This window comes from Rhodohalobacter sp. 8-1, assembly GCF_038150125.1.
In the GTDB taxonomy this organism is placed as follows: domain Bacteria; phylum Bacteroidota; class Rhodothermia; order Balneolales; family Balneolaceae; genus SW132.
Map to the genome: position 1 here is coordinate 57,672 of NZ_JBBVMF010000005.1, position 57,671 is coordinate 115,342.

At 45.2% G+C, this 57,671-nt stretch carries 50 protein-coding genes (2 of these 50 cut by a window edge); 33 read left to right on the forward strand and 17 right to left on the reverse strand.

The genetic code is table 11. The features are described from left to right. Together AABW11_RS06260 and AABW11_RS06265 are read right to left on the reverse strand one after the other, a co-directional pair. Positions 1-130 carry the beginning of an imelysin family protein gene (locus tag AABW11_RS06260; RefSeq protein ID WP_340103936.1) on the reverse strand. The gene continues 980 nt to the left of window position 1, outside the view, so the window shows 130 of its 1,110 coding nt (coding positions 1-130); it begins with the start codon at positions 128-130; its stop codon lies off the left edge, out of view. Between the two features lie 59 nt (positions 131-189). Further along, positions 190-1,413: a DUF4856 domain-containing protein gene (locus tag AABW11_RS06265; RefSeq protein ID WP_340103937.1), complete on the reverse strand. Its 1,224-nt coding sequence runs from the start codon at positions 1,411-1,413 to the stop codon at positions 190-192. Between the two features lie 421 nt (positions 1,414-1,834). On the opposite strand from AABW11_RS06265, the gene AABW11_RS06270 reads away from it, so the two are divergent. Both AABW11_RS06270 and AABW11_RS06275 read left to right on the forward strand, forming a co-directional pair. After that, entirely contained in the window at positions 1,835-3,463 is a 1,629-nt protein-coding gene (locus AABW11_RS06270) for a bifunctional aminoglycoside phosphotransferase/ATP-binding protein (RefSeq protein WP_340103938.1), read from the forward strand. 53 nt (positions 3,464-3,516) lie between these two features. After that, complete coding sequence (locus tag AABW11_RS06275) at positions 3,517-4,233, forward strand: HAD family hydrolase (protein ID WP_340103939.1); 717 nt, start codon at positions 3,517-3,519, stop codon at positions 4,231-4,233. 9 nt (positions 4,234-4,242) lie between these two features. Here AABW11_RS06275 and AABW11_RS06280 read toward each other — a convergent pair whose 3' ends face one another. The 5 genes from AABW11_RS06280 to AABW11_RS06300 form a co-directional block, all read right to left on the reverse strand. Beyond that, positions 4,243-4,827, reverse strand: coding sequence for a hypothetical protein (locus tag AABW11_RS06280; protein ID WP_340103940.1), 585 nt, complete (start codon positions 4,825-4,827; stop codon positions 4,243-4,245). A gap of 51 nt (positions 4,828-4,878) precedes the next feature. Beyond that, positions 4,879-6,234, reverse strand: coding sequence for a GntP family permease (locus tag AABW11_RS06285; RefSeq protein WP_340103941.1), 1,356 nt, complete (start codon positions 6,232-6,234; stop codon positions 4,879-4,881). A 166-nt stretch (positions 6,235-6,400) separates the two neighbouring features. Next, entirely contained in the window at positions 6,401-7,834 is a 1,434-nt protein-coding gene (gene gnd / locus AABW11_RS06290; RefSeq protein WP_340103942.1) for a decarboxylating NADP(+)-dependent phosphogluconate dehydrogenase, read from the reverse strand. Between the two features lie 100 nt (positions 7,835-7,934). Then, entirely contained in the window at positions 7,935-8,423 is a 489-nt protein-coding gene (locus tag AABW11_RS06295; protein WP_340103943.1) for a gluconokinase, read from the reverse strand. 16 nt (positions 8,424-8,439) lie between these two features. Then, the gene (locus tag AABW11_RS06300; RefSeq protein ID WP_340103944.1) at positions 8,440-9,759 is read right to left on the reverse strand and encodes a R2-like ligand-binding oxidase; all 1,320 of its coding nucleotides are present in this window, start codon (positions 9,757-9,759) and stop codon (positions 8,440-8,442) included. A 152-nt stretch (positions 9,760-9,911) separates the two neighbouring features. Here AABW11_RS06300 and mnmG point away from each other — a divergent pair, with 152 nt between their 5' ends. The 3 genes from mnmG (at position 9,912) to AABW11_RS06315 (ending at position 14,162) form a co-directional block, all read left to right on the forward strand. Beyond that, a complete protein-coding gene (gene mnmG / locus AABW11_RS06305; protein WP_340103945.1) occupies positions 9,912-11,801 on the forward strand; it encodes a tRNA uridine-5-carboxymethylaminomethyl(34) synthesis enzyme MnmG in 1,890 nt (629 codons plus the stop codon). Positions 11,802-11,808: 7 nt separating this feature from the next. Continuing rightward, positions 11,809-12,447 carry a 16S rRNA (guanine(527)-N(7))-methyltransferase RsmG gene (locus AABW11_RS06310; protein WP_340103946.1) on the forward strand — a complete coding sequence of 213 codons (639 nt, stop codon included), beginning with the start codon at positions 11,809-11,811 and terminating at the stop codon, positions 12,445-12,447. A gap of 761 nt (positions 12,448-13,208) precedes the next feature. Beyond that, positions 13,209-14,162: a helix-turn-helix transcriptional regulator gene (locus AABW11_RS06315; RefSeq protein ID WP_340103947.1), complete on the forward strand. Its 954-nt coding sequence runs from the start codon at positions 13,209-13,211 to the stop codon at positions 14,160-14,162. Between the two features lie 347 nt (positions 14,163-14,509). Here AABW11_RS06315 and gyrA read toward each other — a convergent pair whose 3' ends face one another. Beyond that, positions 14,510-16,981 carry a DNA gyrase subunit A gene (gene gyrA, locus AABW11_RS06320; protein WP_340103948.1) on the reverse strand — a complete coding sequence of 824 codons (2,472 nt, stop codon included), beginning with the start codon at positions 16,979-16,981 and terminating at the stop codon, positions 14,510-14,512. A gap of 43 nt (positions 16,982-17,024) precedes the next feature. Next, positions 17,025-18,962 carry a DNA topoisomerase (ATP-hydrolyzing) subunit B gene (gene gyrB / locus AABW11_RS06325; RefSeq protein WP_340103949.1) on the reverse strand — a complete coding sequence of 646 codons (1,938 nt, stop codon included), beginning with the start codon at positions 18,960-18,962 and terminating at the stop codon, positions 17,025-17,027. A gap of 391 nt (positions 18,963-19,353) precedes the next feature. Between gyrB and rpmB the strand changes: the two genes are divergently transcribed. From rpmB to AABW11_RS06400, 15 genes are all read left to right on the forward strand, one after another. Continuing rightward, positions 19,354-19,599 carry a 50S ribosomal protein L28 gene (rpmB, locus tag AABW11_RS06330; protein ID WP_340103950.1) on the forward strand — a complete coding sequence of 82 codons (246 nt, stop codon included), beginning with the start codon at positions 19,354-19,356 and terminating at the stop codon, positions 19,597-19,599. Positions 19,600-19,603: 4 nt separating this feature from the next. After that, complete coding sequence (gene rpmG, locus AABW11_RS06335) at positions 19,604-19,768, forward strand: 50S ribosomal protein L33 (protein WP_340103951.1); 165 nt, start codon at positions 19,604-19,606, stop codon at positions 19,766-19,768. Between the two features lie 10 nt (positions 19,769-19,778). Further along, a complete protein-coding gene (locus tag AABW11_RS06340) occupies positions 19,779-19,949 on the forward strand; it encodes a DUF4295 domain-containing protein (RefSeq protein ID WP_340103952.1) in 171 nt (56 codons plus the stop codon). A gap of 101 nt (positions 19,950-20,050) precedes the next feature. Beyond that, complete coding sequence (locus AABW11_RS06345) at positions 20,051-20,506, forward strand: GatB/YqeY domain-containing protein (RefSeq protein ID WP_340103953.1); 456 nt, start codon at positions 20,051-20,053, stop codon at positions 20,504-20,506. Between the two features lie 4 nt (positions 20,507-20,510). Beyond that, positions 20,511-21,062 carry a CvpA family protein gene (locus AABW11_RS06350; protein WP_340103954.1) on the forward strand — a complete coding sequence of 184 codons (552 nt, stop codon included), beginning with the start codon at positions 20,511-20,513 and terminating at the stop codon, positions 21,060-21,062. Between the two features lie 4 nt (positions 21,063-21,066). Next, a complete protein-coding gene (gene tyrS / locus AABW11_RS06355) occupies positions 21,067-22,281 on the forward strand; it encodes a tyrosine--tRNA ligase (RefSeq protein ID WP_340103955.1) in 1,215 nt (404 codons plus the stop codon). Positions 22,282-22,349: 68 nt separating this feature from the next. After that, the gene (locus AABW11_RS06360; protein ID WP_340103956.1) at positions 22,350-22,802 is read left to right on the forward strand and encodes a MarR family winged helix-turn-helix transcriptional regulator; all 453 of its coding nucleotides are present in this window, start codon (positions 22,350-22,352) and stop codon (positions 22,800-22,802) included. Positions 22,803-22,880: 78 nt separating this feature from the next. Continuing rightward, the gene (locus AABW11_RS06365) at positions 22,881-23,021 is read left to right on the forward strand and encodes a hypothetical protein (protein ID WP_340103957.1); all 141 of its coding nucleotides are present in this window, start codon (positions 22,881-22,883) and stop codon (positions 23,019-23,021) included. A 103-nt stretch (positions 23,022-23,124) separates the two neighbouring features. Beyond that, positions 23,125-25,542: a DNA internalization-related competence protein ComEC/Rec2 gene (locus AABW11_RS06370; RefSeq protein ID WP_340103958.1), complete on the forward strand. Its 2,418-nt coding sequence runs from the start codon at positions 23,125-23,127 to the stop codon at positions 25,540-25,542. 53 nt (positions 25,543-25,595) lie between these two features. Beyond that, positions 25,596-25,793, forward strand: a complete 198-nt coding sequence (gene xseB, locus AABW11_RS06375; RefSeq protein WP_340103959.1) for an exodeoxyribonuclease VII small subunit — start codon at positions 25,596-25,598, stop codon at positions 25,791-25,793. 10 nt (positions 25,794-25,803) lie between these two features. Further along, the gene (gene dxs / locus AABW11_RS06380) at positions 25,804-27,726 is read left to right on the forward strand and encodes a 1-deoxy-D-xylulose-5-phosphate synthase (protein ID WP_340103960.1); all 1,923 of its coding nucleotides are present in this window, start codon (positions 25,804-25,806) and stop codon (positions 27,724-27,726) included. A 266-nt stretch (positions 27,727-27,992) separates the two neighbouring features. Beyond that, positions 27,993-28,304, forward strand: coding sequence for a nucleotidyltransferase family protein (locus tag AABW11_RS06385; protein WP_340103961.1), 312 nt, complete (start codon positions 27,993-27,995; stop codon positions 28,302-28,304). Further along, positions 28,294-28,578 carry a HepT-like ribonuclease domain-containing protein gene (locus AABW11_RS06390; RefSeq protein ID WP_340103962.1) on the forward strand — a complete coding sequence of 95 codons (285 nt, stop codon included), beginning with the start codon at positions 28,294-28,296 and terminating at the stop codon, positions 28,576-28,578. The genes AABW11_RS06385 and AABW11_RS06390 overlap by 11 nt, the downstream gene beginning before the upstream one ends. A gap of 371 nt (positions 28,579-28,949) precedes the next feature. Beyond that, on the forward strand, positions 28,950-29,951 hold the full coding sequence (gene queA / locus AABW11_RS06395) for a tRNA preQ1(34) S-adenosylmethionine ribosyltransferase-isomerase QueA (RefSeq protein ID WP_340103963.1): 1,002 nt from the start codon (positions 28,950-28,952) through the stop codon (positions 29,949-29,951). A 150-nt stretch (positions 29,952-30,101) separates the two neighbouring features. After that, positions 30,102-32,075, forward strand: a complete 1,974-nt coding sequence (locus tag AABW11_RS06400) for a sodium-translocating pyrophosphatase (protein WP_340103964.1) — start codon at positions 30,102-30,104, stop codon at positions 32,073-32,075. Between the two features lie 257 nt (positions 32,076-32,332). Here AABW11_RS06400 and AABW11_RS06405 read toward each other — a convergent pair whose 3' ends face one another. Continuing rightward, positions 32,333-32,488 (reverse strand): hypothetical protein, encoded by a 156-nt coding sequence (locus AABW11_RS06405; protein WP_340103965.1) that lies wholly within the window; start codon positions 32,486-32,488, stop codon positions 32,333-32,335. Positions 32,489-32,768: 280 nt separating this feature from the next. After that, positions 32,769-32,972 (reverse strand): hypothetical protein, encoded by a 204-nt coding sequence (locus AABW11_RS06410; RefSeq protein WP_340103966.1) that lies wholly within the window; start codon positions 32,970-32,972, stop codon positions 32,769-32,771. Between the two features lie 199 nt (positions 32,973-33,171). On the opposite strand from AABW11_RS06410, the gene AABW11_RS06415 reads away from it, so the two are divergent. From AABW11_RS06415 to AABW11_RS06435, 5 genes are all read left to right on the forward strand, one after another. After that, positions 33,172-33,723, forward strand: coding sequence for a hypothetical protein (locus AABW11_RS06415; RefSeq protein ID WP_340103967.1), 552 nt, complete (start codon positions 33,172-33,174; stop codon positions 33,721-33,723). 111 nt (positions 33,724-33,834) lie between these two features. Then, on the forward strand, positions 33,835-35,808 hold the full coding sequence (locus tag AABW11_RS06420; protein ID WP_340103968.1) for a CASTOR/POLLUX-related putative ion channel: 1,974 nt from the start codon (positions 33,835-33,837) through the stop codon (positions 35,806-35,808). Between the two features lie 50 nt (positions 35,809-35,858). Beyond that, positions 35,859-36,620, forward strand: a complete 762-nt coding sequence (locus AABW11_RS06425; protein WP_340103969.1) for a 3-keto-disaccharide hydrolase — start codon at positions 35,859-35,861, stop codon at positions 36,618-36,620. Positions 36,621-36,709: 89 nt separating this feature from the next. Further along, the gene (locus tag AABW11_RS06430) at positions 36,710-38,032 is read left to right on the forward strand and encodes a GntP family permease (RefSeq protein ID WP_340103970.1); all 1,323 of its coding nucleotides are present in this window, start codon (positions 36,710-36,712) and stop codon (positions 38,030-38,032) included. A 124-nt stretch (positions 38,033-38,156) separates the two neighbouring features. Continuing rightward, positions 38,157-39,551, forward strand: coding sequence for a hypothetical protein (locus AABW11_RS06435; RefSeq protein WP_340103971.1), 1,395 nt, complete (start codon positions 38,157-38,159; stop codon positions 39,549-39,551). A gap of 15 nt (positions 39,552-39,566) precedes the next feature. Here AABW11_RS06435 and AABW11_RS06440 read toward each other — a convergent pair whose 3' ends face one another. The 3 genes from AABW11_RS06440 to AABW11_RS06450 form a co-directional block, all read right to left on the reverse strand. Next, positions 39,567-42,212, reverse strand: coding sequence for a PAS domain-containing protein (locus AABW11_RS06440; RefSeq protein WP_340103972.1), 2,646 nt, complete (start codon positions 42,210-42,212; stop codon positions 39,567-39,569). Between the two features lie 127 nt (positions 42,213-42,339). Continuing rightward, the gene (gene mtgA, locus AABW11_RS06445; RefSeq protein WP_340103973.1) at positions 42,340-43,278 is read right to left on the reverse strand and encodes a monofunctional biosynthetic peptidoglycan transglycosylase; all 939 of its coding nucleotides are present in this window, start codon (positions 43,276-43,278) and stop codon (positions 42,340-42,342) included. A 371-nt stretch (positions 43,279-43,649) separates the two neighbouring features. Continuing rightward, positions 43,650-45,686 (reverse strand): S9 family peptidase, encoded by a 2,037-nt coding sequence (locus AABW11_RS06450; RefSeq protein ID WP_340103974.1) that lies wholly within the window; start codon positions 45,684-45,686, stop codon positions 43,650-43,652. A 246-nt stretch (positions 45,687-45,932) separates the two neighbouring features. Between AABW11_RS06450 and AABW11_RS06455 the strand changes: the two genes are divergently transcribed. The 3 genes from AABW11_RS06455 (at position 45,933) to AABW11_RS06465 (ending at position 49,651) form a co-directional block, all read left to right on the forward strand. Beyond that, a complete protein-coding gene (locus tag AABW11_RS06455) occupies positions 45,933-46,769 on the forward strand; it encodes a 5'-nucleotidase, lipoprotein e(P4) family (RefSeq protein ID WP_340103975.1) in 837 nt (278 codons plus the stop codon). A gap of 163 nt (positions 46,770-46,932) precedes the next feature. Continuing rightward, positions 46,933-48,396: an alkaline phosphatase gene (locus AABW11_RS06460; protein WP_340103976.1), complete on the forward strand. Its 1,464-nt coding sequence runs from the start codon at positions 46,933-46,935 to the stop codon at positions 48,394-48,396. 229 nt (positions 48,397-48,625) lie between these two features. Next, positions 48,626-49,651, forward strand: a complete 1,026-nt coding sequence (locus AABW11_RS06465) for a DUF7309 domain-containing protein (RefSeq protein WP_340103977.1) — start codon at positions 48,626-48,628, stop codon at positions 49,649-49,651. Between the two features lie 37 nt (positions 49,652-49,688). On the opposite strand, the gene AABW11_RS06470 is transcribed toward AABW11_RS06465, so the two are convergent. Together AABW11_RS06470 and AABW11_RS06475 are read right to left on the reverse strand one after the other, a co-directional pair. Beyond that, the gene (locus tag AABW11_RS06470) at positions 49,689-50,171 is read right to left on the reverse strand and encodes a thioredoxin family protein (protein WP_340103978.1); all 483 of its coding nucleotides are present in this window, start codon (positions 50,169-50,171) and stop codon (positions 49,689-49,691) included. Between the two features lie 62 nt (positions 50,172-50,233). Next, positions 50,234-51,253: a metal-dependent hydrolase gene (locus AABW11_RS06475; protein WP_340103979.1), complete on the reverse strand. Its 1,020-nt coding sequence runs from the start codon at positions 51,251-51,253 to the stop codon at positions 50,234-50,236. 170 nt (positions 51,254-51,423) lie between these two features. On the opposite strand from AABW11_RS06475, the gene AABW11_RS06480 reads away from it, so the two are divergent. From AABW11_RS06480 to AABW11_RS06500, 5 genes are all read left to right on the forward strand, one after another. Further along, positions 51,424-52,731 (forward strand): efflux RND transporter periplasmic adaptor subunit, encoded by a 1,308-nt coding sequence (locus AABW11_RS06480; protein WP_340103980.1) that lies wholly within the window; start codon positions 51,424-51,426, stop codon positions 52,729-52,731. A gap of 9 nt (positions 52,732-52,740) precedes the next feature. After that, the gene (locus AABW11_RS06485; RefSeq protein ID WP_340103981.1) at positions 52,741-55,863 is read left to right on the forward strand and encodes an efflux RND transporter permease subunit; all 3,123 of its coding nucleotides are present in this window, start codon (positions 52,741-52,743) and stop codon (positions 55,861-55,863) included. 96 nt (positions 55,864-55,959) lie between these two features. Next, a complete protein-coding gene (locus tag AABW11_RS06490; protein ID WP_340103982.1) occupies positions 55,960-56,598 on the forward strand; it encodes a YceI family protein in 639 nt (212 codons plus the stop codon). A gap of 173 nt (positions 56,599-56,771) precedes the next feature. Then, positions 56,772-57,173: a helix-turn-helix domain-containing protein gene (locus AABW11_RS06495; RefSeq protein ID WP_340103983.1), complete on the forward strand. Its 402-nt coding sequence runs from the start codon at positions 56,772-56,774 to the stop codon at positions 57,171-57,173. A gap of 108 nt (positions 57,174-57,281) precedes the next feature. Beyond that, positions 57,282-57,566, forward strand: a complete 285-nt coding sequence (locus AABW11_RS06500; RefSeq protein WP_340103984.1) for a hypothetical protein — start codon at positions 57,282-57,284, stop codon at positions 57,564-57,566. Here the strand turns inward: AABW11_RS06500 and AABW11_RS06505 are convergent. After that, positions 57,553-57,671, reverse strand: partial view of an NUDIX hydrolase gene (locus tag AABW11_RS06505; protein ID WP_340103985.1) — the 3' portion only. It continues 484 nt past the right edge of the window; 119 of the gene's 603 nt are visible here — the last part of the coding sequence; its start codon lies beyond the right edge, outside the window; the stop codon is at positions 57,553-57,555. The two genes, AABW11_RS06500 and AABW11_RS06505, sit on opposite strands and share 14 nt — an antisense overlap.

Here is a 57,671-nt window from a genome sequence, read left to right on the forward strand (position 1 = left end):
TAATATTATCAGCCCAGTTAACCAGGATGGCTTCCCGGTCGAAGTTATCTTCGTTCAGGCCTGATGTGGAACTGTCTGAACAGCTCCATACGATGAAAAGGGTGAGTGAGAGGAGAAGTAGTTTCTTCATGATGTAAATAAAATAAAAAGCCGGCCACCATGTGTGACCAGCTTTGATCAAAAATTAATTTAATTCGCGGCTTCTTCCACGGTAAAGTCAAATTTATCGGCGATGCTTGCGGCGATGTTATCAAGAGTTTCCGGTGTAACATCCCATAGCCCGTTGCCTTCTGTCAGCTGAGCAATGTAACCGTCAACTTCAGATTTTGTCACGTATGGCTGAGTCGTACCGGGCACTCGTGTAAATTGCAGGCTGAAAATGAATCCATATCCTTCTGAGAGATCATGAAACACTGCTCCATAATCTGGAGTTTCCTGAGCAAGACCATTTCTGCCTGAGTGGAGATAGTAGACGGCCCGGATTCCAATGATCTTCGAAATATTTTCACGTATGATCTCTGCCTGCTCATCGCGAAGTTCGTAATCTCCTTCAACAATAGCGGCACGGCCAAGAGCAAATGCATCAAAGATATCCTGTGCAATTCCGGTGAAATCTTCATCGCCTTCTACGCGTCCGAGGTACTTATTGAGGAAATCATCATCCTGCCCTACGGTAGGTGTTGGGTTGGCGGGGTAAGCGGCTGTTCCATATAGGTAGCCGTATGCTTCGTCCCACTTGTGTTCCATTGTAGTGTAGCTGGATCCCTCTTCAGTTACTCCTTCATCATTGTCTTCACGATTGGTTCCGGCATCCAAAACAGAGGTACTGAGGTAGTTGTTTAAAATCTGGTCAGTCATCAGGGCGCCTATCAGGCTTTTACCAGCCAGCTGATTGTATTCAAAGCCTTGTCCATTTACATATCGTGTTGAGGAGCCGTCTGCAATTTGGCCGGGGACGCCGACGTCAGCCAGTGTGTTTTCATTTGGAAAAACTTCTGAAATCTGCCCTTCTACCCACAGTTCAAACTGATTTTTGAGTTCAGCGCTTACAGTCGAATTCGTTGCAAAAAAATCGGCAGATGCTGCAACTTTACTTTTTACGCTTTTGCTTGATTCATTAAGAGGCGTACTTGAAAATGGGTCGGCATCTCCGCCTTCTGCAGTTTGATTACGGTACATTTGAAGAAGTAACTCTTCAGTTGCATTGTCGAAGTCTGTCATGGTGCTGACAAACTCGGATGCCATATTGATCCGGATTGTCTGGCCGGTAAAAGAAACGGTTGATTCCCCATCCCGGGTAAATTCATACGTTTCGGGAGTTTCAATATTGGTATCGCTGTCGCTATCGGTTACATCACATGAGAAAAGTGTTATGACCAGTGCGGCAGGCAGTAACAGTTTTGAAAATTTCATACGTAAGTAGTAGTTAGAACTTTTGTGGTGTTTTAATTTAGATCAAATCTAAGTTAAGGCAATTTTCATATGCTGTCAAAGACTATATAGAATAAATCTAAATAAAATAATTTAGAGGCTATCCGGGTGCAGGCAAGCCAATTACCCGTCTTTAATGCTCTGTAATGTGGGGTCAGCACAGTACTCAGATAACTCATGTTAGAAAAGAATGGTGTTTGGTATTGGTCTTTAGGGCATTTTGAATAGTTTAAAAAAAGGGAAGGAAGAGCCTGGTGTTACACTATCCCTATAAAGTTGACTCTAAACAGTTTTGCATCTGGTCACTGTTTCTATTCTTTCAAGAAACGTACCTTACAAATAATTAACGGCCGTGATACTTGCGGTCTGGTCGGGACGAATGATCACAGGACAACCAAACATTATGCAAGATTCAAATAGTAAAACCGGCGGTGCTAAACAGATAATTGATTTCCTTAAAAACAGGGAGTCTTACCCCCACTCTCCGGAAGCCGTTCAGCATATTCAGACGCATATTTCAAACGTGTTTATGGTGCCTCCGTTCGTGTATAAAATAAAAAAGAGAGTGGATTTTGGTTTCCTTGATTACAGTACGCTCGATAAGCGAAGGCACTTTTGCGAACAGGAAGTTGAGCTGAACAGACGTCTGTGTTCAGATATATATCTCGGCGTAGAATCTATTGCTAAGAGTGAAAATGGATTGAAAATTGTATCCGAAGATCCGGGTAATAGCGGAGAGGAAATTGTTGAGTACGCTGTAAAAATGAAGATGCTCGAGGAGAAATATTTTCTTCATTCCTATATCGATAGAAATAAGCTTTCGAATGAGCATTTGGACCGCGTGGCTGATAAGCTGTCGGAGTTTTATCTTGAGCAGTCGCCCGATGAAAGCGTAAAGGTGTATGGCGACAGGGAAAAGATACGATACAATACCGATGAAAATTTCAGCCAGACGGAAGCATTTATTGGCGAGACGATCAGCCGGGAAGCATTCGAGGCGATACAATATTTTACGGACACCTATCTTGAAACTAAGACTGATCTGTTTGAAAAGCGAGTTGAAGAGGACCGGATCGTGGACGGCCATGGCGATCTGCATCTCGAACATATTCATGTAAATCCCAAGGGCGTTTGTATTTACGACTGCATCGAATTTAATGAACGGCTCCGTTGCGGCGATCAGGCTGTGGACCTGGCGTTCCTGGCAATGGACCTCGACTATAACGACCTGTGGGGTTTTGGTCGTTATTTTGTTGATACGATGTCCCGAAAGCTGAACGATCCTGAACTTACGACTATCATTGATTTTTATAAGTGCTATCGCGCGTATGTGAAAGGAAAAGTGAAAAGCATAAAGTCGGCGGAAGAGGATGTTGAAAAAGAGGATAGAATAGAAGCAGCAAAAATCGCCTCAGTCTATTTTAAATTATCACTTCGCTATTCGCTGATTGGTTCGCGGCCGATCGTTCTGATTTGTATGGGGCGGATAGGGACAGGAAAGAGTACGCTTGCAACGCACCTGGGGGATACACTTGATGTGGATGTGTTTTCATCAGACCAAATTCGTAAAGAAATGGCGGGTTTGCCTTTAAATGAGCGGCCTGACAGCGAAACGCGAAAGAAACTATATTCGGCTGAGATGTCCCGTAAAACGTATCAAAAGCTCACAGATCACGCCATTCAATCCATTCAGAGCGGAAGGAGTGCTATTCTGGACGCTACCTTTAGTCAGCGTTCGGGACGTCGCGATCTTATCGAAGAGCTTGAATCGGTGGGGGCAGACTACATTTTCATCGAAGCGCAGGCGACGGATGAGGTTGTGAAATCAAGGCTTAAAGATCGGGAGGGTGACAATGAAACTGTGTCAGATGCACGACTCGAGGATTTCGACATGCTGACTAAGAAATATTACCCACCATCAGAAATAAAAACCGGTAATAAGATAGAGGTCGATACAGGGACAAATTTACGTGTGACAATTGAAAATCTCTATCAAAAAATGGTTGATAGGCAGGTTGGTTTGGCTGAATAAGCACTCTCGCAACATTTGACAGAGTTTTGAAATTTTATCCAGGCAGTGACCCCATGATTAGTAAAATTAAATACAAAGCCATCGTCTTCGACATGGATGGCGTCATCATCAACAGTAAAGAGTACGTAGAAGAATTCTGGCTTGAAAAGCTGAATGAATACGATATTCACATTCCTGAAGGGGAAAGGGAAGCGCGGTTTCACGGACGTCCGGCCCGGCCTACGGTAAATGATCTGTTTGCTGAGCTCGATGAATCCACACGGGAACAAATTATTGAGGAGTGCGCCAAAAATGATGCGTCCGTAGAATCTTATTTAATGATTCCAGGCGTGGATGATTTTATCAAACAATCTCATGAGGCCGGCATTCGGCTTGGCCTGGTGACAAGTGCCCTGCCAGGTAAAGTTGAGCGAATGCTCGCAGGTTTAAGTGCATCCAATCCGTTTGAAGTGATTGTGACAGCAAATCTTGTAGACAATGGGAAGCCTGATCCGGAGTGCTACATGATGGCTGCTGGCAAAATGGATATTGATCCGGAAAAGATCATTGTGTTTGAAGATTCAGTGAGCGGTGTAACATCTGCATCGAACGCAGGGGCTACCGTGATTGGTGTGAATGAAGATCATCTAAGCGACTCATTAAAAAATGCAGGTGCTATAGTGGTTTGTAACGATTTCAGAATGGCAGAGTTTAAGACCGAGAAAGATGGAGTACGTGTTTTTCAAGGCGGTGAAAAAAGTAGTTTTTCATTTGTGATCACTGCCGGATAAAATAATCTGCTATTCGTCACCTGAAATCATCAAACCTATTGAGATGCCAACCCTCATATAGGCCTGGCCGTCGAAGGTGACCATCGGTGTAAGTCCGGCTTTAAATGTAGGATACCATTTTTTCCTGTTCATGTATCGGTAGCCGATGGTAAATGTGGCCGCTGTTGGTTCGGGACGGTTCCAGCGTTCTTTATCATAGATCTCTCCAATTACTACTCCTGCCCCGAATTCAAGACTATTGGTTTCTGTCCCTGCAAAATAGTTACCCATGATGACCGAAAACAGAAAGGGTGTATCTCGAAAATTATACCAGTTACTATTTTCATTTCGATTTCTGTCGGTTGTGGTTCCTGAGGGTACGCCGGAAATCCCTACCCGAAATCCAAAATTGTTCTCAAACCTCAGGTCGTAATTCATGGAGTAGACAATTCCATTTCCTCCCGCCTCAAAATAAATAGATTGATCAGGAATGCTGACATTTGTTTCGGGCATGTATGGTAGTTGAGCGTGAAGCATGCTCGGTAAAACACAACCAATCACAAAATAAATGGATGACAGTACAGTTTTTCGAACGGTTGTTTGTTGATGAATCATATAGCGGATGACTAATTTTCGGCTTTTCCTCTGAGATCAGCAGATAAGATATCAGACAAACATACTCAGCAATAGGCATAGTATCAGACCCATTACCGCAATGATGGTTTCCATCACGGTCCAGGATTTTAGTGTATCCTTCTCGCTCATTCCAAAGTAGCGATTGACGAGCCAGAAACCGCTGTCGTTTACGTGAGACATGATGGTGGCACCGGCGGCTATCGATAAAACGACAAGAGCCTTGTGGGGTTCACTCAGGTCAAACTGGATCATAATGGGGTAGACGATTCCGGCAGCTGTAATCATAGCAACGGTTGCCGAACCCTGTGTTATTCGGACGGCCGCAGCAATGAGCCACGCTAGGACGATGACGGGTAAACCAATGTCTGACATAGTATTGGCCAGCATTTCACCCACACCACTGTCCACTAACACCTGTTTGAATACACCGCCTGCACCGGTAATTAAAATGATAACGCCTGCTGGTTTCATCGCTTCCATGCTTAGCTTCGACAGTTGTTCCCGTGTGGATCCGCGCCTCACACCCAGCCAGTAAAGTGCGATTAGCACAGCAATGGTAAGAGCAATAAATGGGTGACCGATAAATATTATCATCTCTGTGATAAATCCCGGCTCTATGACATTCTGCTCAATAAACGAGTCTGTTAGTGTATTGCCGAGTATCAAAATGAGCGGAACAGAGATGATGCTGATCAGCAGCCAGAAAGAGGGCAGGGATGCGTCTTGTTTCTCTTCATCCTCCAGTTCCATATACTCGGGAATGGGAACGTGAATTCTGTTTCCGATAAATCTGCCGAATATTGGACCAGCTACAATCGCGGTTGGAATACCAACGATGAACCCAAATAGGATAACCCATCCCAGGTCAGCACCAATTATGTCGGCTACCGCAATTGGGCCGGGAGTAGGCGGGATAAATGCGTGCGTTACGGCAAGACCTGTAAGGAGCGGGATGCCGTAATAAAGAAGAGATTTTTTAGTGTCGCGGCTGAGCGCATATACAAGCGGCACCAATATGATAAATCCCACATCAAAAAAAACGGGTATGGCCACAAAGAAGCCGGTGATAACCATGGCCCAGGAGGCATTTTCTTTTCCAAACCGTTGTAGCAGAGCGTTTGCCACCGCTTTGGCCCCTCCGGAGTGTTCCAGGATCTGGCCAAATATCGCCCCGAGCCCCACCACCGTAGCTACAAAACCCAGTGTACCTCCCATTCCTTCCTGAATACTTTCGATGACTGAGGAGGGAGGCATCCCAGCGGATATTCCTACAAACACACTTGCAATCAGAAGGGAGATAAAGGCATTTATTTTAAACTTTGTTACCAGGATCAGCAGTAGGGCGATGCCGGAAAGTGTTGCAATCAGGAGCTGGGTTTCAATCATTTGTCATAGTTTATGATAGTAAATAGTATGTCAACTGACATCATTTAGATGATTAGTCCGTGGTGGTATTTCCCCCTCCTTTTGTAGGAGGGGTCAGGTGTGGTTTGGACAGCCTTTCTTTCTGCAAATTATTTTATCTCATAACTAACGCTTAGTTTAAACTTTTTTACGCGTTTCCTTTCCACTCGGTATGAAAAAACTTACCACGCGGTTTGTCTGTCCGTTCATATGTGTGCGCTCCAAAATAGTCCCGTTGAGCCTGGATCAGATTTGCAGGAAGGCGGGCTGACCGAAGTGAATCGTATTGTGATAGTGAACTCATCATAACCGGAACAGGAGTTCCACTTATTGCTGCACGGCTAATTGTGTTTCTCCATCCACCCTGAAGATCTTTCAGCAACTCCGAGACTATATCTGACTGTAAGAGATGGTTAAGTGCAGGCTCCTTTTTATAAGCTTTGACTATAGTTTTTAGCAATTCCGAGCGGATGATACAGCCACCCTGCCAGATTCGTGCTATCTCGGCGGGGTCAATTTCCCATTCTTTCTGTCGGTTCATTTCGGCGATCAAAAAAAATCCCTCCGCGTGACTGACTACTCGAGATGCGAGTAAAGCATCTGCCAGGTAAGCTAAAGATTGATTTATGTCTTCATTAGCTGATGTAGATTCATATGTTTCAGAACTGGAAAGCTTACGCCTGAGATCCGTGAATGATGAGATAAATCGTGCAGTCACAGATCCGGAAATTCCCGGCAGTGGTATACCATTTTCAAAAGCAGAAATAGCGGTCCATTTGCCGGTCCCTTTTTGCCCGGCGCTGTCGAGTATTTTCTCAACGAGTGGGTTATCATCGTCATCAGAAACAGATAAGATGTCTGCAGTTATTTCAAAAAGATAGCTACTGAGCAGGCCACTATTCCAGGCTGAAAACTGGTCAGAAATTTTGCCGGCACTCATCTGAAAGTCTTGTTTCATAATGTGATATGCTTCGGCGATCAGCTGCATATCCGCGTATTCAATTCCGTTATGCACCATCTTTACGAAATGCCCGGCCCCTCCGGTTCCGATTCGTGTGATGCAGGGCGAGCTATCAAATGCTTTTGCAGCAATCGGTTCAAACAGTGGTTTCAATTTAAGCCAGGTCTTAATTGTTGTTCCCGGCATCATGGAAGGGCCAAACCGTGCTCCCTCTTCGCCTCCTGATACGCCCATTCCAACAAAGCGAATTCCCTCCTCAGCGAGATTACTCGCCCGCCGTTCAGTATCCTCAAAGTGGGAATTTCCACCATCGATAAGTATATCTCCTTGATCCAAAAAAGGAATCAGCTCATCAATGACGCTGTCAACTGGCGGGCCGGCTTTCACCATAATTAAAATTTTACGGGGCGATTCAAGCGATTGAGCGAAATCAAGCGGAGATTGTGCTCCAATAAACGATTTAGATTTTCCCTCGCTTTCAATGAAATCAGAAACAACCTTTTCTTCACCGGGAACAGATCGATTATAAACAGTAACTTGGTTTCCGTGATCCTCGAGGTTCAAGGCCAGGTTGCGCCCCATCACACCAAGCCCATATACGCCAATAGCTGATTTATTCATTTCTTTACATTCAGGATTTGATTTACTGTCATGAGATGGCCGAACCATAGCTACCGAATGACAATGACTTTTGCAAGTTGTTTGATTTATTCAGTTATTCTCATTCCCTTGATAAAAATCGTTTTATAATACGGTCAGTAATTTCACTCGGGTTACCTTCAACAGAAACTGTTAGCGCACTGGCCGGTTCTTCAAGAGCCTCGAACTGGGAATCGAGAAGTTTAGCGGGCATATAATGGTCGCTTCGGGATTTCATGCGGTTAAAGATTGTTTCTCTGTTGCCCTTCAGGTACACAAACTGTACATCGTCACTTTTTGATGTCAGCAGTTTACGGTAAGATAACTTCAGAGCAGAACAAGCCAGAACTGCTCCTTTATTATTGTTCCACTCATTAATTTTATTGGCGAGCGTTACAAGCCACGGTTTTCGATCATCATCATTCAGGGGGCGGCCCGACTGCATTTTTTCGACATTCTCTTTTGGATGAAAATTGTCTCCATCATAAAATGGAATATTGAGTCTCTTAGCCAGTTTTTTTCCAACGGTGGTTTTGCCGGAGCCGGATACACCCATTATAATCCAAACCATATTCTATAAGATCGATTTACAGATTGAGTTTCGCCATTCTGTTTTGAAATTGCTTAATAGCGTGATTCAGAAACCACTCTTTTTCAAGGCCAAACGGCACTGTGTCATATTGCGAAAATATTTCATGAATAATGTTTGTTGCATCGTAGAGAAGCTCCTCCAGAAGATCTTCCAGCTCTTCGCCAAGGCTGGGATTATCATCCAGCAGTCTGTTTATGAGGTAAATACCAAATGCAATATGCCGGGATTCATCCTGCTTAAGTTTCTCAATTCCTTCAAGCAGGCCGGGAAGCAGGTTATTATCTTTGAGCATATTTGAAAAAGCAGCGTATCCCGTTTCAGCAAGAGTGCCTTCCACAATCATATTGTAGGTTGCGGCGGCTTTAAGCTGTGCAAGTGCGGATGAATCATCCCGAAGCGCATGAAGTGCGCGGGGAAGCTTTTCGTAGAACAGGATCTTATACATTGGCTTATGAAATGACTCGAAATCTTTCGGGCCACTCATTACCTGTTGCGCATATATAGAAAAGAATTCCGTGTGTTTTGCCTCTTCCCAAAGAAACGATGTGAGATATATTTCTTCCTCAATACGACCTTCCTGTGCTATTATCTGAATGAGCGGAAGTAGATCGAGGGTAACCGCTTCCTCACCTGCCATAAACAGGGCGGATAGGTGTATTAAAATCTTTCGCTCATCAGCGCTGAACTCTTTCCACTCGTCTTGATCAGCCGACAGACCAATATCCGCCGGGTTCCAGATCCCATAGATCTTTGCTTTTTGAAAGAGCTTCATCGGGAAGCTTTCAAAGTTAAGGCCGTGTGTTGTTGTTTTAAATGAGGTATGGGAAGGTTCTTTTTTGGGTTGATCTTGTTTAGTTACTGCGGATGTAACGTGTCGATCCTGTTGAGTAGGAGCAGTCTTCAACAGTGCCTCTGCCGCTTTTCGCTGTGTTGATAACATAATCAGGCTTCCTTTTTCCAGCTTTACGCTGTTTTTCAGGATCGACATTGTTGGATCTTTACCTTTTTCAATCAGGTTGATCCATGTTTTGCTATCGGCTTTAAGAATGAGATTGCATGTCTGCTCATCCTTCTCAGTTGAATATCGAAGTTCGAGGCACTCTCCATATGATAGGTTCAGAAAGATTCCGGTTGCGTCCTCTTCTTTGATGGATTCTGCTTTGGGCTCTATTTTCAGAACAATCGGGGCATTCCATGATTTCCCTTTCTTTTTATAGTTGTCACTCGTGTTTATGGATTTCTTCCATTCCTCCATCCAGGATTTTGAAAAATAGGTTAGCTCATCAGTCTCTTTTTGATCTTTTTTAAACCACATGGAATACGATTTGGTTACACGATTAAATGATTGTTTGCGTTGATGTAGTCTCTTATTAATTCAAACATTTAAATATTCCAAAAATAACGGTATTTTACTAAGCTTCGAGAGAATTATAAAAAATACGTTAAATCCAATAAAAACAAATATATATGAGTAGTTTATATCCCGCATATGATGTGATTGTGGTCGGTGCAGGTCACGCGGGAAGCGAAGCCGCGGCCGCTGCAGCTAAAAGTGGATCCAAGACATTATTGATAACAATGAATTTAGATGCCATCGCCAAAATGTCTTGCAACCCCGCAATGGGTGGCGTGGCAAAGGGGCAGCTGGTCCGTGAGATAGATGCGCTTGGTGGTTTGAGCGGTATTATCAGCGATAAAAGCGGCGTGCAGTTCCGAATGCTGAATTTAAGTAAAGGACCCGCTATGTGGAGTCCCCGCTGCCAAAGCGACCGCTCGCTCTATTCCAAGCTCATGAGAGAAGAGCTTGAAAAAATTGATAACCTACATTTTCGCCAGGATAATGTAGTGGACATAATCACAAATGAGATCGGTGATAAAATCACCGGAGTGGTGACGCAAACGGGTCAGACGTTTGAATCTAAATCGGTTGTACTTACGAGCGGAACGTTCCTGAATGGGTTGATACATATCGGAGAAAGCCAGCATGGTGGAGGACGGTCAGGTGAACGAGCGTCTGTAGGTATCTCTGCATCTCTCGAAGATCTTGGATTTGAAGTAGGGCGGCTGAAAACCGGAACGCCACCGCGGATTGATGGGCGTTCGATCGATTACAGCCAGCTTGAAATTCAATACTGTGATGAAAATCCGAATCCATTCTCTTTTGCTACCAAGGAACTTCCGTCTATTGATGAACAATTGACCTGCTGGATCGGGTACACCAATTCAGATGTTCACGAGACGTTGAAGACTGGTTTTGACCGTAGTCCGATGTTCAATGGCAGAATTAAATCGGTAGGGCCGAGGTATTGCCCGAGTATTGAAGATAAAATCAATCGGTTTTCTGATAAAGACAGTCATCAGCTTTTCCTCGAACCTGAAGGGTGGGATACTTATGAGATGTATCTGAATGGGTTCTCTACGTCATTGCCGGAAGATGTTCAGTACAATGCACTTCGAACAATTCCCGGATTTGAAAATGCCGTCATGCTTCGGCCTGGTTACGCTATTGAATATGATTACTTCCCGCCTTACCAGGTAAAGCGGTCATTAGAGACAAAATTAGTAAACGGACTCTTTTTTGCAGGACAAATTAATGGAACTACCGGATATGAGGAAGCTGCCTGCCAGGGACTGATTGCCGGTATTAATGCCTCGCGGTTTGTGCAGGACGAAGAACCGTTTGTCATTAAGCGCTCGGAAGGGTATATCGGCGTGTTGATAGATGACCTTATAAATAAAGGGACAGAGGAACCGTACAGGATGTTTACGTCACGAGCTGAACATCGGATATTACTACGGCAAGACAACGCAGATCTACGATTGACACCTCTTGGGTATAAGCTTGGGTTGATTGATGTAAAGCGATTTAGTGAATTTAGCCAAAAGAAAACAGAAATTGATCAGCTGTATGACCTCATCAGTAACTATACGGTTCGGCCCGACAAGATGGACCCAATGCTTGAAGAGCAGGGAACATCAACACTAAGCCAGCCGGTGAAAGCAAAAAGCTTGATTCCACGACCTGAAGTTCACTTATCTCATTTGCTTAATGCCGATGAGGAATTAAGGAATGAAGTTAAAAAGATTACTTCCAATGAACGTGTTTTAGAACAAGTTGAAATTCAGATTAAATATGCCGGCTATATCGAGCGTGAATTTGAAATGGTAGAGGAGATGAAGCAAAAAGAGGAGTCTCCAATTCCGCTGGATATCAACTATGATAAAATAAAAAGCCTGTCATCTGAAGGTCGATCTAAGCTCGATAGAGTAAAACCTGAAACGATTGGTCAGGCCTCAAGAATTAGTGGAGTGTCCGCCAGCGATCTCTCAGTACTCATGATATATTTAAAACGATAGGTTTCACGTGAAACATCAATTTGACAAATTAAAAGTTTCACGTGAAACATTGAAAGATGCGCGTGAGCTCTATAATAAAAACGAAACGAGACTCGAAAAATACATCGACAATCTGCTCGAGTGGAATTATAAAATTAATTTGGTGAGCCGTAGCGTTTCACGTGAAACGCTATGTGAACACGTTGTTCACTCTCTGTTGCCAATGCAGCTTGGCCTGATTGATGCGTACGATTCATGGGTTGATTCCGGGTCAGGTGGGGGGCTTCCTGGAATTCCACTCGCCATCACGAATCCCGATAAAACATTTTATCTGAATGATAACGTCAAGAAAAAGATGCGGGCGGTAGATGATATTATTCAAAAAGCAGAGGTTGGTAATGCCGAAACGGTGGCAAAAAGCATTTCATTAGTTGATTTAAAAAAAGGGACTGGTATTGTAACCAAGCATGCCTTTAAAGTGGATGATCTTTTGCGTCTGCTCGGAAGTAAGCCCTGGAAGACAATCATTATGTGGAAGGGGGTTGAGGGAGCCGTTAACGAAGTGACCCGGTCTGGCAAAAACCTAAAGTTCACGCTCTACGAATTCGATTTCGGAAATGAAGAAGAGTTCTACGATGGAAAAGGGCTGCTGAAAATCGAGAGATAAAAAATCACCCCACCGGCTGGCGGGGGAGTACTCTGCTTGCGGAGGGAGGGGTGTTATGAGCCAATCGTTAGCTCCAATTCCTTAAATGCCTTCGATCCTTATCTAAAAATCTCTAACACACCTCTGAATTCTCGCTGGACGCTTCGAAATCTGTCTCCTCTCATAAGGAGATTTAAGATCCTCTATATGACACAGCTTACGGTCAGTATTTATCTGCCTTGAATAAGATTCAAAAATCTTCCCTGGAGGGGAGTGCCGAAGCGGAGCGTAGGCGAGGGGTGTTACTGAACTTGTTGTTAATTCCAGTTCCTTCAATGTCTTCGATCCTTATCCAAAAATCGCTAACACGCCTCTGTTTTCTCGCTGAACGCTTCGAAATCTGTCTCCTCTCAATAGCAAATTTTATGGTTTTACTCTTCGCATGATTTTATTTGATTGATTATAAATAATATTCTGAATTAAGGGACAGAGGCAATTTGAATTAATATCATACAGATAATTCTCACTGGAGGGGAGTAATGAAGAGAAGCGTAGGCGAGGGGTGTTATTGAGTTAAGGTAAATGCCTATCGACTCCTGTTATATAAATAAGTAAAGCTAATCTTTGCAAGCGTTAAACTCAATAATAACAATATTTTATAATTAATTCCAGCGTGGTGTTTATAATCGCCAATTGTCGATATTTATTAAACAACAAAGATGACCAACTGCCTGTGATTTCTTACCTTTTACATCAACCTAAATGAACGTATCCCATCAACTATGTCCCGATTGAAAAGTTCTGAACGACGCATGAAGCTCATTCTCATGCTACAGGAATCCAATAAAAAACTGACTGTAGATGAACTTGCAGAGCGCTTTAATGTGACCCGGCGCACAATTTTCAGGGATTTTAATGTCTTGTCAGAAATAAATGTGCCGGTAACATGGGATAAGTACAGCGGCTACGGCGTGATGGATGGCTACAAGGTTCCACCGCTGATGTTTACATCAAAAGAACTGGCAACGATTATGGTAGGGCTGAACTTTGTAAAGTCACAGGTTGATAAATCCTTGGTTGAAGATGCAAAAGGGGTTGAGTTAAAAATTAAGAATACTATTCCCGAAGAACTCAAGATGTTCATGGAGTCACTTGATAACCGGACTGTTGTGGATCCCTTTCTTCATTTTGGCTCAGAGAAGAAAGACGGCGGAAGCTGGTACCTGATCAGCAGTGCGATCTCGCAATCAAAAAAAATCTCATTTACATATACGGCAAAATCGGATGGTGAAAAAACAGACCGGAAAATCGATCCGTACCTTTTGGTTTTTTATCGTGATCACTGGAATGTGATAGGATATTCTCACAAACGAGACGCCATTCGAAATTTTGTACTCGACAGAATGGGAAATGTGCAAATTTTGAATGAGTTGTATGAGCAAAATAAAGAAATAGACGCTGAGGCCCTTATTTTTAATTCTAACGAGTCTGGGCAAACGGTAAAGGTCTTAGTCGATAAAGAGTCAGATCGTGCGTTTCGGGCAAATCTGCCGACTAAAATAGTTAAGTCAGAGGTCGTTAAAAACAAAAAAATTAAAGTAACATTCAAATTCGAAAATTTGGACTACATCAACACTTGGCTGTTACAGTTTGGAGATAGGGTGGAAATTTTATCACCCGACTCGCTGATTTCAAAAAGAAAAGAAACTTTAAAGCGGATGATGGAAAAAACATAGGCCGGGTGAGTTTGTGTATAACGACGGTCGGTGCAATTTAGCAATCGATGAAAATATAGACTGTACTTTTTTCAGGAATGGATTTAAGGATGATTAAAACTCATAATATTAAGCTCTATCCATAGCAGCTAAATTCCGGGTTGAATTACTACTCGCCACTCACCTTAAAAGCAGGGGAGTAATCATTAAATTAGAATGAAATTTTCAAGCTCTGATTATTTCTAATCAGGAAAGGGCGGATGCTTTATGTTTGAGTTTTTCTAAGACTAAATTTATAGGCAGAAATAAAAAAAGCTCCTCAATTGAGGAGCCTTTTTTCACTATTCGATTTTTAAGTGACTGAGTTCTTAGGTTACGACTGGTGCTTCTTCTTCGTCATCATCTTCATTGACAACTCGGGTGACAGCTGCAATTTTTCCTTCTTGGTCGAGACGCATGATCCGAACACCCTGGGTGTTTCGGCCCATGGTTCGTAACCCTTTGCACTGCATACGGATAACTTTGCCCCGCTCGGTAATAATCATCAGGTCATCATTATCGGAAACCTCTTTAAGAGCTACCAATGAGCCGGTCTTAGGAGTGACTTTAAGCGTGATCACACCTTTGCCGCCACGGCTCTGTTCCCTATAGTCGTCAACAAGAGATCGCTTGCCGTATCCATTTTCTGACAGGGCAAGCACGGTGGCTTCATGAGTGTTTTTAATAACAACCATATCCACCAGCTCATCATCGTCATCGAGGGTCATGCCGCGTACACCGGATGTGTTTCGGCCCATTTCCCGTGCTTCTGATTCGTGGAAGCGGATCGCGCGGCCATTTTTATTTGCAAGAATAATATTGCTTTCGCCATCGGTTAGAGCTGCTTCAAGAAGTGAATCGTCTTCCTTGATATTGATTGCAATAATACCATCGCGTCGCGGACGGCTATAATCTTCGAGAGAAGATTTTTTAACCTGGCCATTCTTAGTAGCCATTATGATGGAGTGCGATTTGATGTACTCTTCGTCTTCCAGAGTTTTCACCGGAACAAATGTTTTAATGGAATCCTCTTTATCAATATCAATGAGGTTCACAATAGCTCGGCCCCTGGCCAGTCGGGATCCTTCCGGAATCTCATAAACTTTGAGCCAGTAACAATTACCTTTTTCTGTAAAGAAAAGAATGTAATTATGATTGGTAGCCACAAATAGATGTTCTACGTATTCGTCATCCTTTGTGGTGGTTCCTTTCATCCCTTTACCGCCACGGCGCTGTCGCCTGTAGCCGCTAACAGGCATTCGCTTGATGAAGCCTTTGTTGGATATCGTAACTACAACATCCTCATCGGCAATCATATCTTCGATATTGAAATCTTCAGCAGAATAGACGATTTCTGTACGACGTTCATCACCATATCGATCTTTCAGCTGGCCAAGCTCTTCTTTAATAATATCTGTCTGCCGCGTTCGGTCTGAGAGAATACTTCGATAATCTGAAATTCGGTCAACAATGTCGCCATATTCCTGGTCGATTTTATCCCGCTCAAGCCCGGTCAATTTCTGGAGTCGCATATCCAGAATTGCTTTTGCCTGGAGGTCGGTTAACGCGAATTTCTTGCGAAGCTGTTCATTGGCTTCCTGCGGATTATTGGCTGCGCGAATTGTTTTGATGACCTCATCAAGATTATCCAGCGCAATTTTAAGTCCTTCAAGAATGTGTGCGCGCGATTCAGCCTGATCCAGGTCATACATCGTACGGCGTATGATAACTTCAATCCGGTGCTCAATGAAGTGCTGAATTAACTCTTTGAGAGCCATTACTTTAGGCCGACCTTTAACAAGCGCCAGGTTGATGATTCCAAATGTCTGCTGCATCTGTGTGTACTTGTACAGCTGATTCAACACAACGCCCGCGTTCGATCCGCGCTTCAGGATAATCACAATCCGCATACCTTCGCGGTCCGATTCATCCCGTATCTCGCTGATTTCAGTAATCTTTTCCTGGTTGACCAGGTTGGCGATTTTTTCAATCAGTGTGGCTTTGTTGACCTGGTAAGGAATTTCTGTTACAACAATTTGTTCTCTGCTGTTGCGCAATTCCTCAACATTAGCTCGTGCCCGCATCACAACTTTACCGCGGCCGGTTTCATAGGCTTCTTTTACACCTTCGTAACCATAGATAATTCCGCCGGTAGGAAAGTCGGGAGCTGTTACGTGCTCCATTAATCCTTTAGCGTCGATGTCGGGGTTTTCAATTGTGGCAACCACACCATCAATAACTTCTTTGATATTATGTGGCGCCATGTTCGTGGCCATACCTACTGCTATACCCGATGCTCCGTTAAGAAGCAGGTTGGGCAGCATAGATGGCAGAACAGTCGGTTCGGATAGGGTATCATCAAAGTTGGTTTGATAATCAACCGTCTCCTTATTGATATCTGCTAAAAGCTCTTCAGACATTCGCTTCATACGAACTTCTGTGTACCTCATAGCTGCAGCAGAGTCACCATCAACAGAACCAAAGTTACCCTGGCCATCTACCAAAGGGTAGCGGAGTGAGAAATCCTGGACCATACGAACAATAGAGTCGTAAACGGCAGAGTCACCATGAGGGTGATACTTACCGAGTACCTCACCTACAATACGAGCACTCTTCTTATAATTTCTGTTGTGTAGCATTCCGAGATCGCTCATCCCGTAAAGGATGCGGCGGTGAACCGGTTTTAGGCCGTCCCGAACATCAGGCAGGGCCCTGGATACAATAACCGACATCGAATAGTCGATGTAGGATGATTGCATCTCATCTTCAATTGTAATAGGTATAATTTTTTCGCTAGCCATCTATCAAGATTGGTTAAAAAAAGTTCAGTTTTATGGTGTGATGTTATATATCGAGCTTGGCATACTTGGCGTTTCGCTCAATGAATTCCCGCCGGGGCTCAACGTCGCCACCCATCAGGGTAGAGAACATTTTATCGGCAGCGGCAGCGTTTTCAACCGTTACTTGCTGGAGGGTGCGGGTTTCGGGATCCATTGTAGTCTCCCATAGCTGTTCGGGATTCATCTCGCCAAGTCCTTTATACCGGGATACATCAAGCTTTTTCTTCTGCTTTTTGAGATCTTTGATGATCTTATCACGTGTATCATCGTCCCAGGCGTAATCAATTTGTCCGCGGGTTGATGTAATTCGGTAGAGAGGCGGGGTTGCAATGTAGATGTGCCCCAGTTCTACAAGCGGATGCATGTAACGGTAGAAGAAGGTGAGAAGCAGCGTGCGGATGTGAGATCCGTCAACGTCTGCATCCGTCATAATAATAATTTTATGATAGCGCAGATTGTCGAGCTCAAACTCTTCCTCATTTCCAACACCGGTGCCCAGGGCAGTAATCATCGCCTGGATCTCTTTGTTTTCGAGGATTTTATTGATTTTGGCTTTCTCAACATTCAGAATTTTACCCCGAAGCGGGAGAATAGCCTGGAAACTTCTGTTACGGCCCATTTTAGCGGAACCACCGGCTGAGTCACCCTCAACAAGATAGACTTCGCAATGTTCAGGGTCTTTGATGGAACAGTCAGCGAGTTTACCCGGCAGTCCACCACCGCTCATCACGCTTTTGCGCTGGATGAGCTGACGGGCTTTACGGGCGGCTTCTCGCGCTTCGGCGGCTACAACAACTTTCTCAAGAATTTTTTTCGCTGTTTTAGGATTTTGTTCGAGATATTCGTTGAGCTTTTCATAAACAATAATTTCAACAGCACTCTGTACTTCAGAGTTACCCAGTTTTGTCTTGGTCTGCCCCTCGAACTGAGGTTCAGCAACTTTTACACTTAGCACGCATGTCATGCCTTCCCGGAAATCTTCCCCGGAGATGTTAATTTTGCTGTTCGATTTTATAATCTTGTTCTTTTCCGCATAATTCTTCAGGCAGCGTGTTAGTGCCCGGCGAAATCCGGAAATATGAGTTCCGCCTTCGCGTGTGTTAATATTATTAACGTACGAATGCACATTTTCTGAATAGGAGTTGTTGTACTGAATAGCCAGTTCAACAGGTACATCTTCCAGATTTCCCTCTATATAAATAGGCTCACTCATAAGTGAATCCCTGTTTTCATCTAAAAACGAGACAAAATCTTTCACACCACCGGAGTAGTGATACACGGTCTTGACCATCTCTTCTTCCTCTTCCCGTTCATCAATAATTTCAACGGTGATTTCGGGATTCAGAAAAGCAAGCTCGCGCATCCGGTCTGCGATGATATCAAATTTAAACTCGGTTGTTTGAGTGAAAATTTCCGGATCCGGATGAAAGGTAATTCGAGTACCAGTTTCGTCCGTTTTACCCTTTCTCTGGAGAGGGGTTACGGTAGCACCGCGTTCAAAACCCATCACATAAATTTCACCATCCCGGTGAATTTCTGCACTAAAGTGATCAGATAAAGCATTCACACAACTCACACCCACACCGTGAAGACCGCCGGATACTTTATAGGAATCTTTATCGAACTTACCGCCGGCGTGCAATTTGGTAAGTACAACTTCTACAGCCGGTAATTTTAATTTGGGATGCTCATCTACCGGAATTCCGCGCCCGTTATCGGAAACTGTGATGGAGCCGTTTTCATGAATGATAAGTTTGATCCAGTCGCAATGACCGGCAAGGGCTTCATCAATTGAGTTGTCAACGACTTCATTGATCAGGTGGTGAAGGCCGCGCTGACCTGTATCACCGATATACATGGATGGACGTTTTCGAACAGCTTCGAGTCCTTCCAGAACCTGAATATTCGACGCTTTGTAATCCGATTTCTTATCTTTTGCCATAAACAGGGTTGAGTAAAATTAATAATAGCCTCTTAGAGCTCTAAAAATACCGCCTAAACGTGCAAAATCAAAAAAAGGAATAGTATTTCTTGGCATTATCAAACAAAGAAGGGCAGAGGGGAATTAAACGATGTGACGGTACGACAAATTTTAACATTTAATAGCTCTGTTACAGTCAGTCAGGTATGATATTATTTTACACAGAATTAGAGTTATTTAATGGTGACTGAAGATCGTTAAAAGTAAGCAGAATTCTAAATGTAAGGGGAAGGGTTACGCTAATGATTAAAACTCTAAACAACGAAATAAATATTTTTTGTAATAACATATTGAAATTATAAAGATATAGCGCTATTTTTGGGGTCTATCTAAAAATGAGAAAAAAGTTGTTATGGCACGAAAAGATGATATTACAGGGAAGGGCGCTTTAAACGGCTATAGATCTTCCAAGTCGAACAATAAAACGAAGCACCGTTTCCAGCTTAATCTTCAGAAACGCAGATTTTATATTCCTGAAGAAGACCGATGGGTAACACTAAAGGTGTCAGCAAAGACGTTAAGAACGATTAACAAGAAGGGAATTTCTGCTGTGCTTGAAGAAGCGAGAAAGAAAGGTACATTACTAAAAGAGGTATAGAACAATGGCAAAAGGTAATCGAATACAAGTTATCCTTGAATGCACCGAGAAACCGGGAAGTTCACGGTATGTAACGACCAAAAATAGGAGAAATACCACCGAGCGTATTGAGCTCAAAAAGTACAATCCCGTACTTAGAAAACACACCGTCCATAAAGAAATTAAATAGGTAAAATATTATGGCTAAGAAACAAGCATTTGGTGAAGAAGCGCAAGCGCTGAAAGAATCACAGCGAAAAATGGCGAAAGTTATTGTTGCCACGCTGAACGATCGCGGCAAGTATGCATACCGCGAGACGATGATGGACCAGGCTGATGTACAGGAATACATCAAAAATACCCGGGGATAAGTTATTTTCCCTGCGATTGTGTAAGGTTGCATTCCTATATTAAATGGAGTGGAGCCTTTTTTTTTGCTCTTGATTTCTGAAACCTTCTAAACCCATTCGATATGAGTATCAAAGCATCAATTCTTGATGAACTGAAATCTGCAATGAAACAGAAGAATGCCGACCGGCTGCGTGTACTGCGTTCGCTGAAGGCCAAAATTCTGGAGAAAGAGATCAGTGAGCGTAAAGGCGGCGAGTCTGAACTGTCGGACGAGCAAGTTATCGAAGTTCTGATGAAGGCTGCCAAACAGAGAAAAGAATCGATCGACCAGTTCGAAGAGGGTGGCCGCGATGATCTTGTTGAAAAAGAGAAAGAGGAGCTTGAAATTATTGAAGAGTTCCTGCCGGAAATGATGGACGAGGACGAAGTGCGAGCTGAAGTTCAGACCCAAATTGAAAAACTTGGGGCATCAGGTATGCAGGACATGGGGAAAGTAATGGGCGTGATGATGGGCAAGCTGAAAGGCAAAGCCGAAGGATCGATGGTAAGCAGAGTTGTAAAAGAGGAACTGTCCTGATCGAATGAACATCCTCGACTTTCTTATCCTGCTGCCAATCGGCTATTTTGCTTATAAAGGTTTTTTGGCAGGATTTATCCAGGAAGTCTTGAGCATACTTGGTATTATTTTGGGGATTTTCATTACGTTCGCCTACATGAAGCCGGTGTCGGCCGCGTTTGAAACATTTTTTACCAGTCCGGATACAGCGGCAATTGTCGCGGGGCTGACGCTTTTCATCGGAACCATCGCCATTGTACAGACGATCGGCTACCTGATCCGGAGGTTTTTAGAGGTAATTAAGCTTAATATTATTAATCGGTTGGCTGGCCTTTGCTTTGGCGCTATTAAATCTGCGATTGTGGTGAGCGGCTTTTTATGGCTGTTTGCCGGATTGAATATGCCGGCTGATGAAACACGCGACAATTCACTCTGTTACCCCTACGTGATTCCCCTCGCTCCCGCTACGTTTAATATGGTTTCGTCTGTGTTTCCAGATATTGAAGGATTCATAGAAACGCTAGAAGAGACTATACAGGAAGATAATCCAATACGAAATAATCCATTTTTTGAATAATACTATGAGTTTTCCCACAGTTGATAAGCAGCTTACGATTATAAAACGCGGAACCGTGGAAATTGTCCCGGAGGAAGAGCTGATTGAAAAGCTAAAAACATCGCGTAAAACCAATACACCACTCAGAATAAAACTTGGGTGCGATCCTACCCGGCCTGATCTCCATTTGGGGCACTCGGTCATTTTGCGGAAAATGCGCCAGTTTCAGGATCTTGGGCATCATATTATATTAATAATTGGTGATTTTACAGCCTTGATTGGTGATCCGACCGGTCAGAATAAAACGCGACCGTCGCTATCGGCTGAAGATATCAAGGAAAATGCCGCCACTTATCTCGACCAGGCCGGTAAAATTCTTGATCGCGAAAAAACCGAAATTGTATACAATGCAGACTGGCTGGGACCGATAACCTTTGAGGGCGTCATAAAACTGAGTTCAAAGCTTACGGTTGCCCGAATGATCGAGCGGGATGATTTCTCAAAACGGTTCAACAATAATGAGCCAATCTCGCTTCATGAATTTCTTTACCCACTTGCACAAGGGCAGGATTCTGTTCATTTGAAATCTGACGTTGAATTGGGCGGAACAGATCAAAAATTTAATTTATTGGTTGGAAGAGACCTTCAGCGGGACGCCGGGCAGGATCCGCAGGTTTGCCTGATGATGCCGCTGTTGGAAGGAACAGACGGCACACTTAAAATGAGCAAGTCGTACGATAACTATATCGGGATCAGCGAGGAACCTAATGATATGTACGGCAAAGTACTATCGATCCCCGATGAATTGATTTACCGATATTATGAGCTGGTCACAGACATTGCAACACAAAAGCTACCCGAGATAAGAGAAAAGGCAGCAAAAGATCCGCGCAACACCAAGCACGATCTGGCGTTTACAATTACGCGTATGTATCATGGCAAAGAGCTGGCTAAAAGTGCGCGTCAGTACTTCGAACAGACGGTTGTAAATAAAGAAATACCCGATGATGCGCCGGAATTAGAATTTGAACCGGGCACTTCAGTCCGCTTGCTTGATATTATTTCGGAAGCAAATATGACTCAAAGTAACGGCGAAACCAAGCGCCTGATTAAGCAAGGCGGCGTGTCTGTTGATGATGAAAAAGTGAGCGACATCAACCATGAGCTTACATTTAACGAGGGTGATGAATACACCTTAAAGGTTGGTAAACGAAAATACGCAAAATTAATTAGCAGGTAATGATACCTCTAATATGTATTGCGCACCAAATGAACCCCTTTTACGCGGAATAAATAAATAATCTACCGATGGGCACACATTTTCAAGGATCAAAAAGTGATGTTAACACACTAAATGCCTTTATCAAACTGATGCGATCGGTTGAATCGATGAACAATCGACTGAACCGTCACCTGTCTGAGGCGGATCTGACAGTAAGCCAATTTGGTGTTTTGGAGGTGCTGCACCACCTTGGGCCGCTTAATCAGCGGGCGATTGGTGAGAAGCTGTTAAAGAGCGGCGGGAACATTACGATGGTAATCGACAACCTTGAAAAGTCGGGCCACGTGAAACGAGAGAAAGATCCCAATGATCGCCGCGCCGTACTCATTCACCTTACGGAAACGGGAGAATCGTTTATTGAGGACTTTTTTCCCAAACATCTTGAGAAAATTAAAGAGGAGTTTTCCGTGCTCAGCGAGGAAGAAAAGAAAGAATTAGGACGGCTGTGTAAAAAGCTGGGCGTTCAGGACGATGACTAATAAGTAGTATTTATTAAAATCCCCTCTTTATCAAGGAGAGAAATTATGGGTGGTTTAAAAAAGGGTTCTGAGTTGAATTTGAACTCAAAACCTAAGGCTACCATCCCCGGAAGGCTGTCCGGAAAGGGCGTCATCCCGTACGTGATACGGGATCCCCAATCGCTGATGTGGACAGGAGATACCGGATCAGGGTCCGGTATGACGGCATTGATTGCATAGTTCTTTAATAAAGACCCTTTTTGGAAAGCCTCAGCGTATTTTACACTTAATTATAATCGAACTAATCGTGTAAGGTAACGCCTGTTTTTGGTTCATACAGTTAATGAGCCAACATTCCACATACCACTTTCCTTTTGCATCTTACCCGGCGTTGAGAGTAGCTTTGCTGCTTATAGGCGGCATTATTCTGGCCCATCTTTCAGGCAGTCGAATCTCTTTAGCCACATATCTCGCTACTTTCACAGCCCTGTTTATCACTTGGGCCGTGATTGAGTTTAGCCGGAACTCACATCTTAAACTTTGGAAATCGACTCTGACCATTATCCTATATTCGATGATGGCAGTCTGTTTTGGAGCCGGATTGATGTCAGCCGAGCAGTACAAGCAGGAATTGCATCAAACCCAAACAGCCCCGTTACAGCTCTATGAGTGGGAAACCATAACTATTCAGGGAGAGATTCAGTCCCGCGGCAAAAGCTCTGGCGGACGGAATGTATACGAGGTCAATGTAAAGCAAACACACTTTCCTGATGTGATAAATTGGCTTCAACTATACACCATTCGAGTTTACGGTAATGATGGAGACCCGCTAATTCCCGAAAGTCATCAATCTGTTGAAGCACAGATCAGGTTATACGGGTTTCCCGAAAAACGGAATCCACACGAGTTTGATTACGGCAGCTGGTTACTCAGCCGGTCGATTGTTGCACACGGTGAGCTGGAATATGTGATACATTCTGAATCAGGCAGAAGCCTTGGTTGGATCACCATCAGGCAACATGTGCGTTCTACAATTGATGATTTATTTGATAAAAATGAGGCATCACTTGCCAAGGCGCTGTTTATTGGCTACAAAAAAGAGTTAACCGGGGAGACGCGCCAGGCGTTTTCAAGAGCGGGACTGTCTCATATTATGGCGGTTTCCGGTATGCACGTGGGGTTTATTGTGGCTCCGTTCTGGCTGCTGATTCCATGGCTTTGGCGCTGGACCTGGGGTAAATATCTTGGTGTCATAATACTCACGCTGATACTTATCGGGTATGCCGGGCTTACAGGATTCAGCGCGTCTGTAAGCCGGGCATCGATTATGGCGTGGCTGCTCACCTATGGAAAATTGTTTCAAAAATTGCGGCATTCAGTTAATCTGCTGGCAGTCGCCGCTCTCATTTTATTACTGATTCATCCGTCTGAACTTTTTGATGTTGGGTTTCAACTGTCCTTCTCTGCCGTACTCATCATATTGTTGATCATGCCGGAAGCACAGCGACTCATCCCTCTTCGATACAGGTACAACTGGAAAGGCGGCTTGATGACAATTGTGCTAATATCAGTGCTGGTGCAGTCAGGACTCTTTCCCATTCTGGCAGTTTATTTTGGTGAATTTTCTGTAATAGGGCCAGTTGCGAATGCATTGGTTGTGCCGCTGCTGGGCGTTGTGGTTCCTGCAGGGCTTCTTTTATCTGTTGCAGGCCCATGGTTTGGTGACGCCGCATCACTTTTTTCAATTCCAATTGGGTGGTCGTTACGCTGGATTGGGGAAGTTGCAAACAACGCAGGCGGGACAAGCTGGAGCTATTTATCAGTCGCAGATCTATCATTGTGGATTTTCCCCGTATGGCTCTGCCTGGTGCTGACAGTAGCATCGTTCAGAATTCCCCGGCTACGCTGGAAGCTGTCAATCCTCTTTCTTGGGGCCGCAAATATCATGCTGATGGATCTGTTCATTCAGGAATGGAATCAGAACAAGCTCACGCTCACAATGCTGGATGTAGGGCAGGGAGATGCCATTCATATAGAAACACCATCTGGAAAACATATCTTGGTTGATGCAGGGCGATGGTCGCCGGGTGGTAACAGCGGCGAGAGAACAATTATTCCATATCTTGAATATAAACAAGTTGATAAACTTGATGCAGTGATGCTTTCTCATCCACACGCAGATCATATTGGTGGAATGCCGGATCTCATCAAATCAATACCAATCCGCACAATATATCAAAGTGACTATGAGTACGATTCGCGTCTCTATGAGCGCTATATGTCGTTGGCGGACTCTGCGAACATCCGGGTTCACTATGCGGAATCTGGTGGTATAATAGATGTAGATCCAGCCGTACGGTTGTTTATTCTTGGTCCGGATGCAGCCACAGCCAAATCAGGAAATGTGAACAACTCGTCGCTTTCGTTCAGGCTTGATTACGGAGAAACGTCATTTTTGTTTACGGGCGATGCTGAAGCGGCCCAGGAACGTACACTTGCAAAACGATACGGTAATTTTTTAGATATCGATTTTCTTAAGACAGGACATCACGGCAGTAAAACCAGCTCATCGCCGAGGTTTTTAAATTATGCAACTCCTGAGATAACAGCGACATCTGTTGCGTTTCAAAATCGTTTTGGGCATCCAAATCGCGAGGCGGTTACGTATCTGGCTGGGACTGGCGCAAAAAATTATTTCACAAGCCTATCAGGAGCCCTTATATTTACGTCTGATGGTGAAACCATTAAACGGGAACAATAAGTACGAATTAAGTTTCCGTCTACAGATCTATCTTGAAACGACAGCAGATAAAAATGACGAAAGAGGAACGCCCGAGCTTTGAAGAGGCTTTAACAAAGTTGGAAGCTATTGTTGAAAAGCTGGACGACGAAGACATTACACTTGAAGAATCGGTTCAGCTCTACGAAGAAGGCTTAAAACTATCTAAAATCTGCAGCAAAACGCTTGAAAACGCCGAGCTCAAGATTGAAGAGATAGAGAAGAAGAAATAATTATCCCAATATGGACAGCTACAAACCGATCCCGGGGCCCCTCCTTGGTAATATCAACTCTCCGGACGACCTGAAAAAACTAAAACCTGAACAGCTTCAGGATCTTTGCGACGAACTTCGGGAATTTATCATCGATATGGTATCGGTTCATGGCGGCCATTTTGGCGCCAGCCTTGGCGTGATTGAGCTCACTGTTGCGCTGCATTACACATATAACACCCCGAAGGACAAGCTGATTTGGGACGTGGGGCATCAGGCGTACGGGCACAAAATTTTGACGGGCCGGCGCGAAGAATTTCATACCAACCGTAAATATAAAGGACTGTCTGGCTTCCCGAATCGCTCCGAAAGTGAATATGACGCATTTGGAGTAGGCCATTCCAGTACGTCTATCTCTGCCGGACTCGGCATGGCGATAGCGCGGGACCTCGACAAATCAGATAAAAAAATTGTATCGGTAATAGGCGATGGTGCTATGACCGGCGGCATGGCATTTGAGGCGATGAACAATGCCGGCGCACTTAAATCGGATATGCTGGTTGTGCTGAATGACAACAACATGTCGATTGACCCGAACGTGGGCGCCCTCAAAGAGTACCTTGCAGAGATTACCACGACGAAGACTTTCAACAAGATGCGGGATGAGATCTATGATCTTCTCGGGCATCTGAAAGGCGCCGGTGAAAAGATGCGGAAAGTTGCATCTAAGCTGGAACGGGCAGCAACAGCCGCCATTACACCAGGAGCACTATTCCAGGCGCTTGGGTTTAAATATTATGGTCCCGTTGACGGTCACAATGTAGATGCACTGCGACGGCATCTTGAGGACCTGAGAGAAGTATCGGGGCCAAAGCTGCTTCATATTGTTACTGTAAAAGGAAAAGGTTTTGCACCGGCTGAACGTGAGCAGACCAAATGGCACGCACAAAGCAGCCCGTTTGATAAGATTACCGGTAAGTCTCTTGTGAAGCCATCAGGCGCTACTGATAAGCCACCGAAATACCAGGATGTGTTTGGTGAGGCCTTGGTTGAACTGGCGGCAAAAAATGAAAATATCGTATCCATGACTCCCGCCATGCCAAGCGGATCCAGCCTCTGGCCGATGATGAACACATTCCCAGACCGGGCATTTGACGTAGGCATTGCTGAACAACACGCGGTCACATTCGCAGCCGGACTGGCGGCTGAAGGCAAAAAGCCATTTGCGGCTCTCTATTCAACATTTTTACAGCGCGCATATGACCAGGTAATCCACGATGTAGCCATTCAAAAACTGCCGGTCGTGTTTTGCATTGACCGGGCGGGACTTGTGGGAGCAGACGGTCCTACTCATCACGGACTCTATGATGTCTCTTACCTAAGGGCGATCCCCAATATGATTGTTTCATCACCGATGGATGAGCAGGAGCTCCGCGACATGATGTATACATCGTCTGATTATAACGACGGCGCCTGGGCAATCCGCTACCCGAGAGGGCGGTCAACCGGGATGGATGTCCGCGATGACTTCCAAAAAACTGAGATTGGCAAAGGGCGGATCATCAAAGAGGGAGATGACCTTGCAATACTGAGCTTTGGCCCGATCGGTAATTATGTAGTTGAAGCAGGCGAGGCCCTTGCAGACGAAAACATCAACATCGGTCATTTTGATATGCGCTATGCCAAGCCATTGGATACTGATATGATTGATAACGTACTCAAAAACTACAGCCGGATCATCACCATTGAAGACGGCACCAAAATCGGTGGGTTCGGATCGGCTGTCGCCGAATGTGTGGCCGAAAAAGGAGCGGCTGTTCCTGTCAAAATTATGGGCGTCCCCGACGCCATCGTTGAACACGGCACCCAGAGAGAGCTTCATGATGAAGTGGGCATTGGGCCAGACGGGATTGTGGAGCAGGTGAAGAGGTTGCTGGGTGTGGCTGTAGAATAAAACCGACTGCTTGTGTTTGGACATTATATCTTTGAACGCTTTGCGAAGTATACGTGATTTTACCCTCCTCATAGCTGAGCAATATTAAGGCATAGATATTTTATGCACATCCCCAATATGTTATCTGACTCAAACGGGGCTAATTGAGCCAGAAAATTACGATATGCTATGCTGAACGAGATACTATGCCTCTAACTACTGTAGCTAAGGCATGATCGTTATTATGCAATTCAGAAATTATCACCAATAATTTCTTATATTTTTTTATGATTACCCAAAAAGAACAAGATATAATTATTCAAACGCTTTCGCCTTATAAGCCAAAAAAAATTGGTGTTTTCGGTTCCCGGGCCCGCAGTGAACAAACTGAAAGTAGCGACTTAGACCTGTTAGTGGATCTGGAAAATATCAATCTACTCGAACTTGTGGCTTTGGAAGATGAGTTAAGTCATTTGTTAGGCGTCAAAGTAGATCTGGTCACAGAATCTTCTCTGAATCGGTATATTCGCCCCATGGTAAAGCAAGAGGTACGGTATATTTTAAATCATAAGGATGATTTATTAGAAAATGAAAAGTGACAAAGTCTACGTTCTCCATATCATTGATTCTATTGATCAGATTGTTGAGTATACCGATCAAATTCATCGAGACGAATTTAAAGAGAACCGGCTGATACAGGATGCTGTTGTACGGAACTTCGAAATCATTGGAGAAGCTGCCAAAAATATTTCGAACCGAACCAGAGAGAAATATTCTTATATTCCCTGGGAACAGATGGCTGGTATGAGAGATAAGCTGATACGTAATTATATGAGTGTAGATTTGAATGCGGTTTGGAATACTATTGAGTAAATTATCCCTGATTTGAGAAATGAACTGGATAAAGTTATCGGTTCTATGGATGCTGAAATTTCCTGACCCTGTTTTTACTCAACGATCAATAATCTTATTCCTCATTCGGTTACTATTGGATACACATTTTAAATGGATAGGATTTTTGGCACTTATCAATTTCGCCGACCGGTATAGGTGAACTTTCTGTACAATTAGCTTCGAGATAAATAACAAGAAAAGCAGTTATAAATGTTCTGTTTTGATTGCTGATAAAGGATCAATGTCTCTCGGAATACCTGATGATATTAGAGCACACCAAGACTGTTTCCAGCCACTACATTTCTTATCTTATGCGCTTAACCGTTCTCAACTAAAAACGACTATTTCAGGTGTCTTACACGCTCAACGACTTCGATTACGACCTGCCGGAGGATCGCATCGCTCAAAAGCCGGCTACGCCGCGAGATCATTCTAAACTTCTTGTTTATGACCGGGGGACGGGCAGTATTACTGATGATTATTTCTACAATATCGGCAGTTACCTCCCGGAAAACACAACCCTGGTGGTGAATAACAGCAAGGTTGAGAAATGCAGACTGCTGTTTAATGATGGAAAAGTTGAGATATTTGTGACGAAAGCGATCAACAATAAAACGGTAGAAGCGATGGTGCGTCCCGGAAAGAAGTTTAAGCCGGGAAAAACCGTTCAGCTGACAGACGAGCTGGAAGCGACCACGGTGTCAGTTGCAGAGGATGGCATTCGAACCATTGAGCTCAGTCATCCGCTCGATCACCCAGAAGTAGAGCAGTTCAAACACACCCCGTTTCCGCCTTACATCGAGCGTAATGAATCACTGGCTGATCGCTACCAAACCGTGTTTGCGAAAGATTTGGGAAGTAAAGCGGCACCTACGGCGGGCCTTCATTTTACGCCGGATCTGCTGGAATCTTTGAAAGACCGGGGAATCGAAAAGCAAGAGGTGACGCTCCATGTCGGGCTGGGGACATTTGCTCCCGTTAAAGCCGATAAAATTGAAGATCACACCATGCACAGCGAGTGGTACAGCCTCTCAAAGGAGCAGGCCGAGGCATTAAATAATGCAGCTGATATTACTACGGTTGGAACCACAAGCGTTCGGGTGCTTGAGTCGGCCCGCAGACCGGGCGAGCCGTTTAAGGCGAATTCCGGCGAGACAGATATTTTCATCACGCCGGGTTACGAATTTCAATCGGTAGATCACCTCATTACAAATTTCCATCTACCCAAAAGTACCCTGCTGATGCTTGTTGCTGCATTTACGGGAATAGATCAGATGTGGGTAATTTATAAACATGCCATTCAAAATGAGTACCGTTTTTACTCATTCGGTGATGCAATGCTAATATTGTAGCGGACAGAAGCTAAGGAAAAACAAGTGCGTATAAATAAATAAAAACAGACAGATAGAGGGTTACAGAATTTTTCTTTCCCCGACTTTTAGAATCACTATATTGAGCGCGTAATAACAAGTGGCTAATTTTAAAGAATCAACCAAACGAATATGACAACTATTATTATCGGAGCAGCTATGGCGGTCATCGCCCTGATCGGCTGTGTTACCATCTACCTGTCAATCGCAAGAGCCGATGCCGGCAACGAACAAATGCAAAATATTGCCGAGGCAATATCCGAAGGAGCGATGGCATTTATTGGCCGTGAATACCGTACACTTGCAATATTTGCAGTTATAATCGCGTCTTTGCTATGGTACTTCCTTGGTGCCTGGACAGCCGTTTGCTACGCCATTGGTGCAACACTAAGTGCAACTGCCGGTTTTATTGGAATGCGGGCAGCAACGAAAGGAAATGTCAGAACAGCCGCCGCTGCAGGTACAAGTCTGTCAGGGGCTCTGAAAATTGCATTCCGCAGTGGTGCTGTGATGGGGCTTGCCGTTGTGGGTCTCGGCCTGCTTGGACTCACTTCCCTGCTTTATATCGGAACAGGAGCCATCGGCCTTGAATCTATTATTCTCTCTCTGTTTGGGTTTAGCTTTGGCGCGTCTACCATCGCGTTGTTCAGCCGTGTAGGCGGAGGAATTTATACAAAAGCGGCCGATGTGGGCGCTGATATTGTAGGAAAAGTTGAGCAGGGTATTCCCGAAGATGATCCCCGAAACCCTGCAACGATCGCAGATAACGTGGGCGATAACGTGGGTGATATTGCCGGAATGGGTGCCGACCTTTACAGCAGCTATGTAGGTAGCATGATTGCAGCGATGGCGCTTGGCTTTGTACTGACGGAATCGCACGTCTTTTTCCCAATTGCCCTGAGTACCCTGGGGATTATTGCTTCGCTTATAGGAATGCTTCTGGTTCGTGCAAATGATGAAAAAACGCTTCAGAAAGCGTTGAGAAACAGTTTTCTTTCTTCAGTAGTCATGGTATTGATCGGCTCTTGGTTTCTTGCAGATTTGTTTTTCGGTGCGTCTACTTTTTTCTGGGTGGTCTTTACGGGACTTGGCGCGGGTGTGGTTATAGAACTTGCTACTGAATACTACACCAGTGCACATTTCAAACCGGTTCAGCGGTTGGCAAAATCGTGCGAAACCGGAGCGGCGACGAATATTATTGAAGGGCTGGGCTTAGGCTTTATGTCCACCGCTATACCTATGCTTGTGCTTATCGCTGTTGCGTTTACCAGTTATTCACTGGCGGGTTTCTACGGAATCGCGATTGCAGCCGTTGCCATGCTTTCTACACTTGGAATTAGCCTGGCGATTGATGCGTATGGACCTGTAGCCGATAACGCAGGCGGAATCGCTGAGATGGCTGCACTGCCTGATGAAGTTCGGGAACGGACAGATGCCCTGGATGCAGCCGGTAATATGACTGCAGCCATCGGGAAAGGATTTGCGATAGGTAGTGCAGGACTTACAGCCCTCGCATTTTTCAGTGCATTTGCAACCCGTGCACAGCTGGATGTCATTAGCCTGCTGAATATTGAAGTTCTCACCGGCATGTTTCTCGGCGTGCTGATGCCGTTTATTTTTACAAGCCTTACCATGACGGCCGTCAGCCGAGCCGCTTTTGAAATGATTGAAGAAGTTCGCCGCCAGTTCAGGGAAATGCCCGGCATTCTGAAAGGTGAAACCAAGCCTGATTACCGTCGCTGTGTAGATATCAGTACAGTAAGTGCGCTAAAACAGATGGTTGTTCCCGGGTTGCTGATTATCATCCCACCGATTATTGTGGGGCTCGCGCTTGGCGTACAGGCATTGGGTGGCATGATCATTGGTGCACTTGGAACAGCTATGATGCTTGGAATTGCCCTCAGTAACGCCGGTGGCGCATGGGATAACGCCAAGAAATTTATCGAAACCGGTGAACATGGCGGAAAAGGCTCAGAAGCTCATGAGGCAGCTGTGATAGGGGATACCGTTGGTGACCCGGCCAAAGACACAAGCGGTCCGTCACTTAATATTCTCATTAAGCTGATGAGTATCGTGGCATTGACGCTGCTTCCGCTGTTCCTATAGGTAAAGGCTATTTTTTCGTTTTACAGAATAGAGACTCGTTCGAACAGGGCGGGTCTTTTTTATTGAACCGTCGAACTGTTGAATTGTCGAGAACTTTCGATGTAGGATTAGGAATTTAAGTCAATTTAAAAATCTTCTGATTCCCTGATTCGACTACAGGTATTTACCAATTCACAAATTTTGTTGGTTGTCGTCTTACCCGGGCGATGGCGCCGTGAAACATGGCATATCTATTACCTATGTTTCAAGGGTCGGTATCAAAACCAGTTTAGAGATAGTTCTGAATAATGAGGTTGAATAGACATGCTATGTTCAATTATGGACTTGTTGCCATGAATGGACTCTGCCAGCAACTCATCAACAGCCAGCTGATCGCGGTCTTGCAAGTGACCAATTATGACGCCCCTTTCCATGCGGAGTGCGTTTTTGCCGACGCAGGGAGAGGGTTTTGAAGGCAGGTCGGCGACAACGCACTCCAACGCTGACAGATCCAGTGGGTGCTGTCAGGTTGGAGTGTCACCATTCAAACAGTTCTAAAGTTCCACAATTCGACACGTGAATCGGACTATGCCAGGAGCTCACTGTGTTCGAGTCGAATTATCTAACTTTAGAACTGTTGGAAAAATCTGAATCGGATTTGGAATCTCTCATCTATTCAAAAATCTCACGATTCCACAATTCAATTAACTCACTTCACTCCTCATACTGTTTGTTGTAGGCAATTGTGATCTTCTGATTCATGTGGCGTTTATAGTTTTCATATTCATAGCGGCGCACCGTAAATTCGGAATGATAGTTTCCATCGTTGCAATCAACCTGAAGCTTATTGGGCTGATCGGTTTCTGAAATGACAACCTGTACATTACCAAGCTTATATGATTCTATTTCTTTGCTCATCAAATAAAGTTATTCTGTAAATTCATTTCTATCGGTTAAATAGGGCTTTGTAAAATCTGGGGATGCTATCTTGGTTCGATGAAGATGACGTTTGGCAAAATCATGGTTTTGCAAAGCTCTTACTTAAAATACATCATTTGTATTTAACCCCCCGAATTGTAATTTTTAATCTAATCTCAAATATTAAATCACTATCAAGATGAAAAAAATTCACGTTGTTGTAATATTAATGTTTTTAGTATCGGCCTGTGGCGGAGAGCAGACAGATATCACACCGCAAGTTGAAGCAGAAACAGTTCAGGGAGAATTTTTTGCGAATCTATTTGAACGTTGTGGAGAAACATTTTCAGGTCAGGCTACTTATCCCGAAGACCCTGATAATGAATTAGTGGGTGTAAATCTTGTTGCTACTATTCAAACATGTACTGAAGAAGAGATCCGCATTGCACTGAATGCCGGTGGTGATCTCTCCCGTACGTGGGTAATCAGCCGTACAGATGACGGGCTCCATCTGCGTCATGATCATCGGGATCAGGACGGTACACCCCATGAGGTCACAAATTACGGCGGATTTGCTACTGATGAAGGAACCGCAACGCGCCAATATTTTGCAGCAGACGACACCACCAAAGAGATGATACCGGAAGCGGAAACCAACGTCTGGATGATGGAAATTGAAGACAATTCGTTTACTTATTACCTTGAGCGAAACGGGGAACCGAGGTTCAGAGCTGAACTTACACAAGACTGATGGATAACCGGTATAATCGTGAGTCTCTTCAGAAATTCATTTCATTCAGAATTTAGAATCAAAAATCGTAACATCAGCCATTAAAGAATTACATATAGAGATATCTGCTGAATGAAAGAATCAAAATTTAGACTGACGAATCCATTTCGGTTTTTAATTGAGCGGCAATTTGTGAAGGGAGCTCAATATCAGCTGCTGGCTGTTGTTGCACTCATTGGGCTTATATCACTAATCGGCGGCATATTTGCTTATTCAATTGGCCAACCCAACTGGGGATTTGGTGAATCAGTTTGGTGGGCTTTTTTACGCCTGACAGACCCGGGCTACCTTGGCGACGATGAAGGGACCTTCCTGCGTGTGGTTTCTACATTTCTGACGGTCAGCGGTTATGTGGTATTTCTTGGCGCTCTCGTTGCTATTATGACCCAGTGGCTGAAAAGTAAAATGGAAGAGCTTGAACAGGGATTAACGCCGGTTGCCGTAAAAAATCACATCGTAATATTGGGATGGACTAACCGAACACATCCGATTGTGGTCGAATTTTTTGAATCAGTAGGCAAGATGAAACGATTCCTTGCAAGGTTGGGTGAGCGGAAGCTAAAGCTTGTGATACTGGCCGAAAATTCGTCAGCCCAGCTTACACGAACTCTGAAGGCTGACCGGCTGATTGGCAAACGGGCCGATGAAATCATATTCAGAACGGGTGATCCGCTGCAAATGGAGCATCTGCTTCGGGTGGATTGTTACAACGCATCAGCTATAATTATACCTAGTCATAACAGTAAGTTTCAGGACCTTGTATCGGCAGATGTGGAAACGATTAAAATACTGCTGTCGCTAAGCAGCAATCCAAAAATTAAGGATAAAGCTCAGCTGCCGTTCGTGGTAGCCGAAATACAAGATGAAAAAAAACTGACGGTGGCACGGCGGGCCTATCCCGGGCCCATAGAAATCATTTCCGGGGATTCAATCATCAGCCGTCTGATTGCTCAAAATGTGAGGCATGTTGGCCTGTCTGAAGTGTATGAAGGCCTGCTGTCTCGTGGGAATAAATCAGACCTATATACCAGAGAACATCCTGCTCTGATCGGTAAATCCATCGCTGAGACAAGGCACATGTTTCCGAATGCGGTGGTGATGGGACTGGTGCGCGCAGAGAAATCGACGTTTACACCACGGCTGAATGTGTCTGATGCTACAGAAATCATGTCTTCCGACCGGATTGTACTGCTTGCGAATACATACCCCGATACTGACCCGGTTTTAAACGTAAAGAAACATACAGCTTTGAAGGATCCAAAAGTTGCCGGGAGTAAAAAAACATCGCTGGAAGCACCGGTCAAAAAGAATAAACGGCTGCTTATTTTGGGCTGGAATAACCGATTGCCGGCTCTGATCAGTGAATTTGGAAGCTACGAAGACCGAAAAATTGACGTCACAATGGTATCGGTTCTATCAGCGAAGGAACGAGAAAAAATAGTTCACCATCATGGCGGTTTTGTTTCAAATGTAGAATGTACATACATCGAAGCAGATTATATAGTGGAGGCGCAGCTCCGTGAGGTAGATCCGGGATCTTATGATCACATTATTTTTTTAAGCAGCTCAATACTGGAGGATACGCAAGAAGCAGATGCGAGAACCATTGTAGGAAAAGTGCTTCTTGAGGAAATTTTGCAAGGGAGTGACAAACGGCCCCAAATATTAATAGAGCTGGCAAACCCCGATAACAGCTCGTTGATAGGAGGAAAAGGAACAGAGATGATTGTTAGCCCAATCATCATGAGTCATCTTCTGGCTCAGGTAGCGTTGAGGCGCGAATTACAGTCAATTTACACAGAGTTATTTACAGTAGGTGGTGCTGAAATTGAATTTAGAGATCCTGTGCGGTATGACATCAAACCGGGGAACTACACATTTCAAGAGATAGCATACATCGCATCTCAATTTGGGGAAACGGCTCTTGGCGTGTGTAAAAACAAAAAAAATGCAGAAGTGAAAAATAAACTTATATTGAATCCGCCTAAGGAGGACCATATAACCTTAACTGATCTTGACGAGTTAGTTGTTCTGATGACTTACTGATTGGCCGATTAAACAACTAACAGAAATCAGAAATAGAACCCATTGTATTCATGATCCGACAATTATTCATAAGCCTGGTTTTTTCCACACTAATCCTATTTGCCGCAGGCCTGCCCTGCGTACAAGCACAATCTAACGGACCCGAATGGGAGCCTGAACTCACAGAAGATTGGACCCCTGTTGAATATTCTGTAGAGACGGGAGCACCTCCCTCTGATGCGATTGTACTGTTTGATGGAACTGACCTTGATGAATGGACAAGTGCAGCTGATGATGGGGGAAACGCCGCCTGGCGAGTTGAAGATGGAGCCATGACGGTAGTGCCCGGTTCAGGTAATATTAAAACACGCCGCGGATTTGGAGACGTACAGCTTCATATTGAATGGAGAACCCCCGAAGAGATTGAGGGTGATGGCCAGGGCCGCGGGAACAGCGGTGTGTTTTTGCAGGAAATGTACGAAGTGCAGGTGCTTGATTCATGGGATAATGAAACCTATAGTAACGGCCAAGCTGGTTCTGTATATAAACAAAAAGCGCCCGCTGTAAATGCCAGCAAAGCCCCGGGTGAGTGGCAAACCTATGACATCATTTTCGAATCTCCGCGGTTTGATGATAACGGTGAGTTAATCAAACCGGCCTACGTAACGGTACATCATAACGGAGTGCTTATCCATCACCGGTTTGAGATCGAAGGCCCAACGGAATATATTGGCTTGCCTGAATACAGTCCACATCCTCAAAAACTACCCATTGTGCTCCAGGATCACAGTAATCCTGTAAGCTTTCGTAATATCTGGATCAGAGAGCTGTAAACGCGAAACCTCAGTTGATGTGAAAAGTCAGGCGATAAACAGAATCGTCTAATTTTATAAAACTTGAATGTTATGAAACCGGGTGAACAGTGATCATATTTCTGTGGCTCTTGCTCGTTGTGGCAATCATCGTGTGGCTGACAGCCCGGTGGAATCTGCACCCGTTTCTTGCCCTTCTGCTGGGCGCAATAGCTATCGGGTTTCTGGCTCAGCTCAGCACCTCTGTCCTTATTGATTCTCTTGCAGGAGGATTCGGGTCAACATTGCGGAGCATCGGTATTGTTATAGCTGCCGGCGCTCTCATCGGAGAGTATCTCCACCGGAGCGGCGGCGCGAAAGTGCTGGCTCATAACATTCTCGAAAAAGTTGGGGAGAAAAACTCGCCGCTGGCAATGAGCCTGACCGGGTATATTGTGTCGATACCTGTGTTTTGTGATTCCGGATTTATTGTGCTTTCCGCTCTTAGTAAAGCCATCGCAAAGCGAACAAAAATCCCACTAACCATTTTAGCCGTTGCACTAGCGACGGGTTTGTATGCCACCCACGTGTTTGTACCGCCCACGCCCGGTCCTCTCGCTGCAGCTGCAACTATTGGCGCTGATATCGGCAGGGTGTTAATCCTTGGGCTCATCGTGTCAGTGCCTGTTATGGGGGCAGCTCTATTGTGGGCGGTGACAGTTTGCGGCCGATACCCGGTTAAATACGAGCAAACCATCGATGAACCCGAAATGAGTGGACCGCTGCCATCCTTTAAAATAGCTGTAGCCCCAATCCTCGGGCCTATTGTTCTGATCGCTCTAAAATCTGTTGCGGAACTCCCTTCTCGTCCTTTTGGAAATGGAACAATGTTTGATGCGGCCGTTTTTTTAGGTGATCCGATTATTGCTCTGCTGATTGGCGTTGGAACTGCCTTCTTTATGGTAACAGGCGGACAGAAAAAGATTCAGACTGAGTGGATGGAAGAGGGGTTAAATAAAGCCGGTTCTATCATTCTGATTACCGGTGCAGGCGGGGCGTTTGGAGCCGTCTTACGGGAAACGAACCTGAGTGACTTTGCTGAACAATTTGCATCAATTGACGGACTCGGTGTTTTGATTCCATTTTTGATCGCCGCATTCCTGAAAACAGCCCAGGGATCATCAACGGTGGCCATCATTACGGCAGCAGCAATTTGTGCACCCCTCGTTGAATCGTTAGGTTTGGATTCAACTAATGGACTGGCCCTCGCTGTGCTGGCAATTGGAGCTGGTTCTCTTACTGTATCTCATGTAAATGACAGCTATTTTTGGGTTGTTTCAAAATTTTCTGAGATGGATACATCAACAGCCCTTAAAACGCACACTGTGGCAACGCTGATTATGGGAGTGACGGGACTCATCACCATTCAGCTTTTGGCCTGGGTACTGCTTTAAGTTATATAAATATTTTTTTCCTCTTTGATGGAATCAGAAAACGTCCAAATTTAATAGGCGCTCTGTGAATGCCCCTTCAAACGTATCTGTTAGTTTCATGTATTCATCAAACAACCCCGTCGGCATGAAAATAATACTAAAAAAGAAAACCTATCTGTTCCTTTTCATCTTACTGTTCGGCACCGCCATAACTGCCTCTGGCCATGTGAAATGGTTTGCTGACTTCAGTTTCAATGACCAGCCGTTGACACTCTCCGAAGCAGTCGGCCCGCTGTTTATTTTTTTGACGGTATTGAGCATGGTGGTGATTGCAGCAATGGTATTTCTTGACAAGAAACTTCAGTCGTGGCCGCTGTATCAAACCATTGACGGGTGGCTCCAGGAGCGAAAGGGCAATAGCCTGTTGATTATGAGAATTGTGGCCGGCGCTACGCTGCTTTTATCCTGGCAGGGGGATGCCATTCTCGTTCCCGAACTCCCTGTCACAGCCCCGTGGGTAGGGTGGGCACAATTTATACTGGCCTTTATGCTGCTGTTCGACCGGCTTGTGAAATATTCCGGCGCCGGAATAATTGTTCTCTACGTGTTTGCCATTTTTCAGTATGGGATGTTTCATATGCTCGATCACCTTCTTTTTGCAGGTGCTGGTTATTTTTTGATGGTAAGTCAGTCACAAAACGCAGTTATAAAGGAGAGCCGGCTGCCCGTACTTTACGCCACAGTTGGTTTTTCGCTCTGCTGGCTGGCAATCGAAAAAATTATTTACCCGCAATGGGCGCTTTATATACTTGAACAAAACCCTCAGTTAACGCTCGGCCTCGACGTGGATTTTTTTCTGATGAGTGCCGCATTCGTAGAGTTTGCCCTCGGGTACCTTTTGATCATTTGCCTGCTGCAACGCCCGCTTGCCCTGGTAATCACGCTCGTCTTTTTTTCAACTACGTTGGTGTTTGGTAAGGTGGAAGTTATTGGCCACACGCTTGCTCACGGCGCGCTTATTGTATTTCTTCTAGAGGGCCCCGGAAAGCTATACAAGGCCCCAATCACCTTTCACGATAAAATGAGCCTTCGGACAGCATTTGGCGCCGTAAATTTTGTTGTACTTCTCGCCGTACTGATGGTGGGGTACACGCAGGGCGCCTGGCACCAGTACGAAACGCAAAGCGGTCCGGTAGCTGAAGAACAGGCAGTGCTTAATGTTCCGGATGAGGAATCAGCGCCGACGGTAGATATCTTTGCGACTGAAGATCGCCTCACGGGCTGGAATATACGGGTTGAAACGGAAAACTTTACGTTTGTCCCTGAATCCGTAGGACTGCCGCATGAGCCGGGAGAAGGTCACGCCCACCTTTATATTAACGATGAAAAAGTGGACCGGATTTACGGCAGATATACGCATATAGGGCCGTTGCCGCCGGGTGAATACACCATCAGGGTGACTCTTACCACAAATTCCCACCAGCTGTATGCGGTTGATGACGAGGTTATATCTGATGAGATTGAGATATCTGTAGAGTAAGATGAGGGATGGAAATTAACGAGATTCCTGCTTAATCCGCGAGAGATCACAGGCAAGAAGAATTTTGAACGTCGTTCCTTTTCCAACCTCACTGTCTACATCTATGGAGCCGCCCATACTTACTACTTGGTTTTTTGTGATGTAAAGCCCGATGCCCTTTGAGTCTTCATTCTCGTGGAATGTTTTGTACATACCAAACAGGCTTTGTCGGTGCTTCTCAAGGTCTATTCCTTGTCCGTTGTCCCGAATGATTAGTAATGGGCCCATATCCGTTTGTTTAAAAGAGAGTGTAATGAGTGGATCCCTTTCAGAATGCCGATATTTGATTGCATTCGAAATTAGATTTAATAAGATGCTTTCAAGATAGGCCGGGTTATACTGAATCGTTGAATCGTCACAAATATCAGTATCAAATTTCACATTGTGCACAATGATATCTGTTGCAAGAATTTCCCGGATTTTACTGAAGAACTCAAATATGTTTACATCGCTAATGTTCTTCGATGAACCCGCCTGCTGGTCTATAATATCATTGAGATCTTTTATTGCTTCATTCAGCCGGGTTGAGGCCATATTCAGATAGTTGAAGAGCTGTACTTTTTCTTCTTCAGAGGTCTCGGTTTCAATTAGCGACAGAAGCGCCGAAATATTGCCGGCGTGATTCCTGAGGTTGTGCGATACGATATGGGCAAAATTAAGCAGCCGGGTATTTTGATCACTCACGATATTCAGTGTTTCGTTGAGCTCGTTTTCCTGCTGCTTTTTCTCGGTAATATCGGTGAGGTAGCCGTGCCAGATAACGCTGCCATCTTCTTGCCGTTCTGGGCGGGCCCGGCCTCTCAGCCACCTTAACCCTCGTTCAGGCAGCTGCACCCGGTAGTCGTGCTCCCATGGTTCAAGCGTATTAAAAGATTTGTTTATGGTAGCGGCTACAGACTTCAGGTCTTCCGGATGGATGCGGTCAATCGCCTTTTTAGAATCATGTAGAACCTCTTTAGGCTTCAGCTCATAAACATTATTAAACGCCTCACTCGCAAACGGGAAACATGACGATCCATCCGGAAACTGCTGGAACTGGTAAATAGCGCCGGGTACCTGCTGTGAGAGTTTCTTTAGCGTTTCATCACTCTTGCGAAGTTTCTCCTCAGCCTGTTTTCGCTCCGATATATCGGAAATTGCAACGAGCACATTATCAACATTGCCGTCTTCACTGCGAAGCGGCGTATAGTATGCATGGGCCCAGCCTTTATTACCCGACGATTCAATTTCGAAATAATAATCGGCAGACTTCACAGTTTGACCCGACATCGCCTTTTTCAGCTTGTGGGTTAGTTTTTCATGATTGACGTGAGGAAACAGCTCGAAGGGGTTTTTACCCAGTACCTGGTCTTGTGTCATTCCGCTGATCGTTTCCATCATGGAATTCCAATAGATATATTCGTAGTTGGAATTGATGACATAGATCCCCTCGCTGGTATTATTTAGAATCTGATCGAAAAAGTTATGGGTTTTCTTGAGCTTCAGTTCAGTGAGCTTTCGCTCGGTGATATCACGCATAATTCCTTCCACAGCAATCAAGCCACCGGAATCGTCAGTTACGATTTTAGCGCTGACAGACGCATACATAAGTTTATCTTTCGCATTTGCCATTCTGACCTCAAAATCGGAGACAACACGGTCTTTTTTTAATGACTCTATAAGTTTTTCCCGGTCAGTCTGATAGTAGTAAAAATTTGAAACTGGGTGGCCAATTACATCCTTCCTCTTATGACCGGAAAAAGTTTCGACAGACGGACTTATTTCTGTTACAATGCCGTGTCGGTTGGTCCTGTAATACACATCATAAATGTTTTCAAAAATAGAACGGTATTTTCCCTCACTTTCTTTAAGGGCTTCATCAGCGCGAATTTGCTCAGTAATATCTTTTGTGATTCCAAACGTGCCGATAATATTATTTTCGTAATCATATAGCGGCAGTTTAGCTGTAGAGGCCCACAAGGTTGTGGGGGCTGAACCGGATGTAACTTCCTTTTCCCGTTTGTCGAGTATAGGCTTACCTGTTTTTATGATCTGCTGTTCGTCCCGGTATGCTTCTGTGGCATGAGAATCATCAAAAAAATCAAAATCTGTTTTACCGATCGCGTCATTAGGGTGGTTCAACCCGAATTTGGACGCACATGCGGTGCTTATTTTTGTAAAACGGCTCTGGAGGTCTTTAAAGAAAATGCTGTAGGGAAAACCCTGCATGATTTGATTAAGCAGGTAGGAATCGTTATGGGAGGTTGATTCAAGCTGATGCCTAATGTAGTCAAGCTCTATTTGGCCGGATACAAGGGTTGGCCTTCCATCTTTAAAGTCAACAGCTTGACCCGAGCAGCGAGCTTTTACTCTTTCCCCGGTTGCATCTTTGATGTATCCTGAAAAAGATAGCGTCGATTCGCCATTTCCATGTTTAAATCGGAGAAGTTGATCTTGAATATAGTCCTTATCATTTTGAATAAATAGAAGGCACCAATCCTTTAAAGAGACAGTGTTGCCGTTCAGGCCGGTTAAATAACGTGATGAAAAGGGACGGGGTAATTGAAACCGGTCTTCTTGTACATACCACAGCCAGTGGTATGATTCAGTTGAAGCGGTATTTTTTTTGAAAGAGTTGTTCATAGATGTGTAAGCAAATGGTGCTATAGCCCCAGTATTCTGCCTGCAAATACTGTACCATGAGTCACTTACGTGATCTTATTATCGGTAAATAAATACAAGTCTTGAGAAAAATGTATTGAAAAACAACTTAAAGGGGTGGAGTAGAATCAGGAATCGTATCATTTCGCAATGAATCCGTGATTATTTGATCGTCGACGGATTGCCCGATATCAAGTGTATCAGAGGTAAGTGGGAAGGTGTCAATAGGTTGCGGCCTGAGGAGTGTGTCAGCGATGGTGGAAGAATCTTCCGGATTAAGTCCCGGCGCGGATTCAGACAGGCTGATGGAATCAACCTGTACATACGCTATACCGCTCAGATGCGTCATTTGTTCCAGAATCCATCGGCTTCGCTTATTTGCGTATGGAGAGGGCGGGTTGACCCGCATGCGTTTCGGACTAGGCAAAACAGCCGCCAGCCGTGCAGACATGTCAGGTTCAAGCTCAGATGCCGGTAATCCAAAAAATTGCTCAGATGCTTTTCCAATTCCAAATACTCCCGGCCCAAACTCTGCAATATTCAGATACACTTCAATGATTCTTTCTTTTGGCCAAAAAAGTTCAATCAAAACCGTAATCCCTGCCTCAATCCCTTTCCTGAAAAAAGATTCTGCCGACCACAGGTACAAATTTTTGGCAACTTGCTGGCTGATGGTGCTTGCGCCGCGGCTTCGTATGCCTTCCCGCCGGTCTTCCCACGCCTCCCCAATCGATTCAAAATCAAAACCCCAGTGATTCCAAAAGTGCTGGTCCTCAGAGGCTACCACTGCCCAGGTTGAATGCCTTGGTAAATTTTCGAAATCAACCCAGTGCTCTCGCAAATTGTATTGTTCAGCCGGCAGTGATTCCCAATCTTGTTGCTGCATAAAACTGGTTGTAGGAGGATTAACCCAGCGAAGAGCAACGATGGAGATAAGCAGTGAAATGAAAAGGGTGAGGATTGAACCGACAACTAAGTAAAGATAGAATTTACCACGGAGGTAAAAAGGGTGTTTCGGGTTGATATCATCGGTGGCAGTGTTTTCCATGGATACTATAACTAAGGAAACCGCAATCTGTTTCACATGGATTGTTGAAATATGGCATGTCTTGTGAGGGATTTGAACTTAGTTATCAAAGCTATTTTATGACTGTATCTAAACGTCACGATGGCAATAGACATGCCACGTTTTGAAAAGTATTTGGTTTGATTAAGTAAATCCCCGGCTGATGGTTGGTTTTTCCGCCTGCCGGGTAGGTTAGGGTTTTTGAGTTTGATGCTGGGATTCTTCTGAACCGGGTACGGGGCATTTCCACTCGTCAGCCTGTAAATGCAGCATGCAGACGAATTGTATCAACCAAAAAAAAGCCCCTGTGTATTTCACAGGGGCTTCGAGATAATGAATTAGTAAATGAGACTCTACTGCTGATCTTCCGCAGGAATTGGGGCATCCCACTCTGGGATATCAGCTGATGCGTCGCCCGTCATCAGGTAGGTATCAAACCAGCGCAGCATACGGTGCGAGTAGTCAAGCCGGGAGGATGCACGCGTGTTGCCATGGCCTTCGCCGGGATAATATACAAGCCTAACAGGAACCTCCGGCTTACGTACCTTCATATGCCGATAAAGCTCGAGAGATTGCGCCGGGTGCACACGGGTATCTTCTGCACCGTGCATAATCAGGATCGGAGTTTCGGCGCGGTCAACCCAGTAGATCGGGCTTCGCTTAAGGTAGTCCATCCATGTTTCATCCGATTCCCACATGCGTTCTCGCGTGTGAACCAGGAAGAGTTCATCGGGAATATCGCTGGTTCCCCATTTGCTGATATTGTTACTGATACCCACAAACATGACGGATGCAGCAAATCGATCGGAGTAATGAGTCGCCATCCAGCCGGACGCGTATCCACCGTACGATCCGCCGGTCACGCCAATGCGGTCGGCATCGGCAACGCCCTGGTTAATCAGGTAATCCACACCGTCTACAATATCATCGAACTCAGCACCGGCAAGATCACCCTGGCTGCTGTATGCAAACTCAATTCCTCGCCCGGTACTTCCACGATAGTTAGGGTAAAAAACGCCGTATCCTTTTGCAGCTGCCATCTGACCCGGCATCGAATAGGCCGTAAGCCAGCCGTTATCGTAATGAGCTTCCGGTCCGCCATGGACAACGGTTATCACAGGAATTCTGTCGCCCTCGGAATAGTCGAGCGGATAGATCATAACGCCGTCAATATCAAATTCTCCATCACGGGTTGTATACGTTACAACTTTCTGCTCGCCGAGTTCAACATCCGAAAGCCAATCATTATGATTCGTAACTCGCTCCGGCTGTGCGTTTCTGCCGCTTTGCTTCACAAATAGTTCATTTGGGTGCTCCGGACTACTGGCTACAAAAGAGATCAAGCCGTTATCAGATCGCGAAAACGACCCAATGGAGTGTTCATCCGATCGGAAAATTGTTTGCTTATTACTGCCGTTCGGGTTGATGGAGCCGATGACAGATGCCGTACTCTCACTTGCCAGGAAATGGATTTGATTGTTTCCTGTCCAAACAATTTGCTCGTATTTACCTTCGTAATCCTCATCAATAATTGATGGTGTGCCTCCATCTGCAGACACAATCAATATCCGGCCGTCAATGGGGTCGTGAATATCTGCGCCGGCACGGAGCGCAAGTCGTTCTCCGTCAGGACTCCACTCAATCTGACCGATTTTTCCTTCGTTATTCACTTCGGCCGCCACCTCCCGTGTTTCATAGTCGACGATATACACACTCTGTGCCATATAAAAATCATCAATACTCGGCGTAGGTGCGGCTGAGACAGCAATTTTTGATCCGTCAGGGCTCCACTTCATCATATAAACAGTACCGTCAACTTGTAGTTGATGTGGCTCGTGGTCCATATGATCATGAGATACATTTGTAATGTAAGCCGGACGCTGAGGCCGATTTGCCTCATATACATTTGCTTTATAAGGCAGCGGAGAATCTGAGGTTTCAGCGTTTAATGTGGATGAAAAAACAATATGATTTCCATCGTTATGCCACTCATAAGAAGAGATGTTTCTGTCATACTCAAAAATTTTGACAGCCTCTCCGCCATCAAGAGGCAGTTCGTAAAGAGAGCGGCTATCGTCCTCTTCGCGCTGAGTTAAAAAGGATAGGCTGTTATGGCCAGGCCGAAACTGGATACTTCCGATACCCCCTGTTGTATGGTAAGGCTTAGTTTCTCCCGTTTCTACGTTCAGGACGTGCAGCTCAGTGCTGCTGCCCGCATTTTCTTCGTAAGGATCGGCAGGAACGCTTACGGTGTACGCAACTTTGCTTCCGTCGTCAGATGTGATTGAACTGGTGACAGACTTTATTTTTGTTACATGTTCAAGTGTCAGTCCCTGGGCAAAAAGTGCAGAACCGGCACTAAAAAAAAGGACCAGAAGTAAAAGGCTCAACTTTCTTAACAGTAGAATTTGAGGTCGTGATTATCCGGTTTGATGATCTTTCATAAGTTCAAATAATTAGGTTTTAGGTTGGCTTACACATCTTGTTAAATATAAAAAAAAGAATATGAGAATGGGCATTTTAGCATAGTCAAATCGCGGTAGATTTTCGACGAAGGCATCAAAAAAGTTGATTACCTTCTTCTCCTGTTCATTCATTATTTTAAGATGGCATCTTCAATCATATTCAATTTTACAATGAAAAAATATTTCACTGGTTTTGCAGTGCTTTTCCTGTTAGCCTCGTGCGGAACAGCTGATGTAGCAACGGATTCCTATTACTCCAATAACACGCTCTACTCAACACTTTGGATTCAAACCGCGGCAGAGTATGAGGCTCTGACCTACCAGGCTTACAACACCTCGGTACGCCTGCTGCCGGTTGCGCTGGATGATTCTTTCTGGACGGCCTCCCTTGAACAAGGCGAATCTTTTGCCGATCTGCCACCCGCGATTATTCTTGATGTCGACGAAACGGTTCTGGATAATTCGTATTACGAAGCCCGTGGCATCCTTGATGAAACCGGCTATGACCCCGACACGTGGAACGCCTGGGTGCGCGAGATGGAGGCTGAAGCGATTAAGGGCGCCGTTGAGCTAACATCCCAAGCCGATGACATGGGCATTTCAGTTTTTTATATTACAAACCGCTCAGCCGATGTGCAGTCTGCAACGGAACAAAACCTGCGTGATGAAGGATTTCCGGTGGCTGAAGGAGCCGTGATGAGCAACGGCGGACGGCCCGACTGGACATCCGCCAAAACAGAACGGCGTCAGCTGGTAGCTGATGATTACCGTGTGCTGATGCTGTTTGGTGACGATCTCAACGACTTTGTGTCCGCACGCGGTATATCCATCAATCAAAGAAAACAACTGGTTGAGGAGCATCGCGATAAGTGGGGCTACAAGTGGTTTGTGTTTCCAAATCCAAATTATGGATCATGGGAGAGGGCGCTTTATACCGGCGACGAGCAGACCGATGAGGAGCGTCAGCAATCCCGCCTGGACCGGTTAGAAACAAAACGAGAAAACTAATCATTAAAATAAATGTGTTACGTTAACACTGGCGTAACTCATAAATGGAACCTGTTTCTTAACTTATAAATATCAGCGATATTCAGTAATGATTCTATTGAAGCCAGATGTTTCCGCTTAAACGTGATTAGCATCAACAAAACCCAAAGAAATTAATATAACTATGTCAGACAACTCATTTAGCCGTCGCGATTTTCTCAAAACAGGAGCTCTCTCATCTTTAGCGCTTGGAAGCGGCCTGATGGGTCGGTCAACAGCCCCGGCTAAAAAATTTAAAAGCAATCCGGGTGATGCTAAAAATGTCATCTTCCTGGTTTCTGACGGAATGAGTTCAGGCACGATGACGCTGGCTGACCTTGTGAAACAAGATCAGTACGGAGATAAGACACACTGGATAAAGCTGTATGAGTCAGATCGGGAGTACCACCGCGGGTTGATGGATATGGCATCGCTGAACTCCACGGTAACGGACTCAGCTGCCGCCGCTTCTTCCTGGGGCTGTGGTCAGCGGATCAACAACGGAGCTGTGAACTGGGGCCCCAATGATGAGCAGTATAAAACCATCTGTGAAATTTTCAGGGACGCAGACAAAGGAACCGGGCTTGTAACTACGGCACGGCTCACTCATGCCACGCCATCGGGGTTTGGCATCAATATGCCGGCGCGGGGGATGGAGAATGAAATTGCCGTTCAGTATTCTGAACGGGGCTATGATGTGCTCATGGGCGGGGGAAACCGTCATTTTCATCCGCTCCTGAGAGAAGATGGAAGGGATCTCTATTCTGAATTTACGGAAAACGGATACACTATTGCGCGTACCAAGCGGGAACTCAATCGCGCGACTCGGAACAGCAAACTCCTCGGCATTTTTGATGACTCACATCTTCCCTATACGGTGGACCAAAACACACTGAGTGATCTACAGGAGGGAGTACCCACCCTTGCTGAGATGACCTCGTCTGCATTGGACAGACTCAGCCAAAACGAGAACGGATTTGTATTACAAATTGAAGGTGCCCGGGTTGATCATGCTGCTCATGGCAACGATCCGGCAGGCATGATTTACGACCAGATTGCCTTTGATGACGCCATCAAACAGGTGATGGATTTTTCAGATGGCCGCGATGACACACTGGTGATTTTAACGACCGATCACGGGAACGCCAATCCCGGCCTGAGCGGCCTTGGCAGCGGTTATGGTGACTCACCCAATATGATGGCAACGCTTTACGACTACCGCCATAGTTTTGAGTGGATGTACGAAGAATTCACAAAACAGATGCCGGCTGGCTCTGGTAGTTTCCCCCAGGTAAACACAATCAGGAATGTGGTTGAATATGCAACACAAACGCAGATTACTACCGACGAGGCGTTAATGATCAAGAGAGCCTTTCAGGGAACTTTTGAAGCCCCCTTCAGCAACCGTGAAGGCGTGGGGGCGGTGCTTGCCGGCGTCCTGGCCAACTATAACGGCATTTACTTTATCGGCACCAATCACACCGCAGACTATGTTGAACTTGCAGCCTGGGGCCCCGGCAGCGATCGTATTCCCACCTTTGTGCGCAACACCGCTCTGTTCGACCTGATGGTTGAGATGGCTGGTGTGAGGGAGTATGCGCAGGGGTGAGGGGCAAGCTTTATGATTGAAATCTGGCTTACCCAAACGTCATGCCGGACTTAATCCGGCATCTCATATTCTATCTCGGGCAAACATCTTCATCAATCTATCTAAAAACCAGTGAGAAGCCGACCTTTCCAAGAACATTGCGAGGGTAAATCCCACTGCCAGCTGCCGGAAGTTATTCTCAATACTAAAACTAATATTTTCAGCCTAATCAAAATTGAGGTGTTAAAACTTGCCAAAAGAAACAGACTATTTAAAAAAACTCTACCCACTCGCGCTTGAACTTCAAAAGATAGCACCGTGGAATGATATATATGAACGTGAACTATTTGGTATAAAGGTGCCGGGGTCAGAGGAACCCTTGTTTGCAAGCGTGATGGGGTCAACCGGGGAGTTTTTGGCCGTATCTTTTTACGAAGGTGTGGATGCAGCCCACCAATTTTTGCGAATTCAGGAAGATCCTGTCGAGTCGGACCCAATGGATGTGTTATTGATTCCACATCTTATGGTGTCGTTCGAGCAGCCCCAGTATATGGAGCCTGAAGATATAGACAGGCTGAAAGCTTTGGGGTATTCAGTCAGAAAAAATTCCAGGCTCCCGGTGTTTAAAGAGGTGGTCCCGGGGTGTATTCACGTCCTGCCGGAAACAGATAAACTGGCCCAGCTGGAACCCTTGATTGAACAGGTAATAAACGTTGCAAGCCGTGTTGGCAGACAGGAGTTTGCCTGGATTGAGCATGTGCCTGAAGGATTGAATGGCCTCGTTCGTGTTCCAGATGGCCGTGCAAAAAGTGGTTGGCGGGATGATAACAAGAAATTTGAACTCAAACCGGCGCCTGCAATACCTCCCCTCAGTAAAAAGCAGGTGAAGCCATTCAACCAGCTGCCGAGGAACAATATAGTTTTACAGGTGGGAATGGTTTTGGTGCCTTCCCCGATTGGAGATAAACACCCACCATACTTTCCGTTTCTGTTGATGCTGGTTGAAAAAGAGAGCGGGTATGTCTTAACTCCCGAAATGATGACGCCGCACCCCAATGTGAAAGAGATGTTTGCAAAGAGCGGAGAAAGATTGATTGAGTTCCTTACGAGGCAGAAGGTTCATCCAGTTGAGATAGAGTATCGGTCGGCACGCCTTCAGCCGGTACTTGAGGCAGCTTTCAAACATACATCGGTAACATTACGAAAAGTTCAGTGGATGTCCGCGTTTGATGATGCAGCAGAAAGTATGATCAATCACATGATTGGAGGTAGATAAAAAGTTGATGTGAGGGCATTCGATAGAGGCTGCAACCCTATCCTTCAACCACCTGTTCACGTGCATTTCTCATGAACTGCGTCAGATCCTGAACACCCATGTAGCCGCGCCGGCTGTCGATGACCTGGCCGTTGTGATCCATCACAACAGTAAACGGAAAAGCCGTGAGGCCAAGGCTGTTGGCAAATGCCTGCTGTGTGACTTCTTCTCCCATAAATGTAATGGTCTCTTCAGAGTTGCCGTTGATTTTGACGGGATAATAATCTCTGTCGATCACAGCGCGTGTGGATGGAGCGGGGTAAACGTCGCGGTTCATCGCCCGGCAAAATTGACAACCCACCTCATAGATATCAACGATGATTAACCGGCCGTCCTGCTCCGCTTTTGTCATCGCCTCTTCGATCGGTAGCCAGTCCGGGGCGTTCTGAATCTCTTGTGGCGTCACTTCTTTAAGTGCGTTGTAGAGGAACACTCCAAGAAATGCTGCAATAATACCGGTAATTATAAGTGGGCGTTTCATATGGGTTAATCTGTTTACAGTCGAGATTTAACAAGTGATTACTAAACGATAAAAATAAGAAATTATTTGCCCCAAATCCGATTCCAAAAGAGTTCAAAACTTCGGCCTCTGGCATTGAAGGACGGTATAAACTCTTCAAACGTATATGCATTTCCTTTGTCGTTGATAATGAGTTCATTTCTCCAGACAAATTCACCATTATTGGAAAGCCAAAAGTCGTCTCGCCCAAACCGTAAATCATAAAAGTAGATGACATCGTCTTCATTTTTTTCCACGGAATAAAAACCGCGCGAAAACCAGAGCAACGCCGTTGTGGCCCGATCGTTGATGTAAGGCTCAATCAGGCCTGAGTTTTTTGGAATAGATGTAAATGTAAGGTCTGCAGATTCATCAAAAATAGAATAAATGGCCTGGTAGATGGTGTCCTGCTTCATCACATATCCACTCCATAGAAAAGTGGTCGGTCCGTTGGGTGTGGTTTTCAGTTCATCATAATAGCCATATTGATTTTGGAAAGATTCCTGAAATACACCGTGAACGTGCGATTTTATGGCGTGTCCCCAGAGAATGTAAATTGCAGCTATAGACAGGCCAGTCTTGTTGATGGCTGAACCGAGGCTTGGTTTTCTTCGAAGAACCAGCGCGCCAAGCAAGCCGCCAAGCAGTGGCACTGTAACCAGCGGATCAATAATAAACATAGCATCGGTTGTAAATGGCCTGTTGGTGAAAGGAAGAAAAATCTGGGTGCCATATGTAGTTTGCAGATCAATAAAGACGTGGGTTAAAAAAATCCAGAACGTGAACAAGGTCCATGATTTCCAACCTGCCTCCCGATCTTTATATAGTTTTTGAAACACCCAGCCCAAAAGCGGTGACGACAGCAGTATAAAAGTAATGGAGTGCGTAAAGCCCCGATGGATGTAAAGCTGCTGCACGGCATCAACAAACGGGTTTACAATTATATCCAGGTCCGGAAGCGTGCCTAAAACAGCGCCCCATACCGCTGCACGATACCCGATTTTTCGGCCGAGACATGCTTCACCAACAGCAGCTCCAAGGGTGGCCTGCGTAATAGAATCCATAGAATTTATATTTATTTACAAATGCAAAAGAACCGCACCGAACCTAAAATCGTTGGATCCGAAGTTGTCCTCCAAATAGTAACGTTTTTTTAAAAGCTTTTACAGAGGGAAGTCATTCGTGAGAATGAAAACACGTTACATTGCGATTTAATTGATGAAAACATTTACTTATGAGATATATAAAATTATTTATTTTTCTGGCCGCCATTACAGCGGCGGCTGCATGTTCAGGTGATGAAAGCATGCAAAGGCGAGCATCAGATATGACCACCCCATCGGTTGAAGCTGTGCAGGCCAGATTTGGCTCGTTGCCGCTTCAGCAGCGATTGAGTGGCGTGGTTCAGGCTCAAAAACAAGTTGAGATTTATCCCAGAATTTCAGCACCAGTTGAAGAAGTTTATAAGCAGGATGGCGATGAAGTTGTGGAGGGAGAGCCGCTTATTAAGCTTCGCGACAGGGAGTTTATGTCGCGGGTACAGCAGGCGGAGGCCGACCTGAGAATAAACCGAGCGAGAGTCAAGCAGGCGGAAGCTGTGCTTAATGAGGCCAAATCTCAGCTCCGGCGTCAGCAGAGTTTATATGATCGCGATTTAAGCAGCGATATTGAGCTTGAGAGCAGCCAGGCTGAATTGCAGTCGGCTGAGGCAAATCATGAGCTTGCCCTTGCGCAGGTCGACCAATCGAAGTCTACCCTTGAAGAACAACAGGAGCTTTTAGCGCAAACAATTATCCGATCCCCTATAACCGGTACGATTGGGCAGCGAAATGCAGCTGTTGGGATGCAGGTCTCATCAAGTACGCAGCTTTTTACCGTGGGCGATCTGAATGATGCACGAGTGACAATAAATTTGACAGAGCAAATGCTCGGTTTTATCAAAAAAGGTCAGCGTACCATTATTCGCTCGGAGAGTATGACCGACCAGGTGATCGAAGGTGAAATATCCCGAATATCGCCGTTCCTTGGAATGGGTAGTTTTAGTACTGAGGCTGAAATTGATGTGGAAAACACACGCGACCTTCTGTTGCCAGGCATGTTCGTAACTGTAGATATTATGTATGGTGAAAGTGAGCAGGCTACATTGATTCCTATCAGTGCTATTTATCGACACCCCAGGACAGGTGAAACGGGCGTCTACGTGGCTCCTGATTATGGTGCAGAAACAGCACCCGTTGAACAAGTAGACAGTTCAAATCCTCCGCCGCTTAGTCAGCCAACAATGGTCGAATTTGTTGGAATTGACGTTATTGCTCAAGGACGAGAAACAGCTGGGGTTGTAGGCATACAGGCTGGTGACTGGATTGTAACAGTTGGGCAAAATCTGCTCATTAATAACGAGAGCGGGTCAGCGAAGATTAGGGCAACTTCCTGGAACCGTATTATTCGCATGCAACAGATGAATCCGAAAGACCTGCTTCGGGATATCATGAACGAGCGAATGGCCGAGCGATCGGCAGTAATCGAATCAACAGAATCATAGGATACCATTATGGGACTTACTAATACCTCCGTAAAACGTCCCATCGCAACGGCGATGGTGTACCTTATTGTAATTGTGCTGGGTGTCACCGGATTTCGATTTTTACCGGTCGATCTGCTCCCGCCCATTGAATATCCAAGACTTAGCGTGTCGGTCGATTATCCGAATGTAGGGCCGGAAGAGATTGAAACCATCATAACCGATCAGCTTGAGAATGCATTAGCTGGTGTATCTAACCTGGAAGAGATTACCTCTCAGTCGGAAGAGGGCAGGGGCCGTGTAAACCTCAATTTTTCGAGAAATACGAATCTTGATGAGGCGGCTAACGATATTCGTGCTGCGCTCGACCGTGTTCGGCGAAGCCTCCCTGAGGAAGCCGATCCGCCCCGTGTTCGGAAATTTGATCCGAACGATTCCCCCATCGTCATCATCGGGGCTCAATCAACGCGACAGCTTGATGAGCTCACCCGAATTCTGGAAAACGATATCTCAAAACGTCTCGAACAGGTTCCGGGGGTAGGGACTATTGATGTATGGGGCGGGATCGATAGGGAAATCAGGGTTAATTTAAAACGTGATCGCCTGAACGCAAGCGGACTCACGGCGGAGGATGTACGTAACGCTATCGTGGCCGAAAACAGCACGCTGCCCGGTGGTAATGTGAAAGAAGGATTCAGCGACCTGTATGTGCGTACCGTCGGCGAGTTTGATGACATAAACCAGATTTCCCAGACAATTATTACAACCGTTGATGGAAAGCCCATTCGAGTCCGCGATGTGGCAGACGTAGAAGATGGATTCCAGGACGTCGGACGGCTTGTGAGCATCAACGACGAGCCGATGATACGAATGGGAATCCGGAAGCAGTCGGGTTCAAATACTGTTGAAGTTTCACAGGGCATTCAGCGTGAGATCGAACGCATCAATTCCGAACGGGATGATTTGAACTTGATGATTGTGATTGATCAGAGTGATTTCATTCAGAACTCAATCGATAATGTGCAGCAATCGGCTATTTGGGGAGCGGTTCTGGCTATATTTATTCTTTACCTCTTTCTGAGAAATGGGTCTACAACATTTATTATTTCACTTGCCATTCCTGTATCCATCATTGCCACGTTCGGACTGCTCTATTTTTCAGGGCTTACGCTGAACCAGATGAGTTTTGGCGGCCTGGCTCTCGGGGTGGGTTTAATCGTTGACAACGCAATTGTGGTTCTCGAAAATATTGTGCGACTCAGGAATAATGGGAAATCACTGAAGGAGAGCGCGCTTGTGGGAACGAGCGAAGTGTCAGGTGCGATTGTTGCATCTACGCTAACTACATCGGTTATTTTTCTCCCCGTGGTTTTTATGCAGACCATCACGGGTACGCTTTTCCAGGAGCTTGCGCTGGTTGTTGTTTTTGCACTGGTATGTTCACTCTTTGTGGCACTCACGCTTGTGCCGATGCTGGCCAGTAAATTCATGACGATCAAAACAAATGAAGAGATGACCGAGAAGGACAAAGGCCGGTTTCAGCTTTATTTTGAGCGTGTTGAAGACAAGTACAGCAACTTTCTTCGTCGGATGATTAACCGGAAGTTCATTGTGTTTGGGACTACAGTTGTCTTGATGGCAGGTGCAATTTATGGCAGCGGGTTTATATCCACGGAACTTGCGCCTCAGACCGAAGCCGATGAAATTAGTATCGATTTTTACCTGGCAGATGGGATGAACATTGCCATTGCCAACGAATATCTTCAGGAGCTGAAACATAAAGTAACCGCCATTGCGCCGATGGATCAGGTTAAATATATGACTACCGAAGTTAGAAACGGTAACGCAGAGGTAGAGCTCGCAATGGTCGATCAAAGCCAGCGTAATGTGAGTACTTATGAGCTGGCTGATGAACTGAGTGAAAAAATAGAAGGGACTATTCCCGGTGGCGAGTTCAGGGTGCGGGCTCAGACCGGCCTCTGGATTTTGCGCCGAATCTTTGGATCAGGCGGGGATGAAGCCGTACAGCTCGAACTTCGAGGATATGACCTGGATCAGGCCGATATCATAGCAGACGAAATTGTGAGCCGGATGGAGCGAATTCCGATGATTCGTGGTGCACGTTCCGATCGTCAGGAAGGCCGGCCTGAACAGAACGTGGTTTTTGATCGTCAAAAAATAGCGGAGCTGGGTCTCACCGGCCGCGATATTGCCCAGGCAATTCAGGCAAATGTGGGCGGAACCACAGCAGGCGTTTTTCGCGAGGGTGGAAATGAGTTCGATATAAATGTGCGCCTGCAGGAAAGCGACAGGATGAGTACGCTTGATTTGGACAATATTCCGGTTCGCACTGCATCCGGCGAAACTGTTCCGGTATCAACCGTTATTAAACAGGAATCAGCTCGAGGGCCCGTCAGCATCAATAGAATTAATGGTCAGAGGGTGACCTACATTTCGGCCAACCTTGAAGGTAACGCAACACTTGGGGAAGCGGTGGAAGCTGTACGGTCAGAACTTGCGGGTATGTCGCTCCCGGCCGGATTTTCAATCGTGTATGGCGGGGAATATGAAGAGCAGCAAGAAGCACAAACAGATTACCTGATCTCAATAATAATGGCGTTTATTCTGATTTATATGGTGATGGCCGCACAGTTCGAACGCTTTCTCGACCCGCTTATCGTGATGTTTTCGGTGCCTGTTTCTATTGTTGGGGTGATTCCAATTATGCTTCTGACCGACACCACGTTTAATATGCAGAGTATCATGGGAGTGATCATGCTGATCGGTATTGTCGTAAATAATGCCATTGTGCTTGTCGACTACATCAACCTTATGAGGCGCGATAAAAATCTCAGCGTTTTTGAGGCGGTGGTTCAATCAGGCAAGCTCCGGCTTCGTCCTATACTGATGACAACCCTGACAACCGTACTTGGCCTGCTCCCGCTTTCGTTTGGGTGGGGCGCCGGCGGTGAAATTCAGGCAGCTCTTGCGCGTGTTGTAATCGGTGGGTTGACCGCATCAACACTGATTACGCTTGTCCTGATTCCTGTAGTTTATGTGACCGCAGATAATGTGAAAGTATATGTAACGGAGAAAAAAGAAGCATATTTTGGAATCGGAGAAGTTGCTCCAAAACCCGCGACCACAGGTTGAGAGGATCTATCAAAGATACAAAGTAGTAAAAAAGCCGGTGAATGAATTATCACTGGTTTCAATTTATAAAAGCACCTCAATAATGGAGATGCTTTTATGATTTTTACAAAGGGTTTTATACTTATTTTTCTGTTGACATTGCTCGCTCATCAATCTGCTGAAGCCCAGGCTACAGACTCTTCAGAAGCCGCCATTACAAACACAACACTTCTCGAAAACAGCTCGATGACGATCAAGGGCTCATCAACTCTTCATGGCTGGACGGTTGAAGCTACAGATTTCTCGGTTCAATTTAGCATTCCCAATAACTGGTTTCAGTCTGATGATAACTGGAATGGCTCTGATATTGATACATTAGCAGTAACGGTTCCTGTGGAGCATCTTGATGGCGGTAGAAATAAAATGAACAGAGATTTAAGAGAGGCTCTTCGGTTTGAGGCTCATCCTCAAATTAGGTTTACCTGGGATGAAATTGGGTTTACAGGACAGACCGGTATCGGGAAAAGTGCAACGGTAACAGGCAGCGTAACGGTTGCCGGTGTGCAGCGTGAGATAGAGTTTGGCACGGATATCAGGCTGAACGAATGGAATCAAATTGTGGCAAAAGGCAGTGTAACGATGAACATGACGGATTACAATATTGAGCCGCCTACAGCACTCTTTGGAGTGATACGAACAGATGAAAAAATAGAGTTGATGTTTGAATTGTACTTTGAGAAGGAAAATCAGGGCTAAACTTTAATATTGATCAGTTAGGGCGGGCTTCATTTTTTTAATCAACTACTTATAACATACGGCCGATTGCCCCTTCATTCCAAACCTAATTTCCATTGTATAACTAATGAATAACTAATAACTTTGACAGGACTATTTAAGAGTAATTACTATTAGATTAATGAAGTTGACAAATGCCTAAAAAAATTGGTTCACTTACGCTTTATTCAGTCGATGATCTGCATGAGCTGCTGGGTTTAAGCAAAATGACGATTCGTGCATACTTCCGGGAAGGAAAACTGAAGGGAAAAAAACTAGGTGTTCAGTGGTATATCACAGAAGAGGCCATCCGGGAGTATTTTGATGAGCCGGAAGAAAAACCGGCACCCAAGCGCAAGCGTTCGCTGAAGTATGTTGTGCAAGGAGTGAACGATCTTGTGAGCGAAACCGAAGAGTGCAGCACTATTGAGGAAACACTCGACACGCTCAGTAACCAGGCAATCATCAGTCTGTTCCAGGTGAAAATTGTGGATGCTGAGTCCGGTGAAGTATTGGAGCTGATTAAAGCCCGCGATTTCATTGAACGTCATAATTGAAGCCTGAGTATGATTTATTGAGTTATAAAGGTAAAAGTCCCCCTTGTTAGGGGAGAATTTTCTAAATAGAAAAAATATTTTTCGACTTGAATTTACAACCAAAAACAGATGAAAAAGACACTGCTTGAAGTGATTGAGTTTGGAGAAGAGCCGGAAGACACATTTTATTGCCTGGTTGATAAAGAGATTAGCCCGGACGGCCTGGATGTGTCGTCGCTGAAACTGAGCGATCCGCGCAACTTCGACCAGGTACTGCGCGACAGCGGCTGCCTGATGTTGTTCACCGGCGATGAAATGAAAGAGCTTATCAATCGAGGGGATGTTGATCCCGAAAACATGCATGAATCTCTTGTTGATGTCGCCGTGAAAGAAGGCCTTCTCAAGAAAAATTAACTGGGAACGGTTCGTTCTTCTCCCACCATACTTTCGCTTTCACGATAGAGCAAATCGTTTTGGCGTCGGTAATTTCACCGGAGGCTATCATTTCCAGCGCTTCAG

Bases quoted from the DNA above. Each gene is read 5' to 3' on its own strand.
- AABW11_RS06265 (WP_340103937.1), bottom strand. From the start codon at position 1,413: ATGAAATTTTCAAAACTGTTACTGCCTGCCGCACTGGTCATAACACTT.
- AABW11_RS06270 (WP_340103938.1), top strand. From the start codon at position 1,835: ATGCAAGATTCAAATAGTAAAACCGGCGGTGCTAAACAGATAATTGAT.
- AABW11_RS06275 (WP_340103939.1), top strand. From the start codon at position 3,517: ATGATTAGTAAAATTAAATACAAAGCCATCGTCTTCGACATGGATGGC.
- AABW11_RS06280 (WP_340103940.1), bottom strand. From the start codon at position 4,827: ATGATTCATCAACAAACAACCGTTCGAAAAACTGTACTGTCATCCATT.
- AABW11_RS06285 (WP_340103941.1), bottom strand. From the start codon at position 6,234: ATGATTGAAACCCAGCTCCTGATTGCAACACTTTCCGGCATCGCCCTA.
- gnd (WP_340103942.1), bottom strand. From the start codon at position 7,834: ATGAATAAATCAGCTATTGGCGTATATGGGCTTGGTGTGATGGGGCGC.
- AABW11_RS06295 (WP_340103943.1), bottom strand. From the start codon at position 8,423: ATGGTTTGGATTATAATGGGTGTATCCGGCTCCGGCAAAACCACCGTT.
- AABW11_RS06300 (WP_340103944.1), bottom strand. From the start codon at position 9,759: ATGTGGTTTAAAAAAGATCAAAAAGAGACTGATGAGCTAACCTATTTT.
- mnmG (WP_340103945.1), top strand. From the start codon at position 9,912: ATGAGTAGTTTATATCCCGCATATGATGTGATTGTGGTCGGTGCAGGT.
- AABW11_RS06315 (WP_340103947.1), top strand. From the start codon at position 13,209: ATGTCCCGATTGAAAAGTTCTGAACGACGCATGAAGCTCATTCTCATG.
- gyrA (WP_340103948.1), bottom strand. From the start codon at position 16,981: ATGGCTAGCGAAAAAATTATACCTATTACAATTGAAGATGAGATGCAA.
- gyrB (WP_340103949.1), bottom strand. From the start codon at position 18,962: ATGGCAAAAGATAAGAAATCGGATTACAAAGCGTCGAATATTCAGGTT.
- rpmB (WP_340103950.1), top strand. From the start codon at position 19,354: ATGGCACGAAAAGATGATATTACAGGGAAGGGCGCTTTAAACGGCTAT.
- rpmG (WP_340103951.1), top strand. From the start codon at position 19,604: ATGGCAAAAGGTAATCGAATACAAGTTATCCTTGAATGCACCGAGAAA.
- AABW11_RS06340 (WP_340103952.1), top strand. From the start codon at position 19,779: ATGGCTAAGAAACAAGCATTTGGTGAAGAAGCGCAAGCGCTGAAAGAA.
- AABW11_RS06345 (WP_340103953.1), top strand. From the start codon at position 20,051: ATGAGTATCAAAGCATCAATTCTTGATGAACTGAAATCTGCAATGAAA.
- AABW11_RS06350 (WP_340103954.1), top strand. From the start codon at position 20,511: ATGAACATCCTCGACTTTCTTATCCTGCTGCCAATCGGCTATTTTGCT.
- tyrS (WP_340103955.1), top strand. From the start codon at position 21,067: ATGAGTTTTCCCACAGTTGATAAGCAGCTTACGATTATAAAACGCGGA.
- AABW11_RS06360 (WP_340103956.1), top strand. From the start codon at position 22,350: ATGGGCACACATTTTCAAGGATCAAAAAGTGATGTTAACACACTAAAT.
- AABW11_RS06370 (WP_340103958.1), top strand. From the start codon at position 23,125: ATGAGCCAACATTCCACATACCACTTTCCTTTTGCATCTTACCCGGCG.
- xseB (WP_340103959.1), top strand. From the start codon at position 25,596: ATGACGAAAGAGGAACGCCCGAGCTTTGAAGAGGCTTTAACAAAGTTG.
- dxs (WP_340103960.1), top strand. From the start codon at position 25,804: ATGGACAGCTACAAACCGATCCCGGGGCCCCTCCTTGGTAATATCAAC.
- AABW11_RS06385 (WP_340103961.1), top strand. From the start codon at position 27,993: ATGATTACCCAAAAAGAACAAGATATAATTATTCAAACGCTTTCGCCT.
- AABW11_RS06390 (WP_340103962.1), top strand. From the start codon at position 28,294: ATGAAAAGTGACAAAGTCTACGTTCTCCATATCATTGATTCTATTGAT.
- AABW11_RS06400 (WP_340103964.1), top strand. From the start codon at position 30,102: ATGACAACTATTATTATCGGAGCAGCTATGGCGGTCATCGCCCTGATC.
- AABW11_RS06405 (WP_340103965.1), bottom strand. From the start codon at position 32,488: ATGGAAAGGGGCGTCATAATTGGTCACTTGCAAGACCGCGATCAGCTG.
- AABW11_RS06410 (WP_340103966.1), bottom strand. From the start codon at position 32,972: ATGAGCAAAGAAATAGAATCATATAAGCTTGGTAATGTACAGGTTGTC.
- AABW11_RS06415 (WP_340103967.1), top strand. From the start codon at position 33,172: ATGAAAAAAATTCACGTTGTTGTAATATTAATGTTTTTAGTATCGGCC.
- AABW11_RS06420 (WP_340103968.1), top strand. From the start codon at position 33,835: ATGAAAGAATCAAAATTTAGACTGACGAATCCATTTCGGTTTTTAATT.
- AABW11_RS06425 (WP_340103969.1), top strand. From the start codon at position 35,859: ATGATCCGACAATTATTCATAAGCCTGGTTTTTTCCACACTAATCCTA.
- AABW11_RS06435 (WP_340103971.1), top strand. From the start codon at position 38,157: ATGAAAATAATACTAAAAAAGAAAACCTATCTGTTCCTTTTCATCTTA.
- AABW11_RS06440 (WP_340103972.1), bottom strand. From the start codon at position 42,212: ATGAACAACTCTTTCAAAAAAAATACCGCTTCAACTGAATCATACCAC.
- mtgA (WP_340103973.1), bottom strand. From the start codon at position 43,278: ATGGAAAACACTGCCACCGATGATATCAACCCGAAACACCCTTTTTAC.
- AABW11_RS06455 (WP_340103975.1), top strand. From the start codon at position 45,933: ATGAAAAAATATTTCACTGGTTTTGCAGTGCTTTTCCTGTTAGCCTCG.
- AABW11_RS06460 (WP_340103976.1), top strand. From the start codon at position 46,933: ATGTCAGACAACTCATTTAGCCGTCGCGATTTTCTCAAAACAGGAGCT.
- AABW11_RS06470 (WP_340103978.1), bottom strand. From the start codon at position 50,171: ATGAAACGCCCACTTATAATTACCGGTATTATTGCAGCATTTCTTGGA.
- AABW11_RS06475 (WP_340103979.1), bottom strand. From the start codon at position 51,253: ATGGATTCTATTACGCAGGCCACCCTTGGAGCTGCTGTTGGTGAAGCA.
- AABW11_RS06480 (WP_340103980.1), top strand. From the start codon at position 51,424: ATGAGATATATAAAATTATTTATTTTTCTGGCCGCCATTACAGCGGCG.
- AABW11_RS06485 (WP_340103981.1), top strand. From the start codon at position 52,741: ATGGGACTTACTAATACCTCCGTAAAACGTCCCATCGCAACGGCGATG.
- AABW11_RS06490 (WP_340103982.1), top strand. From the start codon at position 55,960: ATGATTTTTACAAAGGGTTTTATACTTATTTTTCTGTTGACATTGCTC.
- AABW11_RS06495 (WP_340103983.1), top strand. From the start codon at position 56,772: ATGCCTAAAAAAATTGGTTCACTTACGCTTTATTCAGTCGATGATCTG.
- AABW11_RS06500 (WP_340103984.1), top strand. From the start codon at position 57,282: ATGAAAAAGACACTGCTTGAAGTGATTGAGTTTGGAGAAGAGCCGGAA.